This is a genomic window from Acinetobacter sp. ATCC 27244, assembly GCF_000156555.1.
Taxonomy (GTDB): domain Bacteria; phylum Pseudomonadota; class Gammaproteobacteria; order Pseudomonadales; family Moraxellaceae; genus Acinetobacter; species Acinetobacter haemolyticus.
In genome coordinates this window covers 244,939-295,013 of sequence record NZ_GG665951.1, presented here as the reverse complement: position 1 = coordinate 295,013, position 50,075 = coordinate 244,939, and the positions used below count along the sequence as shown (strand labels likewise).

Here is a 50,075-nt window from a genome sequence, read left to right as displayed (position 1 = left end):
TTTCTTGGGGTATTAGTCTCTTATTAATCTGTTTACAAGCTTTAATTGTATATTTCTATATTTTTAACCGAAAAAATCGCCGTTCAGTCCATGATTTTATATCAAAATCGATAGTCATTAATGCTCAGCAAATTCATAATGATCCACAAATACCAAGCATGTGGGCAAAACATAAAATCTTTGCAGCCTTAACGGTACTTGTTTGTTTAGTGAGTGGAATATCTTCGGCAGTCTCTCAAGAGCAGAATAATGAGATGACGAATATGCAACTTAAAGAGATGCAACCAGAAATTCTTCATATTAAACAAATTTCTGATACGAATTTTAATTTTTTCGACATTCAAATAAATCGCCCTGAAAAGCTCAATAGTCCTTTTTTTGCACAACAATTTGTAGAAAACTTACAAAGGATCAATCCTGTATTGGTCGATGAGAGAAATGAGGTATTCTTAATTTTAAGAACTCAACTTCAATTTGGTCTAGTTTCAACGGGGCAATATAGTACTTACACCGTTGAGCAGACCAAAACTGGACTAAAAGTTGTAGAACAAGCGAGTTCGGAGTTTAATCAAATATCTTTCCTATCGATCAATTTCTAGTGCTTTTCCTCGGCAACTCAAAAACAACTGATTTTGATGCCACGCCAGTTGCCCAGAAACAATGGTGGTATCAACTTCATAACGAAAGGTTTTATCTTGGAATGGAGTCCAACCACATTGCATATAATTTTTTTGATCTTTGACCGCGATCCTATGCGTATTTTCTTTGAGTAGGACTAGATCGGCCCAATAGCCCTCACGAATATAACCACGATCTTTGATCTTAAATAAGTCCGCAACTTGATGAGATGTCTTACGCACCATCGTTTCGATACTGAGCTTTCCATCTGCAACCAGTTCCATCAATGCGGGCACAGCATGTTGTACCAGTGGCAGACCTGAAGGCGCATTCATATAGGATTGTTGTTTTTCATCCCAAGTATGTGGTGCATGGTCGGTTCCAATAATATCCAAACGATTACTGTTTGAAATCGCATGAATCAAAGCCTCTTTATCCTGTTGGGTTTTGATTGCAGGATTACATTTTATTAAATGCCCCAGAGCGGCATAGTCAGAATCATCAAAACTAAGATGATGGATACAGACTTCAGCTGAAATATGTTTTCGATTTAAAGGCAGATCTTTAAATAAACATAATTCTCTGGCTGTGGTCAGATGTAAAACATGCAGTTGAGTACCGTATTTCTCAGCTAAGGAAACAGCAAGTCGAGAACTTTCAAAGCAAGCTTGTTTATCTCGAATTTTAGGGTGCATTGCTGCTGGAATATTTTCGCCATATTTTTCCAAATATAGTTTTTCCTGCTCTTTAATCCGAGGTGTATATTCACAATGCGTCAATAAGATGGTTGGTACATTGGCAAATAAACGCTCTAGAATTTTAGGATCATCGACCAACATATTGCCGGTTGATGCTCCCATAAAGACTTTGACACCACTGACTAATTTTGGATCAAGTTGTTCAATAATGTCTAAATTGTCAGAACTCACGCCAAAATGAAATGCGTAATTTGCCATGCTATGTTGCGCTGCAATTTGCTTTTTTTGTGCCAGCGTGTCTACGTTCAATGTCGCAGGATTAGTATCGGGCATATCTATATAACTGGTAATCCCACCAATGGTTGCGGCCATAGATTCAGATGCGATACTGCCTTTTTGGGGTGAGCCAGGATCTCTAAAATGCACTTGATCATCAATCATGCCTGGGATTAACCAAGCACCATTGGCATCTATGGTTTTCGCATTGAAAACGCCCGTGATATTGCTAGCGATTTTCTCGATTCGTCCATCTTGAATCAGTACATCTGCAATAAACTGTTTATCTTCATTGACTAGGTTGGCATTGCGAATAATGATCTTGGGAAATTGTCTAAAACTCATTGTGCAATGCCTTATATCCTTTGACTAACTCGATATTGGTGCTGACCACACTTTCAGAAAACTCACTGATTGAAACATCAACAGGAGGATATTGGCTTAAATCTGTTTTAGGATTGATATAGCTCATGGCAGGAACATAAAAGTGACTCGGCAAATCACGCCCGTCGACCACTGCATTGTGTCGGATCGCACTATGATCACCGACTTTGCAATTAAACAAGACACTGTTAAAACCGACAAAAACATGGCGACCAATTTCACAAGGACCATGAATAATCGAACGATGTGCAATCGATGAGTTTTCGCCAATCTTCACCGCAGCGCCAGCTTTGGAATGAATCACCACACCATCTTGGATATTGGAGTTAGCACCGATAATAATCGGTTCCATTTCGCCATGTTCATCGGTTTCATCAGCGCGAATCACAGCATAAGGACCAATAAACACATTGGCATGTACGATGACTTTGCCGCAGATAATCGCGGTTTGATCGACATAAGCAGATTGATCGATAACAGGCAAATGGCCAGATGGATTTTTACGTAGCATAGAATTACCGCTTAAAATAAGTTAAATCACAGGTTGAGTTAAAATCGTCACTTGATCTGTATTTAGACCAAGATAAAAACAAGTCGGGCGTAGGGTATGGCAGGCTGGACCATTCTGATTGACGAAAAACAATAGGCAGTCGCCATCACAATCGAGTCTGGCATCCGTCAAATATTGACGATGTCCTGAACTCTCACCTTTACGCCATAAACACTTTCGTGAGCGCGACCAATAACACACTTGTTTGGTCTGCAAGGTTTCGATTAAGGCGTCTCGATTAACCCAAGCCATCATCAATACATCTTTACTTGTTTGATCTTGAGTGATCGCGGGAACAAGACCATCTTGGTTCCATTTGATCTGTTCAAATACAGCTTCAAAATCAAATTTCTGCCCCAAAGCCCCATGTTCCATCTGCTGAAAAATAGAATGCTTTACCATTGCCACGAACCTTGAGCCACCGCATCATGCGCATGCAGGCTTTCTGCATGAATGACTTTGAAATTAAAGCCATTAATACTTTTATGATTTAAAAATGTGCCATACAGTCGTCTTAAGGCATCTTCACAAAACATCAGGTTTTGACCATTGGCAATTGCGAAGGCCTGTTCATCGATACGTTTAACGGCAGTCTGAACAGGTGTCATGAGAGCTTGTTCAGCTTGATTAATAAATAAAATCAGTGGGATATGTTGGATATTTTGATCAAGTCTGAAATTAAGAATCGCAAAGCTTCTTTGACTATGTGGTGTTGCAGCAATCGCATCTGTACTGCTTAGCCAATCTAAAATTTCCTGCTGATCTAAACGAATGTCTTGATTGTTTAACGCCGATTCAAAACGTTGTTGAATAATGTTTCTTGCAAGAGCAGCCGAGCATGGGCAGGTTGATGAATAGGGAATCTCAACTTTTAGTTCTGCTAAAAACTGCCCATCTAAAAGTTGGCATGACAAAACAAAAGGATAACTTTTCCAACCTGAAAGCTTGCTGATCAATGCAGGTCGTTCGATATACAGTTCGCTATGAATTTCAATTTTTGCATGTTTGGATAGATCACGATGACTTTCTAAAAAGTCTTGTAATAATGACTGCAGATCGATCAAGTTCAAATTTTCAATCGAACTCAGTTCTAATAGTCGCGTATACAAGCGTGACATATGAATCCCTTTGGCTAAGGGATCGTCCAAACTGACATAAGCATTGATTTGACTTTGACATAGCGTATTTTCGATACGAACGGGTAATGCAATTTTTTCCATGCCAACCCAATCTAGGCAATGGCTATTTGCTTTGGGTAGAGTTGATTCAGCTGAAATATCTGGAAGAGCAAGATTCATTTGTTTAATGGCTTACATTGTAATGTTTGTTGTAATGTTATAACATAACAATAAGCATCGACAAGCGCGTTGCGAAGTAAATTCGATTTAAGTGATGCTGGCGAATCAAAATGAAAAAAATCTACATGCTCGGATTCATTTGTGGTCTGTCTGCTTGTCAGTCTTCGTATCAAGAGATCCGACGGCAACCTCTACCAAAACTTGAATCGAAACATACGATTCCCAAAGTGATTCTGCAAGAAAAGCGTATCCCATCTTCGTATCTCCAGTGGGCAATGCAGGCTCAGCATCAACAGCAAATTCAAGCTTATAAAAATTTCTTGAAAACCCAAGGGATTGATTCTTTTATTCCAGATTTTGAGTTTTTTCAAACAGCGAGAGATTGGCAAAAGTGTAATTACGCTGAATATGAAGTTCCACCAAGAGAACTCTGGAATAACAGCATTCCGACTTTAAAGATTCTGAAGCAATTGGTCGAACAAAAACGAATTGATCAGTTTACGGTGACATCTGTGTATCGAAACTATGCATTGAATCGGTGTGCAGGTGGGGCAGGTGGATCTAAACATGTGTTTAATGCCGCATTGGATTTTCGTATAGGTAGTGAGAATCCAGATTCAATTGAACAAATCCGTATCGAAAATACAAAAAAGAAGCTTTGTGAATTCTGGATAGAGCACGGTGAAGCATTAAATATGGGTTTAGGTGTGTATGCATCAGGACAAATCCATATCGATACAGCAGGCTATCGTACATGGGGAGTCGACCATCGGTACACTTCTTCACCTTGTATGAATAATTCTTTTAATAATAACAATGAGTAAATTGCAATGAAGCTGACGATCGCCCAACAAAATATTTTAGATATTTTAAAAACAGAAAATAAAGCCATGAGTGCTTATGAGTTATTGGAGAAGGCCAAACCTTATGGCTTTCAAGCACCAATTCAGATTTATCGAATTCTGAAAAAACTGTCAGAACAGTGCCTGATCGTAAAACTAAATACCTTAAATATGTATGTGCTAGACCAAGCCGAAATTTCAGCGAGTTATCGGCTTTTTACCGTATGTACAGAATGTCAAAGAGTGCAAAGCATAGCTATTCCACAACTTAAAACCTGTGTGGAAAGCACCATCCAAGCCAAACAATTCAATCCAAGATACCCATATTTAGAAGTATTGGGTCAATGTTTCTCATGTCTTTCCAAACATGAAACTCAACATATTTAATCAGTGAGAACGCCAATGAATCATTCTTTAGCCACTCCAAGCAAACTTCCTGTGACCGTCTTATCTGGTTTTTTAGGTGCAGGAAAAACCACGTTGCTCAATCATATTTTGAACAATCGTGAAGGGCGAAAAATTGCCGTAATCGTCAATGATATGTCTGAAGTGAATATTGATGCGGCATTAGTTCGTGAGGGCGGTGCTGAATTATCACGTACAGATGAAAAACTGGTGGAAATGAGCAATGGTTGTATTTGTTGCACCTTACGAGAGGATTTGTTGATTGAGGTACGCCGTTTGGCTGAAGACAATCGCTTTGATCAATTGGTGATTGAATCAACAGGGATTTCTGAACCTTTGCCTGTTGCAGAAACATTTACATTTGAAGATGAAAATGGTGTTTCACTGAATGAATTTGCGCGTTTGGATACCATGGTGACTGTGGTCGATGCTTATAATTTTTTAAAGGATTATAGTTCTCTGGATAGCCTAACTTCACGAGGTGAATCATTGGGGGAAGATGACGAGCGTAATGTGGTTGATCTTTTAATCGACCAGATTGAGTTCTGTGATGTGATTGTGTTGAATAAAGTTGATTTGATTAATCGTGAAGAAAAAGAAAAATTATTTGGCATTCTACATTCACTTAACCCAAGAGCGAAAATTGAAATTTCTGAATTTGGGCAAGTGAAGCTAGATAAAATTCTAAATACTAACTTATTCGATTTTAATGAAGCAGCTCAAGCGCCTGGTTGGCTGAAAGAACTCAGAGGTGAACATACGCCTGAAACCGAAGAATATGGGATCAGTAGTTTTGTTTACAAAGCAAGAAAGCCTTTCCATCCACAACGGTTTTTTGATTTTGTAAATTCTGAATGGCAAGGTGTGATTCGATCAAAAGGATTTTTCTGGCTTGCTTCCAATCCTGAGTTTGCAGGTTCGTGGTCACAAGCGGGTGCGATGGCTCGACACGGTGTAGCAGGGTACTGGTGGGCAGCCGTACCAGATGAACATTGGCCAGAAGATCAACATAGTCGTGATGCAATTGAAAGAAATTGGGATGATTTAACAGGTGACGCTCGACAGGAAATAGTTCTGATCGGTATGGATATGGATCAAGATGCACTAACGGCGCAGTTTGATGCATGTTTATTAACAGATGACGAAATGGCACTTGGTGCAAAAGAATGGGAGCAATTTGACAATCCATTTACGGGTTGGACAGATATGATTTTAAAATAATTCGAGAAAATAAAGTTAAGCTCTAATTTACATTTCTATTTAAATTAGAGCTTCTTTTACGCTTTAGATGACATGTCTTAAATCTCGAGAAGTTTCCAGCAATAATGGCAAAATGTGAGTAATTAAATAATCTTTAGTCGTTCGCATGGTTGGCGATACGATATTCAACGCTGCAACAACATCAGCATTTGAATCATAAATAGGCACCGCAACAGCGTGTACACCCAGTTCATGCTCTTCACATGAATAGCACCAATCTTGCTCTTTGATTTCATGCAGTAGCGCCAAAAACTTCTCACTTTCGGTATGCGTATATTTAGTAAGTCGTTTAAGAGGGTATTTTTCTAACCATTGTTTCTGTTCATCCAAATCAAGATGCGCAAGTAAAATTTTACCTGCTGATGTGGCATGAGCGGGCAACCGATTACCTAGATGTAGACCATATGGGTTAACGCGATCTGTTTGTTGATGCGCTGCACTTCGTGCGATGGTAATTGCTTCATATCCATCTAACACCATCACTGAATAAATAAGTGAGGTCTGATTGGTCAATAAATTTAATAACGGTTGACAAATTTTGGGGAGTGGGGATCCATCTAAGTAAGCACCTGAAAATTTTAGAATTTTAGGGGCAAGATAATAATAATGTCCATCAAACTCCAAATAGCCTAAGTATTCCAAAGTAAGTAGATGACGTCGAGCAGCGGCACGTGTCATGCCTGTCTTTTCAGCAGCTGTACTGATATTTAGACGATGACGTTCTGGACCGAAACACTCTAGGATGGTTAAACCTTTAGCAATACCTGCGATAAAATCTTCATGTCGAATTGACTTCTTATTCTCACTGTGATGAATCAATCGAACAGTTTTTTCTTGATCATGATCCATATGATGATAACTCCAATCTGCAATTTCAGTTGCTCATTTCCATTCTAATCAAAAGCTGACTGTTTTACTTGGATAATGTTCGATCATCGAACATAAAATATATATATCGAACAAAATACACTTTAAAGCATAGAAGTGCGTCCAAAATTTATCAAGAATAAATACAAGCAATCCGAACAGAACACTCAACTACATTGGCCCGTTTTTCGGCCTGAAAGATTGAGTGACTTATCGTACAGGAAGTAGTTAGATGATTGATAAGAGTACAGCCTCATTGGTTGAGGTTTTATCCCAAATAAAAGATGGATCGACCATCATGATCGGTGGCTTTGGAACCGCAGGACAACCTGCTGAACTCATCGATGCTCTGATTAAACTTGGTGTCAAAGATCTCGTCATCGTCAATAACAATGCAGGTAATGGCGATTATGGTCTTGCCAAACTCCTAAAAACAGGTGCAGTCCGTAAAATCATCTGCTCTTTCCCTCGCCAATCTGATTCATGGGTGTTCGATGAACTTTACCATGCAGGGAAAATTGAATTAGAGCTCGTGCCACAAGGCAATCTCGCTTGCCGTATCCAAGCTGCAGGGATGGGCCTCGGTGCAGTATTTACACCGACTGGCTTCGGAACATTATTGGCAGAAGGCAAAGAAACTCGTCATATCGATGGTAAAGACTATGTACTGGAATATCCAATCAAAGCTGACTTTGCCTTGATCAAAGCTCACAAAGGCGATCGTTGGGGCAATTTAGTTTTTAATAAATCAGCACGTAACTTTGGACCGATCATGGCCATGGCTGCAGATGTCACCATTGCTCAAGTCTCTGAAGTAGTTGAACTCGGTCAGCTTGATCCTGAACACATTATTACCCCAGGGATTTTTGTCCAGCATGTGGTTGCTGTTGAAGCAATATCACCTGTCGCTGCGCAATAAGGAGAATAACAATGAGCTATCAAAAACTCAGCCGTGACCAAATTGCAGAACGTGTTGCACAAGATATTCCTGATGGTGCCTATGTCAATTTAGGCATTGGCTTACCGACTAAGATTTCAAAATACTTACCTGCGGATAAAGATGTTTTTCTGCATTCTGAAAATGGTTTATTGGCATTTGGTCCACCACCAGCTAAAGGTGAAGAAGACCCTGAACTGATTAATGCAGGCAAAGAATATGTGACCATGCTCACTGGGGGATGCTTTTTTCATCATGGTGATTCCTTTGCCATGATGCGTGGTGGTCATTTAGATATTGCGGTACTGGGTGCATTCCAAATCGCAGCCAACGGTGATCTTGCCAATTGGCATACAGGTGCAGCCGATGCGATTCCTGCTGTGGGTGGTGCAATGGACTTAGCTGTAGGTGCAAAGAAAGTTTTTATCACTACCGATCATGTCACCAAGCAAGGTGAACCCAAGATTGTTGAAGCACTATCTTATCCAGCCACGGGTCTGAAATGTGTTGATCGTATTTATACCGATTTGTGTGTGATTGATGTGACGACAGAAGGTTTAAAAGTGATTGAGAAAGTGGATGGTCTGAGTTTTGAAGAACTACAGGCTTTGACGGGTGCTCAATTGATTGATGCGACACAGGGATAATGTTTACCAGCCACTAATTACGGGTTAAAGCGAAAGCTTTTTGTATAGGCATTGCCTACGCAAAGGAAGTATGACTGAACCCGTAATTTGTGGCAGTGGTCACAACGAATTGAAATATGGAAGTGTAAGACTATGAAAAACGCTTATATCATTGATGCGATTCGCACCCCATTTGGTCGTTATGCAGGTGGTTTAGCCCCAGTACGTGCTGATGACCTTGGTGCAGTTCCGATTCAAGCCTTAATGCAACGTAATCCAACCGTGGATTGGCAACAAGTCGATGATGTGATCTATGGCTGTGCTAATCAGGCAGGTGAAGACAACCGTAATGTCGGCCGTATGTCTGCGCTGTTAGCAGGCTTGCCGTATCAAGTCCCTGCAACCACAGTAAATCGTCTTTGTGGTTCATCTTTAGATGCCATCGCCATGGCAGCACGTGCAATTAAAGCAGGTGAAGCAAATCTCATTATTGCGGGTGGCGTTGAGAGTATGAGTCGTGCACCCTATGTGATGGGTAAATCGGATAGTGCTTTTGGTCGTAGCCAAAAGATTGAAGATACCACCATGGGTTGGCGTTTTATTAATCCAAAGCTCAAAGAAATGTATGGTGTAGATACCATGCCACAAACTGCAGAAAACGTGGCAGAGCAATTTAATATTAATCGTATCGATCAAGACCAGTTTGCCTTGGTGAGCCAACAACGTACTGCAGCAGCGCAAGCCAAAGGCTTTTTTAAACATGAAATCGTTCCTGTCACGATTCCTCAACGTAAAGGTGATGCGGTTGTTGTCGATACTGATGAACATCCACGTGCATCGACCACGATTGAAGCATTGACGAAACTCAAAGGCGTGGTGAAAGCAGATGGTACGGTCACTGCGGGTAATGCGTCAGGTATTAACGATGGTGCAGCAGCGATTTTGATCGCTTCAGATGAGACAGTTGCTCAATATCAACTTAAACCACGTGCCAAAATCATTGCAGTCACGACAGTGGGTGTTGAACCCCGCATTATGGGTTTTGCCCCTGCACCGGCAATCAAAAAGTTACTGAAACAAGCCAATCTGACTTTAGAACAAATGGATGTGATTGAGTTAAATGAAGCCTTTGCAGCTCAAGCTCTAGCGGTGACTCGTGATTTAGGTTTGTCAGATGATGATGCCCGTATCAATCCGAATGGTGGTGCGATTGCTTTAGGTCATCCACTCGGTGCCTCAGGTGCGAGATTAGTGACCACAGCTCTGAACCAACTTGAGCAGATCCAAGGACAATATGCTTTGTGTTCGATGTGTATCGGCGTGGGTCAAGGCATTGCCTTGATTATTCAGCGTGTTGAGTGAGGTGTGAAATGAGCCAGTTATATGCCAGCTTGTTTTATCAATCAGATGTGACCACTATTTTTAGTGATCGTTCTTTATTGAGTTATATGATCCAAGCTGAAGTGGCTTTGGCAAAAGCACAGGCTCAGGTCAATGTCATTCCTCGTGAAATGGCGACGATCATCGAACAAGTTGGGCAATCTGCTTTAACACAGATTGATTTTGATGCTTTGGTGGTTGCAACAGGTTTGGCTGGAAATATTGCTATTCCTTTTGTTAAGCAATTTACAGCCATTGTAAAGCAGCAAGATGAACAAGCTTCACGTTATGTGCACTGGGGCGCAACCAGTCAAGACATTATTGATACGGCAACGATTTTGCAGTGTCGTGATGCTTTAGCCATGATTGAAAAGCAACTTCAATCTGCATATCAAATTTCTTTGCAACAGGCTGAACGTTACCGTGACCAAGTGATGATTGGGCGTACATGGTTGCAGCAAGCTTTGCCGATTACATTAGGACATAAGTTTGCACGTTATGCAGCTGCATTAAAACGTGATCTCGATCGTTTACAGGCAATGAAAACTAGAGTGTTCACCGCCCAGCTTGGTGGTGCAGTAGGTTCATTAGCATCTTTGCAAAATCAAGGTTCTGCTGTAGTTGAAGCTTTTGCAGCCGAACTAGGACTTACGACGCCTGAATGCACTTGGCATGGCGAGCGTGATCGTATTGTAGAGATTGCTAGTCTGCTTGCCATGATCGTGGGCAATGTTGGCAAGATGGCAAAAGATTGGTCATTACTCATGCAGACTGAAATCGCTGAAGTTTATGAACCAACAGCAAAAGGGCGTGGTGGTTCATCGACAATGCCTCACAAGCGTAATCCTGTTGCAGCCGCTTCAATTCTTGCCGCTGCAAATCGCGTTCCAGCACTGATGGCTAGTGTTTATCAAAGCATGGTTCAAGACCACGAACGTGCTTTAGGTGCATGGCATGCGGAATGGTTGGCGATACCTGAAATTTTTCAGTTATGTGCTGGCGCATTAGAGCGAGCAAATGATGTGCTTGAGAATATGCAGGTTAATCCTGAAGCAATGCAACGTAATCTTGAATCTACACAAGGTTTGATCATGGCTGAAGCAGTCATGATGGCACTTGCTAGCAAGATTGGGCGTTTAAATGCTCACCATCTAGTTGAGCATGCATGTCAGCAAGCAGTCGCACAAGATACTCATTTAAAAAATATTGTATCGAATCTAGATGAAGTGAAAGAACATTTTTCAGTACAAGCCCTAGATGAGATTTTTAAGCCCGAGTCTTATTTGGGCAATATCCAAATGCAAATTGGTTCTGTTCTCAAAGCAGCTCAAGGAGATTCACAATGATGATCAACATTCATAATCGTCAAGGATATCAACTTGCTGTGCAAGTGCAGGGTCAGAAAGATGCCCCAGTGATTGTGTTTTCTAATTCACTTGGAACCGATCATGGGATGTGGCAACCACAAGTTGCGGCATTAACAGACCATTATCAAGTCGTGACTTACGATACGCGTGGTCATGGTATGAGCCGTGTGATTGAGCAAAGCACTTTGCAAAACCTTGCTGAAGATGTGGTGGATATTTTAGATGCGCTCAGGATTGATAAAGCACATTTCTGTGGAATATCAATGGGAGGCATCACTGGATTGTATCTCGCGATTCATCATTCAGATCGCTTTTTGAGTGTCACAATCGCAAATTCTGCCGCAAAAATAGGAACTGCTGAAGCATGGAATAATCGTGCGGACAGTGTAGAGCAACACGGTTTGGCAGAGCTTGTTAAAACCACACATACTCGTTGGTTTAGTGAGCATTTTGATTATGCTCATGATGTTTTAGCACAGAAAACCATTCAAAGTTTAGCTGTTACACCTGCGCAAGGGTATGCCAATGCATGTCGTGCTTTGGCAGGGGCAGATCTAAGAGATCAACTTCAACAGATTCATATCCCAACTTTAATTATTGCTGGTCAATTTGATCCAGTAACGACGGTTCAAGATGCTGCTTTTATGCATCAGTCTATTTCACAAAGCCAGATTGAGATTTTGGCAGCTTCTCATTTATCGAATATCGAGCAACCTCAAGTCTTTAATCAAGCATTGTCTAAGTTTATTCAGAAAATATAACCAGTTCAGGTTAGAAAGGAACTCGCCTACAAGGAGGCAACTATGGCACAGGAATTTGCTGCTCCCCAAAATAGTATGGATGCACAGAAACTGATTGATCATGCACCAATCAGTAAATATCAGTGGTTAATCGCAATTGTTTGTTTTCTCATCGTTTTTGTGGACGGAATTGATACTGCTGCGATGGGTTTTATTGCTCCGGCATTAACACAGGATTGGGGAATTGATCGCTCACAGCTTGGACCCGTAATGAGTGCAGCTTTAGGCGGGATGATTATTGGTGCATTAGTATCAGGTCCCACAGCCGATCGTTTTGGCCGCAAGATTGTATTGATCGTTTCCATGCTGATTTTTGGAGGCTTTACGCTTGCTTCTGCCTACGCAACGAATTTGGATCAGTTGGTGGTATTGCGTTTTTTAACGGGTATTGGTCTGGGTGCTGCGATGCCAAATGCAACCACATTATTCTCTGAATATTGCCCAACGCGTGTACGGTCTTTAATGGTGACCTGTATGTTCTGTGGCTACAACTTGGGGATGGCAACGGGTGGTTTCATTAGTAGCTGGCTTATTCCCAATTATGGTTGGCATAGTTTGTTTTTGTTAGGCGGATGGACACCATTGTTTTTAATGCTTCTGGTGATTTTTTTCTTACCTGAGTCTTATCGCTTCTTAATTGTAAAAAATAAGAATCCTGAGAAAGTACGTCGAATTTTAACGCACATTGCACCATCACAAGTTCAAGGTGTAACGGAATTCCACATCCCAGAAGAGCAATCAAATGTAGCTCAGAAAAAGAGTGTATTTGGCATGTTGTTTTCAAAACAATTTTCCAAAGGCACCGTTTTATTGTGGTCAACCTATTTTATGGGGTTGGTGGTGATTTATCTACTGACCAGTTGGTTACCGACCTTAATGCGTGAAACTGGGGCGACCTTGGAACGCGCTGCATTTATCGGTGGTTTGTTCCAATTTGGTGGTGTACTCAGTGCTTTATTTATCGGTTGGGCAATGGATCGCTTTAATCCTAATCGAATTATTGCAGGCTTTTATTTTGCCGCAGGTTTATTTGCGATTGCAGTCGGTCAAAGCTTAGCAAATCCAACATTGCTTGCTGTTTTAGTTCTCTGCGCAGGTATTGCGATTAATGGCGCGCAATCAGCAATGCCAGCTTTAAGTGCTCGTTTTTATCCTACCCAATGTCGTGCAACAGGCATTGCATGGATGACAGGTATTGGTCGTTTCGGTGCTGTGTTTGGTGCTTGGATTGGCGCAGTGTTACTTGGGAATAATTGGTCGTTCACTATGATTTTAAGCATGTTGTTTATTCCAGCAACGGCTGCTGCTGTGGCGATCTTTGTGAAATCTCTAGTTGCGCATACGGATGCAACCTAACTTTCTTTCAATTCGGGACAACGTCAATGAATGATGAACAACGTTATCAACAAGGTCTGAAAGTCCGTACAGAAGTACTGGGTGAAAAACATGTCGGGCGTTCTTTAGAGAACCTGAATGACTTTAACCAAGATTTTCAGAATTTTATTAGTCGATTTGCTTGGGGGGAAGTGTGGTCACGTGACGGTTTACCACGCCATACCCGCAGTTTAGTCACCATTGCCATTTTATTGGCATTGGGGCGAGAAGATGAACTTAGGATGCATTTACGTGCTTGTTTTAACAACGGCGTGACTAAAGATGAACTTAAAGAACTGATTTTACATAGTTCATTGTATGCAGGCTTACCCGCTGCAAATGCTGCAATGCACTTGGCTGAAGACGTCTTTAAAGAAATTGGAATCGAAGTGCAACCCGTTTCGGCACAACCACAGGATTAAGGAGATAGGCATGTTAAATCATACATTAGGTGCGTATCCGCAACGTAATACAGATGATCACCCACCAGCATATACACCGGGTTATAAAACCAGTGTATTACGCTCACCAAAAAATGCGTTGATCTCTATCAATGAAACTTTGACAGAAGTCACTTCACCGCATTTTTCACCGAATCTTTTTGGTCCTAAAGACAATGATTTGATTTTGAATTATGCCAAAGAGGGTTTACCTGTTGGCGAGCGAATTATTGTGCATGGTTATGTGCGTGATCAGTTTGGTCGCCCTGTTAAAAATGCCTTATTAGAAGTATGGCAGGCCAATGCTTCAGGTCGTTATCGTCATCCGAATGATAAGTTCATCGGAGCGATGGATCCGAATTTTGGTGGTTGTGGTCGTACTTTAACTGATGAAAATGGGTTCTATATTTTCCGTACCATTAAACCAGGTCCATATCCGTGGCGTAACCGTATCAATGAATGGCGTCCAGCGCATATTCATTTCTCATTAATTGCGGATGGCTGGGCGCAACGTTTAATTTCGCAGTTCTATTTTGAAGGCGATACATTGATTGACTCTTGTCCAATTTTGAAAACGATCCCATCTGAAGATCAACGTCGTGCCTTAATTGCGTTGGAAGACAAAAACAATTTCATTGAATCAGATAGCCGTTGTTACCGCTTTGATATTCATCTTCGTGGTCGTCGTGCGACTTATTTTGAAAATGATTTGACTTAATGGAGTAACACAATGAACGCGTGGAATTTTCAGGAATTGAAAGAAACCCCATCACAAACAGGTGGTCCTTATGTACATATTGGTTTGTTACCACAGCAAGCCAATATCGAAGTGTTTGAACACAATTTTAACAATCAGTTGGTGAGTGAAAAAACGCAAGGTCAGCGTATTCGTCTTGAAGGACAAGTATTTGACGGACTAGGTTTGCCATTAAGAGACGTGTTGTTGGAAATTTGGCAAGCCGATGCCAACGGTGTTTACCCAAGTCAAGCCGATACGCAAGGTAAGGCTGTTGATCCAAACTTTTTAGGTTGGGGACGTACAGGGGCAAACTTTGAAACAGGTTTCTGGAGTTTCAACACCATCAAACCGGGTGCAGTAGCAGGTCGTAAAGGCACAAACCAAGCGCCGCATATTGCGGTGGTTGTATTTGCGCGTGGCATTAATCTTGGTTTGCATACTCGTATTTATTTTGATGATGAAGTTGAAGCAAATGCCAATGATCCGATTCTAAACAGTATTGAATGGGCGACTCGTCGTCAAACCTTAATTGCCAAACGCACAGAAGTGGATGGTGAAGTGGTGTATCGCTTTGATATTCGTATTCAAGGCGAAGATGAAACTGTGTTTTTTGATATTTAAATTTTAAGTGCACAACGAATGATTGCTTGCTCTTTGGAAAGACAGGCAATCCATTAAGGAAGATGGTGATGAAAATGAAAACACTGGCAGCATTAACACTGCTTGTTAGCCCTTTATTTACGGTTCAAATGGTACAGGCACAAGAAAATGTTCATAGCCCAGTTCAATTAGCTGAGCTTGCTAAGTCACCAGTTAAAACGATTGTACCGATTACTGCAAAAACTAAAGAACAAGCGATTGCTCAAGCTAAAGTGATTGCAGCCAATCAAGATGCAGATCTAGCAGAATTTCGTATTGATCTGCTCGATTTTGCTGCTGATACCAAACAGGTAATTGCTTTAGGACACGAATTAAAAAAGGTATTAGGCAATAAACCAGTGATCGCGACCATTCGTACCCATAACGAAGGTGGTCAACTCAACATTAGTGATGTTGATTATGGCAAGACCTATCAAGCCTATTTAAAACAACCATTCATGGACATGTTGGATGTTGAAATGTTCCGTGATCAGCAGGTCGTCAAAAATATAGTTCAATTGGCACATGATAAAAAAGTACTGATCGTGATGTCGAATCATGATTTTAAGAAAACGCCAAGTGAAGATGAAATTGTTAAACGTTTACTGCAACAAGATGAGCTTGGTGCAGATATTTTAAAAATCGCAGTGATGCCGCAAAACAAACAAGATGTTTTCTCCTTGATGAATGCCACCTTAAAAGTTAGCCAACTTTCAAATAAACCATTGCTGACGATGTCGATGGGCAAACTCGGCACCATTTCAAGAATTGCGACAGCCAATATGGGGGGGAGTTTTAGCTTCGGCATGATTGGTGAAGCATCAGCACCCGGTCAAATTGATGTGACCCAACTGAAACAGTTGTTAAAAACAGTTCAGCCAACAGAATAATTGAAAAGGATTTTTACAATGAAAGTTATTTCTTTACGTTTAAGCACGCTTGCAATCGGTTTAGCAGTATCTGGTATGGCAGCAGCTGAAACCTACATCGTAGACCGTTATCAGGACGATACTGAAAAAGGTTCACTCCGTTGGGCGATTGAACAAGCCAATAGCAAGCCGACACAAACCAGTGAAATTTTGATTCAAGCAGTTGGTCAAGCACCGTATGCAATCAAGGTAAATAGCCCACTTCCTGAAATTAAAGCACCTGTCAAAATCATTGGTACACAATGGGCAAAAACAGGCGAGCATATTGTCATTGATGGTTCAAACTATATTAAAGGTCGTGGCGTTGAAGCGTGTCCCGGCGCTGTAGAAGGGCAATATGGGACCAATGTACGTACAACCACTTTACCGGGAATTGTGTTACGTGACATCAATGGTGTGACCATACAAGGTTTAGAAATTCGTCATTTCTGTATTGGTATTTTGATGAATCGTGCCAGCAATAACCTGATTCAACATAACCGCATTATGCACAACTATGGTGGTGCGGGCGTGATGTTGACAGGTGATGATGGTAAAGGCAATCCAACAGCAACCACCACCAATAACAATAAAGTCCTCAATAATTATTTCCAAGACAATGGTGATGGCTTAGAGCTAACTCGTGGTGCTGCATTTAATTTAGTTGCGAATAACCATTTTATTTCAACTTCTGCAAATCCAGAGCCATCTCAAGGAATTGAAATCCTTTGGGGCAATGACAATGCGGTTGTGGGAAATAAATTTGAAAATTATTCGGATGGTTTACAGATTAATTGGGGTAAACGCAATTACATTGCTTATAACGAACTGACCAATAACTCATTAGGATTTAACCTAACGGGTGATGGTAATATTTTAGATAGCAACAAAATTCATGGTAATCGTATTGGAATTGCGATTCGCTCTGAAAAAGATGCTAATGCACGTATTACATTAACAAAAAATCAAATTTGGAATAATTCAAAGGATATTAAACGCTGTGAAGCAGGCGGCAGCTGTGAACCAAGCCAACGTTTAGGTGCAATCACTTTTGATATTCCGGGCTTAGAGCATGCACATTTTGTTGGTTCTCGTGGGCATGGTGTCAAGATTGATCCTGAAAACTTACAAAAAACTTGTCAGCAACCAAATCAACAAGGCTGTAATCCAAAACCGAATCAAGCCATTCAAGCACCAAAACTTACCCTCTCAAAAGGGCAACTTGTTGTTGAGGTAAAAGGACGACCAAATCAGCGTTATCAAGTCGAATTTTTTGGAAACTCGGTAGCAAGTTCAAATGAAGCCGAGTTCTATTTAGGTTCAGTGATTGCTGTTACCAACGCTCAAGGTGTTGCAACAGTTTCATGGAAACCAACTGCTCAAGTTGCCTCCATAACCGCCAATGTGACGGATCATTTAGGCGCTACATCTGAACTGAGTTCAGCCGTGCGAGTCAAATAACAATAAAAGTAGCACCTTTCATAAGGTGCTACATAGATTAGAAAGACAAGGAATTTATCGATGAAACAGTATTTATTTTTATTTAAAACGACGTTACTGACATTTTCAATTTTATCTGTACAGCATGCTTTAGCAGATCAACCATGGTCACAAGATCGTCAATGGTTATTGGGTGATTGGAATGGACAACGCCAACAGCTAGAAAAAGAGGGTTATAAATTTACCACATCGATTATGAGTCAATCAGCAACCAATTTGGATGGTGGCTACAATGATGACAATGCCTTTAAAAATGCAGCGCAATTATCTTTAGGTGCAAATTTTGACTTAGAAAAAATTGCAGGGTGGAAAGACACGACCGCTAATATCTTGATCACTAAACGAGATGGTAATGCCTTAACTTTAGATCGTATTAAAGATCCACGTTCAAGTGCTTTGGGAAATAGCCAAGAAATATATGGACGCGGCAAAATCTGGCGTTTATCACAAGCATGGATTAAAACCGGTTTTGCAGATAATTCAGTCCAATTCAAAATCGGTCGTATGGGCATGTCTGAGGACTTCAATGGTTCTCAATGTGAATTCCAAAACTTATTACTATGCGGTAGCCAACTCGGGAAATCGATCGGCTCGATTTGGTACAACCTACCTGTTGGATTGTGGGGCGCAAATGTGAAATACCAGTTTGCACCTGAGTGGACGCTCGGTGTAGGTGTTTATGAAGTTAATCCTGATAACGTTAAAACCGATAAAAACAGTGATGGGTTTAACTTGGATATGAATAACGTCAAAGGGGCAACTATACCAGTAGAGCTGGCTTGGAAACCTAAACTGGCAGCATTTAATGGTTTGGCAGGTGAATACAAAATAGGGGCACTTTATTCAACTGCTGAAGCGAATGACATCGCGATTGCAGATAAAGTGCATGATGGTAAACATAGCTTTTGGCTGAATGCGCAACAACAATTGACACAGAACGGTGATGATCCAAAGCGTGGTTTGTATGCCAGTGTTAATGTCGTGGTAAACGATAAAGAAACAACAGCAGTTCGAAGTACGCAACAACTTGCACTTTGGTACAAGGGACCATTTGATAGTCGCCCAAATGATTCAATTGGTTTGGGTATTGCAAACTATCTAGTCAATGATCGTTATAAAGATCGTCAAATCGATATCAATCATAGTCGTGGTTACGATCAATATGATGCATTCGCAGCAGATTATGTTCCTGTTCAACGAGATGAGCTCAATGTTGAATTGAACTATACCTATCAATGGTCACCAGCTGTCATGTTACGACCAAATCTACAATATATCCATCAGCCTGCTGGTGTGAAAGAGGTGGATGATGCTTGGGTTGCTGGATTGAGCATGCGAGTGAATTTCTAATTTAGGAGTATGACCCATGTCAGAGTCTACCAATAGCCATACCATATTAAAGATATGGTGTTTTATTTTAGGTCTCGCCTTATTGCTTACTGGGCTATTTTTCACCATTGGTGGTGGAAAGCTGATTGCTCTAGGCGGTTCATGGTATTTCATGATTGCAGGTTTATTCACCCTAGCATCTGCGATTTTTATTTTTAAGAAGAAAGCTCTCGGTGTTTGGTTATTTAGTCTTGTTTTTATCGGCACGATTATTTGGTCATTAATTGATGCAGGTTGGGAGTTTTGGCCATTATTTTCGCGTCTAATGTTCCCAGCAGGTATTTTTGCTGCATTGATGTTTACCTTGCCATCGATTCGCCGTTACCAATTCCAATCTAGCATAGATTTACCTGCTTATAGCTTGGGCATATTAACTGTATTTGGAATGATGGTTGGTTTTTATCAAATGTTTCAGCCGCATCCAACGGTTACTGCATCTGGACAGCAATTACCATTGGTACCTGTTGAAACGGATATGAAGCAAACCAATTGGCAAAATTATGGTCAAGATGCAGGTGGTAGCCGTTTTGCAGCTTTAGATCAAATTACCCGTGACAATGTACATCAGTTAAAAGAAGCGTGGCGCTTTCGTACAGGTGACTTTACAACGGGTTCAGGCAATGGCGCTGAGGATCAAATGACGCCTTTGCAAGTTGGAAATAAAGTTTTTTTATGTACACCACATAACAATATTTTTGCTTTAGAAGCAGATTCTGGTAAACAAATCTGGAAGGCGGAGGTTAACTCCAAAGCCGATGCTTGGGAGCGTTGTCGTGGAGTTGCTTATTTTGATACAACCCAGCCATTACAACAGCCGACTCTAGCTGGGGCCACACCAGTAAAAGCAGTTGCAAATAATACCGCATGTTTACGTCGAGTTTATACCAATACACCAGATGGGCGTTTAATCGCTGTCAATGCGGATACGGGAGAGCGTTGTAAAGATTTTGGTGTGAATGGAACGGTTGATTTGCACAAAGGTCTAGGTGAGGGCACCAAAGCACCGCGTTTCCAAGTCACTTCAGCTCCAACAGTGGCAGGATCAGTCTTAGTTATAGGTAGTCGTATTGCTGATAACTTTGCAGCAGACATGCCGGGTGGGGTAATCCGTGCATACGATGTCATTACAGGTGAATTGCGTTGGGTATTTGATCCACGTAATCCTGATCCAAATTATATGCTCAAAGAAGGCGAAGTATATAAGCGTAGTTCTGCTAACGCATGGGCTGCATTATCTTATGACCCTGAGATGAATACCGTATTTTTGCCAATGGGTAGCTCATCTGTTGATGTCTGGGGCGGGAATCGTCAACCACTCGATCATAAATACAACTCATCTGTATTGGCTTTAGATGCAACCACGGGTAAAGAAAAATGGGTTTATCAAACCGTACATAATGATTTATGGGATTTTGATTTACCGATGCAACCGAGTCTTGTGGACTTCCCTATGAAGGACGGAACCAATCAGCCTGCGGTGGTGATTGGAACAAAATCAGGTCAGTTCTTTGTTCTTGATCGATTAACAGGAAAACCTTTAACAAAAGTGATTGAGCAACCTGTTAAACCCGCCAATATTCCTGATGAACAATATAGTGCAACGCAACCGCGCTCAGTGGAGATGCCACAAATCGGCAATCAAACTTTGACTGAGTCAGATATGTGGGGTGCAACGCCATTTGATCAATTGATGTGCCGTATTAGCTTTAAATCTATGCGTTACGAAGGTTTATTTACCGCACCAGGAACAGATATTTCACTCAGCTTCCCAGGTTCTTTAGGTGGGATGAATTGGGGAAGTATCGCGTTTGATCCAAGTCATCAATATATGTTTGTGAATGATATGCGTCTGGGTTTATGGATTCAGTTGATTAAACAAACACCTGAAGATTTGGCACTTGAAGCAAGTGGTGGAGAGAAAGTCAATACTGGAATGGGCGCCGTTCCAATGAAAGGGACACCTTATAAAGTAAATAAAGATCGTTTTTGGTCTAAATTCAATATCCCATGCCAAAAACCACCGTACGGTACAATGACCGCGATTGATATGCGGACACGTCAAATTGCTTGGCAAGTACCAATGGGAACAGTCGAAGATACAGGACCTATGGGCATCAAAATGGGGCTTAAAGCACCAATTGGAATGCCAACGATTGGAGGGCCAATGGCAACCCAAGGTGGTTTAGTATTCTTTGCTGCGACTCAAGACTACTATTTAAGAGCGCTTGATTCATCAACAGGGAAAGAGTTATGGAAATCTCGTTTACCAGTCGGTAGCCAAGGTACGCCGATTAGTTATGTTTCACCTAAAAATGGTAAACAGTATGTGATGATCACAGCAGGCGGTGCACGACAATCTCCTGATCATGGTGATTATGTGATTGCATATAGCCTAGATTAAGTTCAATTCAATCTTTAAAAAGCTGCAATAGGTTAACTGTTGCAGCTTTTTTTATTTTACGATTCAAACATTATATTCTTAAATTGGCACATTCATTGCTTAATATAAATAGATCTGGTCTGACCAGTCTGACATTGGTGCAAGTTGGAGCAAACATGGATTTGGAACAATTCAATTCATTAAATAATGAGCAAGCATTTGAAGCATTAAAACCATGCGTTCATATTCAATCATGGATTCAGAGCATTATTCAGCAACGGCCTTTTGGTTCAGTTGATGAGTTATATCAAACGGCTGCTTTACAGGCTCAAACATGGCAATGGTCAGAAATATCAGAAGCGCTTGCACAACATCCACGAATTGGTGAAAAAAAAGCTGCCATGACTTTATCGGAAAGAGAGCAGCAGTTTTCACAAAAAGAACAGGCTCAGCTTGGTGCAGATCAAGAGATTCAACAAGCACTGTATCAGGGCAATTTAGCTTATGAACACAAATTTGGTCATATTTTTTTAATTCGTGCTGCAGGGCGTTCAGGAACTGAAATGCTCGCAGAACTTAATCGACGTTTAGAAAACTCAGTTGAGTTGGAGCAGTTCGAAGTCAAACAACAACTCAGTGAAATCGCGTTAATTCGTTTAAAGCAGGAGATTCAATAATGGCGGGTATAAGTACACACATCCTAAATGCTTCATTGGGTAAACCTGCTGCGGGGGTTTTCGTTGAATTATTTAAGCAAACTTCCCAAGGTGATGTGTCGGTAGATAAACAACTAACCGATGCGGATGGTCGTATTAAAGCATTCGCTATTGATTCATTTACACCAGGCAATTATCAGCTAATTTTCTACATTGCCGATTACTTTCAATCTATGGAGGTTGAAAGCTTTTATCCGAGAGTATGTATCGATTTTAAGGTAAGCGAAATTCAACAACATTATCACGTGCCTTTATTGATCAGCCCATTTTCTTATTCCACCTATCGCGGTAGTTAATGACTCGCGATGTAGAAAGTATAAATTTTTATTGAGGAAAGGCCACCATGCACAACGATAAAATGCACAGTGAACCTCGTGCAACCGTTTCAGCGGAACATCAATATTTAGGAATGAATAAAAACATCATTTATGGACTGCAACATGTGCTGACGATGTATGGTGGAATTATTGCGCCACCCATCATTATTGGCGCTGCCGCAGGTTTAGAAGCCTCGGAAATAGGTTTGTTGGTTGCTGCTGCGCTGTTTGTTGGAGGCATTGCAACAATGTTACAAACCTTGGGCTTTAAGCATTTCGGTGCAAAACTGCCGATTGTTCAAGGAGTCTCTTTTGCTGGTGTTGCAACAATTTTGGCAATTGTCACCACAGGTGGAGGATTAGCTTCAGCATTTGGCGCAGTCATTGTTGCATCATTGATTGGTTTATTACTGGCACCATTCTTTTCAAAAATTATTCGTTTTTTCCCTCCAGTGGTGACTGGCTGTGTAATTACGATGATTGGTATTTCTTTACTGCCCGTTGCGATTCGTTGGATGATGGGTGGTAATCCAAAAGCCGAAAATTGGGGCGATCCAGCAAATATTGGTTTAGCTGCGATGACTTTAGCGATTGTCATTATTTTCAGTATGTTAAAAAGTCAGTTAATGCGTCGTCTGGCGATTTTAATGGCGATTGTATTAGGTACGATTATCGCTTCATTGGCTGGTTTTGCAGATTTTTCCAAAGTTGCTAGCGGTTCAGTGTTCGCTTTTCCTCACATCTTCCATTTCGGCATGCCAGTATTTGAATTTACTGCCATTCTTTCTATGGTGATCGTAACCTTAGTCATTATGACTGAAACTACAGCAGACATTATTGCAATTGGTGAAATTGTTGGAAGCAAAGTTGATTCTAAACGAATTGGAGACGGTCTACGCGCTGATATGTTATCTAGTGCAGTTGCCCCAATTTTTGGTTCGTTTATGCAAACCGCATTTGCACAAAATGTGGGGTTAGTTGCAATTACAGGGATTAAAAGCCGTTTTGTGGTGGCAACCGCTGGTGGGATTCTTGTGGTACTTGGACTATTACCAATCGTTGGGCGTTTAGTGGCTGCTATTCCAATGCCAGTATTAGGTGGAGCAGGTATTGTGTTGTTTGGTACAGTGGCTGCAAGTGGCATCCGTACATTGGCAAAAGTAGATTATAACGATCATAAAAATCTGATTATTGTGGCAACCTCATTGGCAATCGGTATGATTCCAATTGCAAACCATGAATTTTATGCTCAATTCCCCAAATGGGTAAGTACGCTATTACATTCTGGAATTAGTTCAGCGTGTATTACTGCCATTTTGCTCAATATTTTATTTAATCATTTACCGTTCACCAAGAAATCTGTGGAAACAACCACATTACCTGTTAATTCTGGCCACTCATAACCGTATTGAGGTGGCTTGATTTTCTAAATCCATCACACGTTTTAAACATCAACCATTAAAAATTACTTATTCATTTTTGAATAGGTCTAGGGGAGCTTTTGCTTTGTAAATGCAAAGGTTGGGGGCTTTGACGACTTAAAAATGAATTGAGTTGATTTTTAAATGAATCATTAGGGGAATATTATGAAAAATTTTACTTTGAAATCTGTAACTCTGCTTATCGCAATGGGGAGCATGGGCCAAGTTTGGGCTGCGGATACGAGCTTGAATGGGCTGTTTAATTTAGGGCAAGACTGCAAAGTGCAAGATAATTCAGTTAAATCCGTACAAGAAATGCTGGGTTGTGGAGCGATACATGGCACAGTTAAAACAGCTTATTATTCTTTGAATAATGGTTATTTTGTCAATAATCTCAATCAAGATACAGTTTCCATTGGTGGTTATATTAGATATGAAACAGCGCCATTTTACGGCGTACAAGCAGCCATTGGTTATGATCTGCAACGTCGTTTAGATGAAAAAAATAAAAATGATGAAGTATCTGAGTTAAAAGAAGATCGTGATGGTTTAGCAGAAGCCTATGTGACTTGGAAAAATGATTTCGCACGGGTGACGATCGGTAATCAGCGTCTTAATTTACCATTTATGGGGGATTATGCAGATCGGCGTATTTTAATGGCTTTGTACCAAGCTGCGGATCTCCAAGTGGGAAATAACACAGACTTTATACGCCTAACCAAAGTCAATAAATTTAAAAGTTATGCTGATGATGAATTTACCAAAACCACACGTCAAAATCCTAATACTCAATCAGATGGTGTGTGGTCAGTTGGTGCTGGTAAGAGTTTTGATATCGCCGAAGATAAGAAGCTTAAAGCCCAATTTTGGTATCAAGACTATGATGATTACACGCGTTTGATTTATACCCAAGCAGATTTGTCTTTGCCAAAATTGAATTATTCGCCAGAGTTTTCTATGCAATATATTGCGGGTAGAGATCAAGGGAAAGCTTTGGCTGGAGAGGTTGATAGCCAAATCTTTGGTGTTCAGGCAGCGTTTAAAGTTTTGCCAAAAGCAAGTTTGAAAGTGGCCTATAACTATATCAAACCAGATAGCGAAAGTTATCTAAATGGTGCTTTATTGACGCCATACGCTACTAAAACTTCTTCAGGTGAAATTTTCGCACAACCATTTTTTACCAGTACTCAGGATCTAGGTGCAGGGAATGCTTTTATGACGTCCTTGGAAGGAAAGCTCACAGATCAAGTGATTGCGGGTGCTCGATATTCTTTTATGGATTTGAAAGAGGCCGATCATGTTGCGAGTCGTAATCAGTCTGAGTATATGGTTTTTGGAATTTATAATTTTACAGGCGCTTTAAAAGGATTTAGTGTGAGTAACTTCTTTGGTATCCAAACTTCACCACGTTATGAAAAAGACTTTTTACAAAATCGATTTACATTGAGCTATAAGTTTTAAAGTCTGCTTTATTCCAATTGCCTATTTCAGCTTTGTGAAACCTGTTTTTTTAATATGCTTTCCGTACTTAAAACAGCCAAGCGGGATCACCATATGTTTGATGAAACCTTCAATCCTGCTGAATTAGAAAGTTTTGGTTTTCGATAGCTTAACTTCGTATAAGGTGTACTAGCCCAAATTTGACCTGATAGGCACATGAAAAAATGGATAACTGTCAGATCGGGTTTGGGCTAGTAACAATTTAAATCAGGCTCGGATGTGCATCTAGAATACGAATCAGGGTTGCTGCTGGCCCTGTTGGATAGCGTCTGCCTTGTTCCCAGTTCTGAAGTGTACGAGGGCTAATATGCAAACGTGCAGCAAATTCTGTTTGGCTCAAGCCTGTTTTCTCACGAACTTCTTTAATATCAGGAAGAGTCAGCTCGGTCACTCGACTTGCTTTAACTTCATTACGTTTAATAGCTCCTGCTTCTTTGATCGAAGCAACGAGGTCATCAAATAAGTTATTATCCATGAAATTGCTCCTTTACAAGTTGACATAGGATAGCGGTCTCTTTATCAGTTAGGTTTTCTTTAACAGATTTAGGGTAAGCCAATAGCATAAATATCTGATCATCTTCAGTGATCCAGTAATAAATTACTCGAATGCCACCACTTTTTCCTTTACTGCCTTGGGCACAACGTACTTTACGAATTCCACCACCATTTTTAATGAGATCTCCCTTATCTGGCTGAACTAAAAGTTCTTGTTGGAGTTCTCTATATTCATCATCAGAGACAAGCTCTTTGATTTGTTTGGTAAAAATACTGGTTTCAATAAATAGCATGTCGTCGGTACGTCAATGGCGTATTTTTATTGTAGTGAATATCGTGAAAAAAAGCCAGTTACTAAGTTGGTAATGATCAATAGCTAAAGATTCTCATAAGCTATTTTATAAAAATTACTTGATTAAATTATTCAAATAAAAAAAGCCCCCATTGAAGGGGGGAGTTAAAACTGTATGTTATTAATCTAAAGGATTTCCTACAATATTGCTAATAATTCCTTGCATGATGTGTGAACCTTGTTCTGTATAGAGTGATTGATACCACTCTTCAGTCACTTTTTGATCTTTCATATGCGTTACATCACAACGCTTACGAGCACGTAATACCATTTCTTTGGTTCGGTCATTACGTTTGTTCTGGTATCGTTCTAGTGCATCACTTAGCCCAAAAGTATTTATTTGCAAAGCACGTGCCAAGTAAATAGCATCTTCCATTGCTTGGCAACCACCTTGCCCAATGTCTGGGGTTGTACTGTGTGCTGCATCGCCAAGTAAAACGACACGACCTTTATAAAAACTCATAAAAGGTTCAATATCATGGATTTCAACGCGATTGGTTTTTTGTTCATCCAAACAATCAATCAGTTGATGCACAGGTGAACACCAATCTTTGAAATATTTTTTCAGCTCAGTTTTATATTGATCACGTTGATTGGGTAGACCTGCTTCTATAGGCACATCAAAAAAGAAATAGAAACGATTTTGTGCTACAGGCATAAGGGAGACACGTTTTCCTTCACCGACATAGGTTGTCCATTGTTGCGCCGGTGCAATTTTTTCATCGATTTGAACCAGTCCATTCCAATTGACATAACCAGCATAACGCCGTTCAACTTGATGGCCGAGTACAAACTTACGTGTGATGGAGTGGGTTCCATCCGCACCAATTAATAGATCAGCTTGAATCTCGGAACCATCGGCAAAACGAATGCTGACATATTCAGACTGATTTTCAATCTCGGTCATTCTCATGCCTAGTTTAATATTTTCTAAGCCAAATGTTTCCATGAGCAGGCGTTGTAAATCTGCACGTGCAACAGGGTAGGCACGTTGTCCAACTTCTTTGTATAAAGGAGTTAAACTAAATTGAGTCATGGTTTGACAAGTGAGACCATCGATATAGGAAAGAGACTCCATTTCTCCGCCTAAAGCTTGAATTTGATCAGTCAAACCAAGGTAATTTAGACATTTTACGCCGTTCGACCATAGTGATATTGCTGCGCCTACCGGTAAAATTTCTGCTGCTTGTTCATAAATCGTGACCTGATGTCCAAATTTTTTTAAAGCGATACCAGCAGTTAAACCGCCCATACCTGCACCTACAATCGCAATATTCATTGTTCAGACCCTAGTATTCAAAATGATAAAATTTCTAATGAGTCTTAAGCGAGAATTGTGCCAATTTTATTTAGTGGTTTAACAGGTCATACCAGTTATTTTGCGCTATGAAGAAGCGGAAATAGGATGGGTGTTTCGATGTGGTTCAAAGTTTGAGTTAAAGTGGTGCATGGGTATTTTATCAAGACTCATGACGAGAAAAATAAACACCAGCACGTTGAGCAGCGCCAATAATATGTGCCTGCATTGCCTTTTCAGCCGCTAAAGCATCTTGTTTAAAGAGTGCCTGTAAAATCGCATCATGTTCTTTTATGGTTTTAAATGCTAAATTTGGTTGAACAAAAGGAAGAATCTGACTTTTCTTAATCCATTCATTATGCATTTTAAGTGTTTGAATGATCGACTGATTATGACTTAAATCAATGATATGTTGATGAAATGCATAATCAAATTCAGAAGCAGCTTGCCAATTTTGTTGCAAAATTGCATTTGAGAGCGCTTCATAGTGTTGTTTTAAAATCAATTTATCTTGTTCAGTTAGGTATTCACATGCCAGCAGGGCGCAAAACCCTTCAAGTACGTAGCGTAATTGATAAAAATCTTTTAAAGAAATGCGATGTTCACCTTCCCATTGTTCTGCTGCTTTACTGTGTTGTGAGATGACATACACCCCTTTACCAGCCTTGATTTCTAATAGACCTAAAGCGGCAAGGCGGGTCAAAGCTTCACGCAGAGAAGCGCGGCTAATTCCTAATTGCGTGGCAAGATCACGTTGGGAGGGTAATGTAGAGCCAATTGCATAAGTACCTTCCTGAATGCGTTGATGAATGATTTCCACAGCTTGCTCAGTCACCTGAGATGATTTTCCATTGAGCATTGCTTGTGGACTCATAAACATCGTTTCCGAAAAATAAAAATGAACAATTTGATTCTACACAAAATTCATAAATTTAAATTGCTTCAAAGCTAAAAATAGATAATTATTTACAACAGGTCAGACCAGTTGGACTGGATTTTGCATAGAATGAACCATATGAAAATGTTTTGTAGGATTGATCAATGACGGTGCATATTGCCAAAGTAGTGACTTTGCCAGATAACTTACAGGGTTTAACCAATTTAGCTGATGCGCGAATTGGCGCAAGAATTGTGTCATGTTCTGATGAGTTTTTTGCAAGTGCAGAAAGAATGTTACAGCCAGAACCTGCAAAATTCATCGAAGGTAAGTTTGATGATCATGGGAAATGGATGGATGGATGGGAAACACGTCGTAAGCGTGAAGCAGGGTACGATTGGTGTATTGTGCGTTTGGGTGTAACTGGAAAAGTTTCAGGTTTTGACCTCGATACTTCTTTTTTCACGGGTAATTATCCTGCTTCTGCATCGATTGAAGGGTGTTATGCACCTGATGATCAACTGGAAAATACCACTTGGATTCCATTGTTAGAAAACTCGGTTTTGTCTCCAGATCATCATCATTTTTTTAGTTGTGAAGTACATAAAATCACCCATATTCGACTTAATATTTTCCCTGATGGCGGTGTTGCTCGTTTACGTGTTTATGGCAATGTTGTACTGGAAAATATAGATTCAACCCAACAGATTGATCTGATTAGTTTGAAAAATGGAGGACGTATTGTTGCATTTAGTGATGCGCACTATGGGCATCCGAATAATTTACTCAGTCCAGATCGTGGCATCAATATGGGAGATGGTTGGGAAACCAAGCGTCGTCGTGAACCTGGTTTTGACTGGTGCGTTATTGCCTTAGGTCAAGCGGGGCACGTAGAAAAAATAGAAGTTGATACAGCACATTTTAAGGGTAATTTTCCTGCTTTTTGTTCGATACAAGCTGCTTATGTTGAGGATGCAACAGATGCACAGTTGATTCCTCAGAGTATGTTTTGGCCTTTTGTGTTAGAGCAGCAACCGTTATCAATGGATGCGATTCATGCATATATTGCCGAAATTTTGCAGCATCAAAAAGTGAACCATATTCGTGTCAATATGATCCCAGATGGTGGAATTAGTCGGATTCGCTTGTGGGGGGAAATTATTAATTAGATATGAAATTTAGGTATTTATTTACTATCGTGGAGGCGGCATGGATGCCGCCCGTTGGACTGCATTACATGGACGTAATGTCAGTCTAACAAATGGTTTTGCCTACTTTTCCCGAAAGAAAAGTAGGGCGAACCGCAGGTTTATCCTGAGATTTGATGATAACTCAGAATGACTCTGCTAATTATTTTTTAATAATTAGATAATTTTTAAATTAAATTCAAGGTATTAAAGTGAAAATCAATCTATGAAGAAAAACATCCAAATTCAGCCTTTAACTCAAGAGAGTTTTTCCGCTTTTGGTGATGTGATTGAAAAAGAAAATCATGATTTTTTTTCGATTAACCAAGGTCTAACGCAGCGCTATCATGCATTATCAGTTGCTCAAATTACTGGTGATCATGTTACTGTGGGGATGAGTATTTTTCATAATTTATGTGCAACACAGATTCCGTTTAAAATAGATATGCTTGAACGTCATCCTTATGGTTCACAATCATTCATTCCATTACAACAGCAACAATTTATCATTATTGTGGCTTTACCTTTGGATCACTTACAACCAGATGAACAAAAAATCTATGCCTTTTTAAGTAATGGTAAGCAGGGTATTACATATCACCAAGGAGTTTGGCATCATCCGTTGATTACATTGGAAGCTGAAAGTGATTTTTTAGTGGTGGATCGGATTGGTGGTGGACAAAATTGTGATGTACATCATCTGGTTGAACCGAAGTGGGTTATTGAACAGAAACAGTCAGAGATTTCAAGTCTCTGACCGCAAAGTTACTTAATATTTCCCTTTAAAATTTGCACTAATTCTTTGTTTTAGATATTCCTTTGCCGTAATTGATGGATATTTTTTCTGTGGACTTTCGATCAAGACATCTTCATTGGCTTGACAGAAAAATGCCAAACTATAACGTGCGCCTTGATATTCATCAGCTTCAGGATTTTTAACGCGATGAAAATTCGATGGAAGTTGATCATCACTCCAGCGCATCAACATATCACCAATATTACAAGTGATTACGTCATCACGTGGTTCGATACTTGTCCATTGTTGTTGCTCCATGTCTTTACCAGGACAAACTTGTAGACCACCTTGACCTTTACGCTGAAATAGTAAGGTTAAGCAGTCAAAATCGGTGTGTGCACCAGCACGCCATAACCCTAGTTGATCTTTGATCGCAGGATCAATTGCATAGTAGTGCAACATCCGCAGTGTACTTTGATAGGTTTCTTGATCAGGATCATGTGCAAGCGTAAAGAAATTATCTGCGAATCCAAGCTTGTAAGCAAAGCAAGATAATATTTTCATACCCACTTGCCAGCATGCTTTTTCAAACTCAAGCATTGTGGTCTTAAATGCTGGTAATTCTTGTTCGCTGGGATACAACCCCATCATTCGTGGACGAGTGATTTGATAAGATTCCTTTTGATCTGGCGTGCTTGTCGATGGGCGAATTTGAGCTTTGCTTTCCCAACCAGCATTTCGATTCAAATGGTATTGGGATTTGATATGTGTAGGTAGCTCAAAAAACTTTTTTGTCATTTCAAAAGCATTCTGAATTTGTTCTAAATTAATCCCGTGATTTGAAACTTGAAAAAAACCAATATCAGTTGCTGCAGACCAGAGTTGCTCTGCAATTTCATATTTGCGGTGTTCAAAGTTTGACAGATCAATGATACGAACTTCTCTGTCAAAAGTTTCTTGACCTAAAGCCCCCATACGTGCTTCTTTTTGCAGCTCTTCTAAACTGTAATTATTTTCAGCTAAATTGGTCATGTTCGCGCTATTCATATTTCACCTCAATTGTTGAATAAACCATGACCCAATCAAATTGAATGAAAGGCGACTGGGTCATTTTTTCAAAAAAGAGCAACACATCCTAAATAAATAGAATATGAGCTTATTTCTGAGCAATGACCCACATATATTGTTTAGATATATGCTGAACGCTTCTACTCCGACAAATCAATATAAGCATTTTTTATACCAATCTAAAAAGAGATTAATTTATGACCTTGATGTATATAAAATATGAGAAATAATATTGACCAATATAGAATATTTGAATGTCTAAAATTATAGTTTAATATTTGATCCTTTTTTGTGCATGTTATGGTTTAAAAATGGTGCATTTTATTTGTCTATCTAAAATTATTCAAAATTAAAAGTAATGTTAATAAAAAATAGATGGATGATGTGAAATTAAAATAAAAAATATTAGCCTATCTTTATGAAATATATCGATTAAATAAATGCTGGCATGGTGTTTGCTAAATCATAACTGAGTATAAGCGGTTAGTGTGTATTACACATGGGACATTGCTCTACAGCGTTAGCTGTTCCTCTTCTGGGGACAAAGTCATTTCAGGGCTTTGAGAGAATCTGTGTGCCTTTTTACATTCGATTTTTATTCCCCTAAAAGAACAGTGAAATGAGTTCAAACATATTTAGGGGTCTTACTTATGAAAATTCAGCACTATGTAGGCAAAGGGCGATTAGCTGTCATTGCGAGCGCATTACTATTCAGTTCATTTACTCAAGCTGCCGACAAATTAGTTTTACAAACCACATGGTATGCACAAGCAGAGCAAGGTGGTTATTATCAAGCTTTAGCACAAGGAATCTATAAAAAATATGGGCTAGATGTCGATATTAAAATCGGTGGCCCACAAGTCAATAATATGACGTTATTACTTTCTAAACGTGCAGATATTATTATTAATTATGATCTCCAAGTATTAAAAGGTATAGAAAGTAATTTTCCGATCAAGGCAATTGCTGCACCATTTCAATTTGATCCACAAGGTATTTTGACTCACAGCGATGTGAAATCTTTGGCAGATTTGAAAGGAAAAACAATTCTTGTATCTACCAGCGGACAAGCAAGTTGGTGGCCATGGTTGAGAGAAAAATATAATTTAAATGCGGCTCAGGCTCGTCCTTATACTTTCAACATGCAACCATTTTTAGCAAGTAAAAATGTAGCTCAACAAGCCTATGCAACCTCAGAGGTGTTTCAAGCAAAAAAAGCTGAACCTTCGAGTAATTTTTTCTTATTCGCTGATGCTGGATACCCAGCCTATGGTGGAATTCTTGTGACTCGACATGATGTCATTCAAGCAAAACCCGATGTTTTAAAACGTTTCGTACAGGCTTCTATGGAAGGTTGGAAAAACTACCTAGCCGATCCTCGTTTAGGCAATGCGATGATAAAAAAAGAAAATCCCAATATGAATGATGATTTATTGGCTTTTGCAGTTGATCAAATGAAAAAACGAAAATTGATTGATGGCGGAGATGCCAAAACTCGAGGGATTGGCGTGATGACAGACGCGCGTTGGAAAGCAACGCGTGATTTTATGGTAAATGCAGGTTTGCTCAATACTAAAACTAATTGGAAAGCGGCTTATACCACACAGTTCAATCCTGTAAGTAAATAACAATTACATCAGTAGGTTAGAAAATCAGACATTCGTCTCAAGGGGAAACCGCATGAATTCAGTTTTATCTGTAGATATTCCGACTACATCAAATTTTGTTACGCCAATGATTATGGTGCGTGGAGCCGAAAAAACCTATCCAAACGGCACACATGCTTTACAGCGACTTGATCTAGATATTGCACAAGGTGAAATTGTTTCTCTACTTGGACCATCGGGCTGTGGGAAAAGCACATTACTGAAGATGTTTGCCGATCTTGAGCAACCCTCAGCGGGGCAAGTTCGCTGGAATGGTAAGGCGGATATTCAATCACAATGCAAAATGGCAATGGTATTCCAAGAAGCCACACTTATGCCTTGGGCAACGATTGAGGAAAATGTACGTCTGCCACTTGATTTACAACACATTGCTAAGTCGAAAAGTTCCTCCAAAGTATCTGATGCTTTGAAAGCAGTAGGATTAGAGCAATTTGCTAAAGCTTATCCGCGTGAACTTTCAGGAGGAATGCAAATGCGCGCTTCTCTTGCTCGTGCATTAGTGACAGAGCCAGATTTATTACTCATGGATGAACCCTTTGGAGCTTTAGATGAGTTTACTCGACATAAACTCGATAGTGATATCCGAAAACTGTGGTCTGAACGCGATTTAACCGTTGTTTTTGTTACTCATAGTATTTACGAAGCCGTGTATTTGTCTTCTAGAGTGATCGTGATGGGTGCAAGACCTGGTCGAGTAATCGCAGATTTAGAAGTGGATGGACCATATCATCGAGATGAATCTTTTAGAACATCTGATGCGTTTATTAAACAATGTGCACATTTTTCTGCTTTGTTGGCTCAAGCAAACGGAGGGCATGATCATGGTTAAACCTTTAATACAACATCCTGTTATGCAACGTATTGCAGCGCCATTCATGCTTGGCTGCTTCTTATTACTCACATGGCAATTGAGTTTTCAGCAATTAGAAGTTCCCGTTTATGTTGTACCAAAGCCAAGTGATATTGTGATGGCACTGATGAATCAATCTTCGCTGTTGTTTGGTAGTTTATGGGTGACGTTAAAGATCACATTACTTGCTTTTGCTTGTGCAGTGATTATTGGAACTTTAATTGCTTTTCTATTTGTACAAAGTCGTGTTGTAGAAGCATGTTTTATGCCTTATGCCATTTTATTTCAGGTAACTCCGATCGTGGCGATTGCACCTTTAGTGATTATTTGGATTCAAAATACCACTTTGGCATTGGTGGTATGCGCCATGTTAGTCGCTGTTTTCCCAATACTCACCAACACAACTTTAGGCCTACGTAGTGTCAATAAAGGGTTGCTTAATCTTTTTCAGATTAATAAAGCCAGTCGTTGGCAAATTCTGATGCGTCTGCGTGTGCCGAATGCGTTGCCTTATTTCTTTGGTGGCCTACGGATTTCATGTGGTTTAGCGCTTATAGGAGCGGTAGTTTCCGAGTTCGTTGCAGGTGCTGGCGGTACAAGTGCAGGTTTAGCCTATCAAATTTTACAGGCAGGATTCCAACTAGATTTACCTTTAATGTTTGCTGCACTGTTTCTCATTACTTGTACAGGCTTAGGGCTGTTTGTATTGATGTCTTTATTAAGTCGTGTATTTCTTCGTAAATGGCATGAGAGTGAACAAGTATGATGAATAATAGTTATTTGATTAAAAATGCCCATGCTATTTTGACTGGTTTATCAGGTAGTGCTGCTCGATCTTCTGCGCCAGACATTCGTATCCAAGCTGGGGTAATTACTGAAATTGGACAATTGGCTGAGTATGAAAATGAACAGGTAGTAAATGCGAAAGATTGTGTTGTTTATCCTGCATGGGTAAATACCCACCACCATTTATTTCAGTCTTTATTAAAAGGAGAGCCTCAGGGTTTAAATCAAAATTTAAGTTCATGGCTCGCGACTACACCTTATCGTTTTCGTGGTGCATTTGATGAAATGACATTTCGAATCGCAGTGCGTATAGGTTTAATCGAGTTACTACGCTCAGGTTGTGCAACAGTTGCGGATCACCATTATTTATATTGGCCAAAAATGCCGTTTGATGGTGCTGCTATTTTATTTGATGAAGCCGAAAAGCTCGGCATGCGTTTTATATTATGTCGTGGTGGTGCAACGCTTACACGTGGTTTAGAAAGTGATTTACCACAAGCATTACGTCCAGAAAAATTTGATGATTATATGGCTGACATAGAGCGGTTAGTTCATTTATATCATCAATCAGAAGGCAACTCTTTTAGAAAAATTGTAATGGCCCCCACATCAACTTTACATTCCATGACACCAGAACAATTTAGAGAAAGTGCAAAAATTGCTAGAAGGCTTGGTATTGGTATGCATAGTCATTTATCTGAAACGGTAGATTATTTGGACGCAGCAAAAGCTAAATTTAATATGACACCTGTGCAATATTGTGCTGAAAATGATTGGGTGGGCAATGATGTTTGGTTTGCTCATTTGGTGAAGCTATTACCAGAAGAAATCCAGATTTTGGGTCAAACAAAAACAGGAGTTGCACATTGTCCTCAAAGTAATGCGCGTTTAGGCAGTGGTATCGCTGATTTGGTAAGTTTAGAAAAAGCTGGCATGACAATTTCGATTGGTGTTGACGGTGCAGCGTCCAACGAGGCTGCTGATATGTTGTCAGAAACACATGCCGCATGGTTATTACAACGTGCGAGAAAAGGTATGTTGGCAAAACCACAATATGAAGGTGGGATGTTTGAGGGCGGTGCCGATGCTGCAAGTATTGAAGATATTATTCGCTGGGGAACAGTAGGTGGTGCAAAAGTTCTCGGTTTAGATCAAGTCGGTACGATTGAGATCGGTCAACAAGCGGATTTGGTATTGTATTGTTTGGATGATCCTCGTTATTTGGGCTTACACGATATGGCGATTGGTCCTATTGCAAGTGGTGGTCGCGCGTATATTAAAGCGATGTTTATTGCAGGTAAAATGGTGGTGGAAAATGACCAAATTCCTGATGTTGATATGATGGAGCTGGCTTCGCAAGCGAAACAATCAGTAAAGCTGTTACAACAGCGGAGTATGGAGATGGCAAAAATAGCTTGAGTTTGATGAAAAAGTAATTTTAATTATTTTTCAATGGCTGGATTCTTAACTTGTATAAGTTGGCATTACTTTTTAATTGATCCAAAGACGAATTATTCTTGTATAAGCTTTAGCCTTACTTTTGACTGGGCAAAAGTAACAAAACCGCTTTGTTGAGCTGATGGCACATCCTTGATGCCACAGCCCAACGGCGGCATCCCTGCCGCCAACCACAATAGTAAATAATAGTTAAAAGTTTACCTAACTGCGCAAAAATACTTAGATGGTTTTTTTAAGCTATATCATCCTGATAAGGATGATATTTATACCAATGTTCCGCAATTTGCTGACGAGTACAAATCCATACCCGATCATGATTTTGCACATAATCCAAAAAGCGCTGTAATGCTTTAAAACGGGCAGGGCGACCTAGAATTCGACAATGCATCCCGATAGATAACATTTTCGGTGAAGTCGCTCCTTCAGCATACAGCACATCAAAAGCATCTTTTAAATACTCAAAAAAATCTTCACTACGATTGAAGCCAGTCGGAGAGGCGAACTTCATATCATTCGTATCAAGCGTATATGGAATAATGAGATGTGGACGAGTTTCACCATTCTCTTTCGATAGTGTTGTCCAAAAAGGTAGATCATCTCCATAATAATCACTGTCATACTGAATCTGATCATAGTCAGCCAAGAGTTGACGGGTATTGGGACTATCACGCCCTGTATACCAACCTGTTGGATATTCCCCGAATAAATCTTTTAAAATTTGCATGGCTTCAGCCATATGTGCTTTCTCGGTTTCAATATCTACATTTTGATAATGAATCCAACGTAAACCATGAGAAACAACATCATAATGATGCTGTTTAATTGCTTCTACAACTAAGGGATTTCGTTGTAGTGCCATGGCGACTGCAAAGATACTCATAGGTAAATTACGTTTGGCAAACTCTTGATGAATGCGCCAAAAACCAACACGTGAACCATACTCGTAGATGGAATCCATCGAAAGATGGCGAGCAGGATAACTATCAGCCCCACTGATTTCAGAGAGGAACTGCTCTGAACCATCATCACCATGCAAAATGTGTTTTTCTCCACCTTCTTCATAATTCAAGACAAACTGAACGGCTATTTTGGCTTGATTTGGCCACTGAGCATGTGGAGGATGATTGGCATAACCTAGCATATCTCGAGGGTAATCATGGGTGACATGGTTAGTTTGATCTATGAGTGTCATGGGTTTGCCTAAGAAGATGGAAATGTGAAACTTCTCATTAAATTACTTGATGAATTGTTTGGGTGTCAAACAATAAAGTAATATAAATCAAATATTTCTTTGTTTTATTTTGGTGCGTTAATCGAGTTTATTTGCTGGGTAATCTTCATCATGCGCAATTTTAGTGCTTCCATGTGTTCAATGATTTGATTCATCATAATTTGTGATATTCGTGAGAGTTGCCGTTTTGGTGCAACACACAAGGCGAGGGTAATCGGATGTAGTCCATTTTCGTGAATCGTTCTGAATTCAAATTCACCATTTTCAATAAAAGCATAGGCATCTAGATAACTCATGATACCAATGCCTAGACTATTTCTGAGCAATGAAAGCATCATATGAATATCGTTACATTCAATTTGATGGGGTGGATTAAAATCATGTTTCTTGTATAAAGCCATCACATGATCATGAATAATCAGTGGTGCAGCAGCGATGATATGGTTGAATTCAAGTGTATCCGAGAAATAGATTTTTTCTTTATTTGCTAAGGGATGTTGTTTGGGAATGACGAAACCAAGTGGCATTTCAATAAAAGAGCTGACTTGCAATTGATGCTGATGTTTCGGATTGAGGATTAAACCAAAATCGAGTTCTGCGTTAATTACGAGATCGGCAACATAGTCGCTATCTAAGACGCGAATATTGAAATTAATCCAAGGATAATCTTGATGAATGGATTGAATAACATCCGTGACAAAACTTTCACTGAGCGCGGAAATTACGCCAAAATCAATTGAACCACGCTGTAAGCCTTGGATTTCATTCAAGCGCTTTTGTGTCATTTGAAAGTCTTTTTGCCAACTTCGCAAATCTGCATATAGCAACTCACCGGCCAAAGTTAGTTTTAAGCCATTTGGCAGGCGTTCAAATAAAGCTACACCAAGTTCCTCTTCAGCTAAAACGATCTGACGATGTATCGCTGAAACTGAAATAAAAAGCTGATCAGCTGCTTTTCTTAGACTACCTGTTTTGGCGACTGCAATAAAATATTCAGCGAAGCGAGAAAAGGGTAATGCCATTACATGTACGTTTTATAAAAATAAGTATTTATACAAAAGCAATTTTAGTGCCGTTACTGTTCTAATTTTTAGAATGAATGATCAAATTCATTCTAATAGACGAAAAAAATGTTCTGTTCCACACTGCATTTAAGCCATATCGATCCGTGATCTTTAGCAGAAAGAGAGCAAAACATGAATGCAATTCCTTCAATCAATCTTCCAAATAAACCTTGTCACAGTCAGTTTGACGATCAGGATTGGCACATATTGGCTCAACATTGGTATCCCGTAGCACGAGTTGAAGATGTAACGACTAAGCCACAGCAAGTCACGTTGCTTGATCTGAATATGGCAATTTATAAAACTGAGTCAGGTAACATTCATTTAGTTCGTGATATTTGTCCACATCGAGGTGTACCGTTAAGCAAGGGTTGGGTTGAAGGCGAAACGATTATTTGTCCTTATCATGGTTTACATTTCAATGAGCAAGGTAAATGCATCAAAATTCCTGCACAGCCTGATCTAACCAAAATTTCTGATCGTTTTTCCTTAACCAAATTTCCTGTGGTCATAAAATATGGTTTGGTATGGACGAGTATTTTAGGACGAGACGAAAGCTCGGCAAATTTCCCAGTACTGGATACATGGGATACAGAAGAACACCAAGGAATTTTACCTCCATATGTTGATATTGCTGGTTCAAGTGGTCGTCAATTAGAGGGTTTTATTGATGTGGCGCATTTTGCTTGGGTGCATCACAATGCATTTGCGGACAGAGAGAATCCTGTCGTTCCAAAGTATTCGACTGAACGCACCAATTATGGGTTACATACTGAATATGTCAGTAACGTCAGTAATTATCCACATGGGATGCAACATTTAGCGCCTGATGATTTCCTTTGGGAGCGGATTTTTGATGTTTATCCACCATTTTCAGCAGTATTGACGATTCATTTTCCAAATGATGGTGTATTAAAGATTTTAAATGCCTGTTGCCCAATCTCACATAATAAAACTCGATTGTTTGTACCACTAACACGTAACTTTGATACCACTGGGGATTTGCAAGCTGTTTATGACTTTAATGCACAAATTTTTGCAGAAGATCAGGAGATGGTAGAGTCTCAAAAACCTGAAGAATTACCTGTAGATATTACCATGGAAGCACATTTTGAAGCTGATCGCTCTTCAAACATGTATCGTCGTATATTGGCAGATTGGGGGTTGAGTAAGCGCTATACCGTTTAGCTTACGAGTTTATCAACTCAAGAATTCAAGTGAACAAAATTCCATATTATTTAAAAGTGGGATTCTAATTGTATAAGCTTGTATATACAAATTGACACTAATCCATATACAATAGCTGAAAGTATTTTGTATGAGTTTTAGTCAATGTCAAGAACATCCAAGCAAAACGATTTGGATTTATCACTCGGGGAAGATAGTCCCGTTCCTTTATATTTACGTGTAAAGCAAATGATTTCACAAAAAATCTATGAAGGCACATGGACAGTCAATAAAAAGATTCCATCCGAGAGTGAATTAGTCAATTTGCTTGGTTGCAGTCGTATGACAGTCAACCGCGCTTTGCGTGAGTTGACTAGTGAAGGCTTGTTGGTACGTATACAAGGTGTGGGTTCTTTTGTTGCGGAAGGACAAGGGCGAACAGCTTTATTTCACGTGAATAATATTGCTGAAGAGATTATCGCTCGAAATCATAAGCATCGTGCAGAAGTGTTAGTGTTAGAGCAAATTCAAGCTGATGCTGAGCAGAGTGTGTTAATGCAGATGCGTGAAGGGCAAAAGCTATTTCATTCGACTATTGTGCATTATGAAAATGATGTGCCTGTACAAATCGAAGACCGTTTGGTTGATCCAGTGTTAATCTCAGATTACTTAGCACAAGATTTTACAGCGATTACACCGAATGCATATTTGATGTCAAAAGCACCTGTAACCGAGGGTGAGCATGTGGTTACGGCGATTTTAGCTTCGGCTCAAGAATGTAAATGGTTGAAGATTAATAAAACCGAGCCTTGTCTGTTGATCCGCCGCCGTACATGGTCAAATAAACAATTGATTTCTAGCGCGCGTTTGATTTATCCGGGTAGTCGTTATTATCTGGAAGGTAAGTTTACGCAATGATTTTATCTTTCTAATCTCATTGGAAATACTTGAAAAATATCGCTTTTAGTCAGCAGAATATACAACATGCTTGTCTAATAGCACTGAAAAAGTCTAATTTTATCTCTCTTTTTTTAAACCCATACAAATTGTAGTTGTATGGGTTTTTTGTTGTCGAATAAAAAATAAATTATTTTATTTCATATGCTTGAGATTTATTTTTAGAAATGGAATGAAATGCATCTTTTCAAGTTAAAAGTTTTGTGTAGTATATAGATGTATATACAAGTTAATACATGCTATATCGTAAAGAGCAGTTTAATTTGCTAACCAAATTCCATCGAAAGGAGTCTCATCGTGACAACGACAACAAAATTTCGTGACGTAGAAATTCGCGCACCACGTGGTACACAGCTCAGTGCTAAAAGTTGGTTAACTGAAGCGCCGTTACGCATGCTGATGAATAATCTTGACCCTGATGTTGCAGAAAATCCGAAAGAGCTTGTTGTTTACGGTGGGATTGGACGAGCAGCACGTAATTGGGAATGCTTTGATAAGATCGTTGAAACATTAAAAACACTAGAAGCTGATGAAACCCTATTGGTTCAATCAGGGAAACCTGTTGGCGTGTTCAAAACCCATAAAGATGCACCGCGCGTTTTGATTGCGAACTCGAACTTGGTACCGCACTGGGCGAATTGGGAACATTTCAATGAATTAGATGCAAAAGGCTTGGCGATGTACGGTCAAATGACAGCAGGTTCTTGGATCTATATTGGTAGCCAAGGCATCGTACAAGGTACATACGAAACTTTTGTAGAAGCAGGTCGTCAACATTACAACGGTGATTTAACAGGTCGTTGGGTACTCACTGCTGGTTTAGGTGGTATGGGTGGTGCTCAACCATTAGCAGCAACATTGGCTGGTGCTTGTTCACTGAATATTGAATGCCAACAAACCAGTATCGATTTCCGTTTACGCACACGTTATGTTGATGAACAAGCGACTGATTTGGATGATGCATTAGCTCGTATTGAAAAATACACCAAAGAAGGTAAAGCTGTTTCAATTGCATTGCATGGTAATGCAGCAGAAATTTTACCTGAGCTTGTGCGTCGCGGTGTACGTCCAGATATGGTCACTGATCAAACCAGTGCACATGATCCACTTAATGGTTATTTGCCAGTAGGTTGGACATGGGTGGAGTATCGTCAACGTGCTCAAACTGAACCTGAAGTTGTGGTAAAAGCGGCTAAACAATCGATGGCAAAACACGTACAAGCGATGCTTGATTTCCAAAAAATGGGTGTGCCAACATTTGACTATGGCAATAACATTCGTCAAATGGCACAAGAAGAAGGTGTTGCGAACGCTTTTGATTTCCCAGGTTTTGTTCCTGCTTATATTCGTCCATTGTTCTGTCGTGGTGTAGGTCCATTCCGTTGGGTTGCATTGTCTGGTGATCCAGAAGATATCTATAAAACAGATGCAAAAGTAAAAGAGTTAATCCCTGATGATGAGCATTTGCATCGTTGGTTGGATATGGCGCGTGAACGTATTAGCTTCCAAGGTCTACCAGCACGTATTTGTTGGGTCGGTTTAGGTTTACGTGCAAAACTCGGTTTAGCTTTTAATGAAATGGTTCGCAGTGGTGAACTTTCTGCGCCGATCGTCATTGGTCGTGATCATTTAGATTCAGGTTCAGTATCAAGTCCGAATCGTGAAACAGAAGCGATGCAAGATGGTTCAGATGCAGTATCAGATTGGCCATTATTAAATGCGCTCTTGAACACCGCAGGTGGCGCAACTTGGGTATCGCTGCATCATGGTGGTGGTGTAGGTATGGGGTTCTCTCAACACTCTGGTGTCGTGATTGTATGTGATGGTACTGATGAAGCAGCAGCACGTATTGCACGTGTATTGACCAATGACCCTGCAACAGGAGTGATGCGTCATGCAGATGCAGGTTATGACATTGCGATTGATTGTGCTAAAGAGCAAGGTTTGAACTTGCCAATGATTACTCAATAAAAAATCACTCAATCACATTTACGGCGTTTTTTGCAATTGTGTAAGAGGCGCTGTAAGAGAACAATATAGTTCAAAATAGGACACCAATCATGGAACTTCTCATTCAACCCGGCAAATTAACGCTAGCAGATCTTCGCCAAGCTTATTTAAATCCGATTAAAGTTAAACTTGATGAAAGTGCATCGGCTGCGATAGAGGCCAGCGTTGCTTGCGTGGAAAAAATTGTCAATGAAGGTCGTACTGCCTACGGGATTAATACAGGTTTTGGCTTGCTTGCCTCAACGAAAATTGCGCCTGAAGATTTAGAGAAACTACAACGTTCATTGGTTCTTTCGCACGCTGCAGGTGTTGGCGAGCCATTAGATGATGCGATGGTTCGTTTAATCATGTTGCTTAAAGCCAATAGTTTGGCACGAGGTTTTTCTGGTATTCGTCGCAAAGTGATTGATGCCATTATTGCGTTGATCAATGCGGAAGTCTATCCACATATTCCACTCAAAGGATCGGTTGGTGCTTCAGGTGATTTAGCCCCATTAGCACACATGTCATTGGTTTTATTAGGTGAGGGTAAAGCTCGCTATAAAGGTGAGTGGCTATCTGCTGTTGATGCACTAAAAGCGGCTGGTTTAGAACCAATTTCTCTTGCGGCTAAAGAAGGTTTGGCCTTATTAAATGGTACACAAGTATCAACAGCGTATGCGTTACGTGGTTTATTTGAAGCAGAAGATTTATTTGCAGCAGCTACGGTTTGTGGTGGTTTAAGCGTTGAAGCAATGCTGGGTTCACGTGCACCATTTGATGCGCGTATCCATGAAGCACGTGGTCAACGTGGGCAAATCGATGTTGCTGCGGCTTATCGTGACTTATTGACTGACTCAAGTGAAATTGCCCACTCACATGAAGATTGCAGCAAAGTTCAAGATCCATATTCACTGCGTTGCCAACCTCAAGTGATGGGTGCTTGTTTGACCCAAATTCGTCAAGCAGCGGAAGTATTAGAAATTGAATCAAATGCTGTGTCGGATAATCCACTGGTTTTCGCTGCTGAAGGTGATGTGATTTCAGGTGGTAATTTCCATGCTGAGCCTGTTGCGATGGCAGCAGATAATTTGGCATTGGCAATTGCAGAAATTGGTTCACTGTCTGAACGTCGTATTTCGATGATGATGGATCGCCATATGTCACAACTTCCACCGTTCTTAGTTGCCAATGGTGGGGTCAATTCAGGATTTATGATTGCTCAAGTGACTGCCGCAGCTTTGGCAAGTGACAATAAAGCTTTAGCACATCCTGCAAGTGTAGATAGTTTGCCAACTTCAGCAAACCAAGAAGACCATGTTTCTATGGCACCAAATGCAGGGAAACGTTTATGGTACATGGCTGATAATGTTCGTGGCATCTTGGCAGTGGAGTGGTTAGGTGCCTGTCAAGGTCTTGATTTCCGTGAAGGTTTAAAAAGCTCTACGAAACTTGAACGTGCGCGTAAAGTGTTGCGTGATCAAGTGCCGTATTACAGTGAAGACCGTTTCTTTGCTCCTGATATTGAACAAGCAAGTGAGTTACTCGCAAGTGGTTGTTTGAATGAGCTCATTCTCCCAAATTTGTTACCGAGTTTAGTTAAAGCTTAATCAATAGAACTAGAACATGAAAGACAAAATAGCCTAAGTAGTTAATGCTTGGGCTATTTGAGGATAAATGCATGAAAAAGCTTTGGAAAAACTCTCATATTGCCACGATGCAAAATGGACAATATTCCAGTATAGAAAATGCAGCCATGGTCACAGATGGAAAGCATATTGATTGGATCGGTTTAGAAAAAGATGTACCTCCACTAGAGTTTGAAGAATCTATTGATCTCAATGGTGCATGGGTCACGCCTGGCATGATTGATTGTCATACCCATAGTGTTTTTGGGGGGAATCGTAGTGTTGAGTTCGAACAACGTTTACAAGGTGTGAGCTATGCGGAGATTGCTGCAAATGGGGGTGGTATCGCCAGTACTGTGCGGGCAACCCGTGAAGCAACTGAAGCGCAGTTACTTGAATCAGCGCTAAAACGTATTCGTTGCATGTTAAAAGAAGGTGTGACGACCATTGAAATCAAGTCAGGTTATGGCTTGGATTATGAAAATGAACGGAAAATGTTGCGTGTCATTCGTCAGATTGCACAAACATTACCTATGACTGTGAAAAGCACGTGCTTAGCTGCACATGCATTGCCGCCTGAATTTAAAGATCAAGGTGATGCCTATATTGAGCATGTTTGTACAGAAATGTTGCCCAAACTGCATCAAGAAGGGCTTGTCGATGCTGTTGATGCGTTCTGTGAGTATTTAGCATTTTCACCTGAACAAGTTGAGCGTGTATTTAAAACAGCGAAAACATTAAATCTTCCAATTAAATTGCATGCAGAACAGCTTTCTTCATTGGGTGGTTCAAGTTTAGCTGCACGTTACCATGCATTATCTGCTGATCACTTAGAGTTCATGACGGAAGATGATGTTAAGGCAATGGCTGAGACTGGAACGGTTGCTGTGCTATTGCCCGGTGCATTTTATTTTTTGAGAGAAACCCAACTTCCGCCATTAGAAAGCCTGCATAAGCATGGTGTTCGGATTGCATTATCTAGCGATTTGAATCCAGGAACTTCACCAGCTTTGTCCTTACGTTTGATGTTGAATATGGGCAGTACTTTGTTTCGTTTAACGCCTGAACAAGCCTTGGCGGGTGTCACGATTCATGCCGCTCATGCATTAGGTTTACAGTCAACACACGGCAGCTTAGAACAGGGAAAATATGCGGATTTTATTGCATGGGATATTGAGCACCCTTCTGAAATTGTGTATTGGCTCGGCGGTGATTTAAGCAAAAGAATCGTACGACACGGTACTGAAATTTCGATCAGCTAAGTGCATAACATTTAAGTAGCGATATTAATTATGGATCATTCATTTAAGTGGCAAGGAAGATATGATGGAGAAGGTGAGGCGCACTTACGTATCCATCAGGTGGTCAATACCAGTCAACACGCCACATATGCATTCATTGGCTTTAGTTCAGATGAAGGCGTAAAGCGAAATAAAGGTCGTGTCGGTGCTGCGGATGCGCCAGATCTGATTCGTGCTCAATTGGCGAATTTACCTGTGCACCAACCTGTCACAATTGCTGATCTTGGAACCATCGTTTGTGATAGTGGTAAGTTGGAAGCTGCACAGGCTGAATTGGCTGATCAGGTTGAACGTTGTTTGAAACAGGGCATGAAACCGATCGTCTTAGGCGGTGGGCATGAGGTTGCTTTTGGTAGTTTTTCAGGTTTGTTTCAATATATTCAAAATCACGAGCCAAATAAAAAGATTGGAATTATCAATTTCGATGCCCATTTTGATCTTCGTGAAGCAGAGCAAGTCACTTCAGGCACGCCTTTTCTCAATGCAGCAACATTATCAGCACAACATCAACAAGAGTTTCATTATCTATGCATTGGTGTGGCGAAGCATTCCAATACCAAGATTTTGTTTGAAACAGCAGATCGTTTGAACAGTACTTATATTTACGATAATGAATTACAACAGAAAAATGTCGAAAATATAATCTTAAAAATACAAAAATTTATCGGAAAAGTTGACTATTTGTATATTACAGTTGACCTTGATGTATTTAGTGCTAGCATTGCGCCGGGTGTAAGCGCACCGGCGGTAAAAGGAGTTGATTTATCGGTATTTGATCCATTATTAGAAGCCATTAAGGAAACCGGCAAAATTAAAGTTTTTGATGTGGCTGAATGTAATCCACGGTTCGATTTGGATAGCAGAACTGCCAAATTAGCCGCTTATATAATTTTTAACTATATATTTGATTGATGGTTCACGTGAACCTTTCAAAAGGATAAGGCAAAAATGTCTAATTTATCTTATGTCTCTCAAAATGACGGTCCATGGGCAACTTATCTCGAACAGATCGAGCGTGTTGCTCCATATCTAGAAGGTCTAGAAGGTTATGTGGATACATTGAAGCGCCCAAAACGTGCTTTGATCGTTGACGTGCCAATTGTTATGGACGATGGCACAATTCGTCATTTTGAGGGTTATCGTGTACAACACAACTTGTCACGTGGTCCGGGTAAAGGCGGTATTCGCTATCACCCAGATGTAGATTTAAATGAAGTAATGGCACTTTCAGCATGGATGACAATTAAGACTGCGGTGGTAAATCTACCATTTGGCGGTGCAAAAGGCGGTATCCGTGTTGACCCACGTCAACTTTCTCCACGTGAATTAGAACGCTTAACACGCCGTTATACCAGTGAAATCAGCCATATTATTGGCCCACAAAAAGATATTCCTGCACCAGACGTGGGTACTAATCCAAACGTTATGGGCTGGATCATGGATACTTATTCATCGGGTCAAGGTCATACCGTAACGGGTGTGGTAACTGGTAAACCTGTACATTTGGGCGGTTCTTTGGGGCGTATCAAAGCAACAGGCCGAGGTGTATTTATTACTGGTCAGCAAGTTGCTGAAAAAATCAAATTGCCTTTAGATGGCGCTAAAGTTGCGGTGCAAGGTTTTGGTAACGTAGGTAGTGAAGCTGCGTATTTATTTGTTGAATCAAAATCTAAAATCGTAACAATCCAGGACCATACAGGTACGATTTACAATCCTGACGGGATTGATCTTGCGGCATTAAAAACACACATGGAAACTCATCAAGGTGTGGGTGGTTTTGCTGGTGCGCAAGCGATCAGCGATGAAGCGTTCTGGACTGTAGACATGGATATCTTGATCCCTGCTGCGTTAGAAAGTCAGATCACGGTTGAACGTGCGAAAAATTTATCAGCAAAACTGGTACTTGAAGGCGCGAACGGCCCAACATATCCAGAAGCAGATGACATCCTCGTTGAACGTGGTATCACTGTTGTTCCAGACGTAATCTGTAATGCGGGTGGTGTAACCGTATCTTATTTCGAATGGGTTCAGGATATGTCGAGCTATTTCTGGTCAGAAGAAGAAATCAATGAGCGTCTTGATAAACTTATGATTCAAGCGATTAATGATGTATGGCACAAATCAAGTGAGAAAGAATGTACTTTACGTACAGCTGCTTTCATTTTGGGTTGTGAGCGCATTTTAAAAGCACGTAAAGAGCGTGGTATTTTCCCTGGTTAGTTTATAACTCGGTGAATCAAAACGCTCTTAAGCTAAATGGCTTAAGGGCGTTTTTTTATGGGATTGAGCTAGATTGCTTCCTGAACAGCTTGAATAAATTGATCTACTGCATATTGAATATGCATTGTCCATTCAAAAGAGCAATTCATTCGAATAAAGTGTTGATGTGAAGGTAGTACATTAAAGAGCGGACTTGGCGCGATTCCAATCTGTTGTTGGATCAGCTGTTCATAGATTTGCATACTGTTGACTTTGTCAGGCAGTTGAATCCATAGAAAATAGCCGCTTGGGTAGTTAAAGACTTTGCAGCCTTTGGGTAAATGTTGTTTGAGATATTGAAAAAATTGTTTTTTATTCTTTTCTAGAGCACGTCTAAGCGTTCTCAAATGCTTTTCATAATGATGATGTGATAAGAACTCAACCAATGCATTTTGAATCAGTGCATTCGCAGAAATGGTGCTCATCAATTGTAAATGTTGGATGTGTTCTGAGAACTTACCTGCATAAACCCAGCCTATACGGAAGCCAGAGCCTAAGGTCTTGGAGAAAGATGAACAGTGTAAGACAAAGTTTTGTTGATCAAAATATTTCATCGGTAGTGGTTTTTGAGCACCATAGAACAACTCTTCATAGACATCATCTTCGATTAAATGAATTTGGTGCTCGTGTAAAAGCTTGGCAATTTTATACTTAGTGTCCTTGCTGGCTGTAAAGCCAATCGGATTATGAGCATTGAGCATGAACCAACAGACTTTAATTGGATAATCTCGAATAACTTGCTCAAAAGCCTCAAGATCAAAGCCATGTAGGGGATGTTCAGGCAGGGTGATGACCTTCAAACCTAAACGTTCAGCCGCTTGCCATGCACCATAGAAAATTGTTTGCTGCAACAGAATATAATCACCAGGTTGCGTGATGGTCTGTAGTGATAAATTTAAAGCTTCCAAGCCCCCAGATGTGATAACGATATCATCAGCATCGGTTGGTATGCCTTGCATACAATAGCGCTGAGCAATAAGTTTTCTTAAGGCAAAATTTCCCGGTGGAAGATTGGAGGTTTGATCATAACTTTGCCGATTGCGAGAAAGTTGTCCCATGATTTGAATTAACTTGGGTGGATAGAGCAATTGGCTATCTGGAAACGCTGATCCTAAGGGGCAGATTTGATCCGACTGAATCGACTTTAGATATTTAAATACTAGCGAGTTGATTTCAATTTTGGGATTTAATGACACCACAGTGGAGGCTTGTGGAATATGTTGATGACTTTGTTCAGCAACGAAATAACCCGATTTTTCTTTTGAATAAATTAAGCCCTGTGCTTCTAGTTCTTGATAAGCATTCATTACTGTAATGAGACTAAAACCAGATCGTTGGACTTGTTCTCGTAAGGACGGCAATTTGCTATGAGGTTCCCATGATCCATTTTCGATGAGAAGTTTCAGCTGATGTGCTAACTGTTCTGATTTATACATAAAATACCCAGATCAAACTTTTCTGTTTATGAGTAATGCCTTTTATATAAATAATTTTATAACAGATAAATGAAAAAGAAATGATCTGTTATATTTTTTTAGTAAAACTCTGTAGCTACTTATCAATTTGTATTCATTGCACAATAAAGCCATCAACCAAGCAGCTTGTTAGATTACTCAAAAAATAAGTTGCTGGATCTCAAGCTACTGATTCGGCTGGATGGCATCAATGACGTTTGTAACCCCAGAACTCAATGCAATAACTCGGCTTTTTCCAGAGCAGCAACCTTCTGAATGGATACAGCACAAGTTATGTCTAGAATATGTCAATTTAGAAGCGACGCTACTCAGAGCGAAAGTACTAAGAAACTTTTCTAAAGCGCGTGTCGTGTATATTGCGCAAGCCCAAATTGTTAAAAATGACAATAATCTTGCGTACTTATTTGCGCCATTGATCATCGCCAACTTAAATCAATCTGTGATTTATACCACTTCGTACTCACTGTCTGTATTTAAGATTCTGAATCAATATTATCAATCAGATCGAAGTATTCATTTGAAAATTGAAGAGGTGATACAAAGCCTCAACTTATATGTCGATCTGGTTGATCAGCCTAGAAATGAAGAAGATTTCTTGTA

46 protein-coding genes and 2 pseudogenes are annotated in these 50,075 nt (G+C 40.1%); 35 read left to right on the top strand and 13 right to left on the bottom strand.

The window, feature by feature from the left end; genetic code table 11:
* Nucleotides 1-599: pseudogene (locus tag HMPREF0023_RS05320) on the top strand (RDD family protein); the annotation flags it as partial.
* On the opposite strand, the gene HMPREF0023_RS05315 reads toward HMPREF0023_RS05320, so the two are convergent.
* The 4 genes from HMPREF0023_RS05315 to folE2 are packed head-to-tail and all read right to left on the bottom strand — an operon-like array spanning nucleotide 582 to nucleotide 3,824.
* Nucleotides 582-1,937, bottom strand: a complete 1,356-nt coding sequence (locus tag HMPREF0023_RS05315) for a dihydroorotase (RefSeq protein ID WP_008941381.1) — start codon at nucleotides 1,935-1,937, stop codon at nucleotides 582-584. The pseudogene HMPREF0023_RS05320 and the gene HMPREF0023_RS05315 overlap by 18 nt on opposite strands.
* Nucleotides 1,927-2,487: a carbonate dehydratase gene (locus tag HMPREF0023_RS05310; RefSeq protein ID WP_005089914.1), complete on the bottom strand. Its 561-nt coding sequence runs from the start codon at nucleotides 2,485-2,487 to the stop codon at nucleotides 1,927-1,929. The genes HMPREF0023_RS05315 and HMPREF0023_RS05310 overlap by 11 nt, the downstream gene beginning before the upstream one ends.
* A gap of 21 nt (nucleotides 2,488-2,508) precedes the next feature.
* Entirely contained in the window at nucleotides 2,509-2,928 is a 420-nt protein-coding gene (hisI, locus tag HMPREF0023_RS05305) for a phosphoribosyl-AMP cyclohydrolase (RefSeq protein WP_005089916.1), read from the bottom strand.
* Nucleotides 2,922-3,824, bottom strand: coding sequence for a GTP cyclohydrolase FolE2 (gene folE2, locus HMPREF0023_RS05300; RefSeq protein WP_005089918.1), 903 nt, complete (start codon nucleotides 3,822-3,824; stop codon nucleotides 2,922-2,924). Before folE2 ends, hisI begins: the two co-directional genes overlap by 7 nt.
* A gap of 110 nt (nucleotides 3,825-3,934) precedes the next feature.
* On the opposite strand from folE2, the gene HMPREF0023_RS05295 reads away from it, so the two are divergent.
* The 3 genes from HMPREF0023_RS05295 to zigA are packed head-to-tail and all read left to right on the top strand — an operon-like array spanning nucleotide 3,935 to nucleotide 6,292.
* A complete protein-coding gene (locus HMPREF0023_RS05295; RefSeq protein WP_008941380.1) occupies nucleotides 3,935-4,648 on the top strand; it encodes a D-Ala-D-Ala carboxypeptidase family metallohydrolase in 714 nt (237 codons plus the stop codon).
* A 6-nt stretch (nucleotides 4,649-4,654) separates the two neighbouring features.
* Nucleotides 4,655-5,053, top strand: a complete 399-nt coding sequence (locus HMPREF0023_RS16680) for a transcriptional repressor (RefSeq protein WP_005089922.1) — start codon at nucleotides 4,655-4,657, stop codon at nucleotides 5,051-5,053.
* Nucleotides 5,054-5,068: 15 nt separating this feature from the next.
* Nucleotides 5,069-6,292 carry a zinc metallochaperone GTPase ZigA gene (gene zigA, locus HMPREF0023_RS05285; RefSeq protein WP_005089924.1) on the top strand — a complete coding sequence of 408 codons (1,224 nt, stop codon included), beginning with the start codon at nucleotides 5,069-5,071 and terminating at the stop codon, nucleotides 6,290-6,292.
* Between the two features lie 63 nt (nucleotides 6,293-6,355).
* Here the strand turns inward: zigA and pcaU are convergent, their stop codons facing one another.
* The gene (gene pcaU / locus HMPREF0023_RS05280; RefSeq protein WP_005082506.1) at nucleotides 6,356-7,180 is read right to left on the bottom strand and encodes an IclR family transcriptional regulator PcaU; all 825 of its coding nucleotides are present in this window, start codon (nucleotides 7,178-7,180) and stop codon (nucleotides 6,356-6,358) included.
* Nucleotides 7,181-7,430: 250 nt separating this feature from the next.
* Between pcaU and HMPREF0023_RS05275 the strand changes: the two genes are divergently transcribed.
* From HMPREF0023_RS05275 to HMPREF0023_RS05195, 17 genes are all read left to right on the top strand, one after another.
* Nucleotides 7,431-8,117, top strand: a complete 687-nt coding sequence (locus HMPREF0023_RS05275; RefSeq protein ID WP_005089926.1) for a 3-oxoacid CoA-transferase subunit A — start codon at nucleotides 7,431-7,433, stop codon at nucleotides 8,115-8,117.
* 11 nt (nucleotides 8,118-8,128) lie between these two features.
* Nucleotides 8,129-8,782, top strand: a complete 654-nt coding sequence (locus HMPREF0023_RS05270) for a 3-oxoacid CoA-transferase subunit B (RefSeq protein WP_005089928.1) — start codon at nucleotides 8,129-8,131, stop codon at nucleotides 8,780-8,782.
* Between the two features lie 132 nt (nucleotides 8,783-8,914).
* Nucleotides 8,915-10,123 (top strand): 3-oxoadipyl-CoA thiolase, encoded by a 1,209-nt coding sequence (pcaF, locus tag HMPREF0023_RS05265; RefSeq protein ID WP_008941379.1) that lies wholly within the window; start codon nucleotides 8,915-8,917, stop codon nucleotides 10,121-10,123.
* Between the two features lie 8 nt (nucleotides 10,124-10,131).
* Complete coding sequence (gene pcaB, locus HMPREF0023_RS05260; RefSeq protein ID WP_008941378.1) at nucleotides 10,132-11,487, top strand: 3-carboxy-cis,cis-muconate cycloisomerase; 1,356 nt, start codon at nucleotides 10,132-10,134, stop codon at nucleotides 11,485-11,487.
* Complete coding sequence (pcaD, locus tag HMPREF0023_RS05255; protein WP_008941377.1) at nucleotides 11,484-12,269, top strand: 3-oxoadipate enol-lactonase; 786 nt, start codon at nucleotides 11,484-11,486, stop codon at nucleotides 12,267-12,269. The genes pcaB and pcaD overlap by 4 nt, the downstream gene beginning before the upstream one ends.
* Before the next feature lie 42 nt (nucleotides 12,270-12,311).
* Nucleotides 12,312-13,664, top strand: coding sequence for an MFS transporter (locus HMPREF0023_RS05250; RefSeq protein ID WP_005082520.1), 1,353 nt, complete (start codon nucleotides 12,312-12,314; stop codon nucleotides 13,662-13,664).
* A gap of 26 nt (nucleotides 13,665-13,690) precedes the next feature.
* Nucleotides 13,691-14,104, top strand: a complete 414-nt coding sequence (gene pcaC / locus HMPREF0023_RS05245) for a 4-carboxymuconolactone decarboxylase (RefSeq protein WP_005082521.1) — start codon at nucleotides 13,691-13,693, stop codon at nucleotides 14,102-14,104.
* 10 nt (nucleotides 14,105-14,114) lie between these two features.
* Entirely contained in the window at nucleotides 14,115-14,840 is a 726-nt protein-coding gene (gene pcaH, locus HMPREF0023_RS05240; RefSeq protein ID WP_005082522.1) for a protocatechuate 3,4-dioxygenase subunit beta, read from the top strand.
* A 12-nt stretch (nucleotides 14,841-14,852) separates the two neighbouring features.
* The gene (gene pcaG / locus HMPREF0023_RS05235) at nucleotides 14,853-15,482 is read left to right on the top strand and encodes a protocatechuate 3,4-dioxygenase subunit alpha (RefSeq protein ID WP_005089939.1); all 630 of its coding nucleotides are present in this window, start codon (nucleotides 14,853-14,855) and stop codon (nucleotides 15,480-15,482) included.
* Between the two features lie 74 nt (nucleotides 15,483-15,556).
* Nucleotides 15,557-16,390 (top strand): type I 3-dehydroquinate dehydratase, encoded by an 834-nt coding sequence (aroD, locus tag HMPREF0023_RS05230; RefSeq protein ID WP_161401297.1) that lies wholly within the window; start codon nucleotides 15,557-15,559, stop codon nucleotides 16,388-16,390.
* An 18-nt stretch (nucleotides 16,391-16,408) separates the two neighbouring features.
* Nucleotides 16,409-17,869 carry a right-handed parallel beta-helix repeat-containing protein gene (locus tag HMPREF0023_RS05225; protein ID WP_008941375.1) on the top strand — a complete coding sequence of 487 codons (1,461 nt, stop codon included), beginning with the start codon at nucleotides 16,409-16,411 and terminating at the stop codon, nucleotides 17,867-17,869.
* A gap of 60 nt (nucleotides 17,870-17,929) precedes the next feature.
* A complete protein-coding gene (locus HMPREF0023_RS05220) occupies nucleotides 17,930-19,258 on the top strand; it encodes a carbohydrate porin (protein WP_008941374.1) in 1,329 nt (442 codons plus the stop codon).
* A 16-nt stretch (nucleotides 19,259-19,274) separates the two neighbouring features.
* Nucleotides 19,275-21,698 carry a glucose/quinate/shikimate family membrane-bound PQQ-dependent dehydrogenase gene (locus HMPREF0023_RS05215; RefSeq protein ID WP_008941373.1) on the top strand — a complete coding sequence of 808 codons (2,424 nt, stop codon included), beginning with the start codon at nucleotides 19,275-19,277 and terminating at the stop codon, nucleotides 21,696-21,698.
* A 155-nt stretch (nucleotides 21,699-21,853) separates the two neighbouring features.
* Complete coding sequence (gene uraD / locus HMPREF0023_RS05210; RefSeq protein ID WP_017396345.1) at nucleotides 21,854-22,354, top strand: 2-oxo-4-hydroxy-4-carboxy-5-ureidoimidazoline decarboxylase; 501 nt, start codon at nucleotides 21,854-21,856, stop codon at nucleotides 22,352-22,354.
* On the top strand, nucleotides 22,354-22,689 hold the full coding sequence (gene uraH / locus HMPREF0023_RS05205) for a hydroxyisourate hydrolase (protein ID WP_008941371.1): 336 nt from the start codon (nucleotides 22,354-22,356) through the stop codon (nucleotides 22,687-22,689). The genes uraD and uraH overlap by 1 nt, the downstream gene beginning before the upstream one ends.
* A 47-nt stretch (nucleotides 22,690-22,736) precedes the next feature.
* Nucleotides 22,737-24,113, top strand: coding sequence for a nucleobase:cation symporter-2 family protein (locus HMPREF0023_RS05200; protein WP_008941370.1), 1,377 nt, complete (start codon nucleotides 22,737-22,739; stop codon nucleotides 24,111-24,113).
* Between the two features lie 183 nt (nucleotides 24,114-24,296).
* Complete coding sequence (locus HMPREF0023_RS05195; RefSeq protein WP_008941369.1) at nucleotides 24,297-25,592, top strand: OprD family outer membrane porin; 1,296 nt, start codon at nucleotides 24,297-24,299, stop codon at nucleotides 25,590-25,592.
* Nucleotides 25,593-25,833: 241 nt separating this feature from the next.
* On the opposite strand, the gene nadS is transcribed toward HMPREF0023_RS05195, so the two are convergent.
* The 4 genes from nadS to HMPREF0023_RS05175 all read right to left on the bottom strand — a co-directional run bounded on the left by nadS (nucleotide 25,834) and on the right by HMPREF0023_RS05175 (nucleotide 28,649).
* Nucleotides 25,834-26,106, bottom strand: a complete 273-nt coding sequence (gene nadS, locus HMPREF0023_RS05190) for a NadS family protein (RefSeq protein WP_005082538.1) — start codon at nucleotides 26,104-26,106, stop codon at nucleotides 25,834-25,836.
* On the bottom strand, nucleotides 26,099-26,419 hold the full coding sequence (locus HMPREF0023_RS05185) for a type II toxin-antitoxin system RelE/ParE family toxin (RefSeq protein ID WP_008941368.1): 321 nt from the start codon (nucleotides 26,417-26,419) through the stop codon (nucleotides 26,099-26,101). The genes nadS and HMPREF0023_RS05185 overlap by 8 nt, the downstream gene beginning before the upstream one ends.
* A gap of 180 nt (nucleotides 26,420-26,599) precedes the next feature.
* Nucleotides 26,600-27,757, bottom strand: a complete 1,158-nt coding sequence (gene hpxO, locus HMPREF0023_RS05180; protein ID WP_008941367.1) for an FAD-dependent urate hydroxylase HpxO — start codon at nucleotides 27,755-27,757, stop codon at nucleotides 26,600-26,602.
* Between the two features lie 181 nt (nucleotides 27,758-27,938).
* A complete protein-coding gene (locus HMPREF0023_RS05175; protein ID WP_017396344.1) occupies nucleotides 27,939-28,649 on the bottom strand; it encodes a FadR/GntR family transcriptional regulator in 711 nt (236 codons plus the stop codon).
* 167 nt (nucleotides 28,650-28,816) lie between these two features.
* Here HMPREF0023_RS05175 and alc point away from each other — a divergent pair, with 167 nt between their 5' ends.
* Nucleotides 28,817-29,821, top strand: a complete 1,005-nt coding sequence (alc, locus tag HMPREF0023_RS05170; protein WP_008941365.1) for an allantoicase — start codon at nucleotides 28,817-28,819, stop codon at nucleotides 29,819-29,821.
* A 244-nt stretch (nucleotides 29,822-30,065) separates the two neighbouring features.
* Nucleotides 30,066-30,596, top strand: a complete 531-nt coding sequence (locus tag HMPREF0023_RS05165) for an ureidoglycolate lyase (protein WP_008941364.1) — start codon at nucleotides 30,066-30,068, stop codon at nucleotides 30,594-30,596.
* Nucleotides 30,597-30,608: 12 nt separating this feature from the next.
* Here the strand turns inward: HMPREF0023_RS05165 and HMPREF0023_RS05160 are convergent, their stop codons facing one another.
* Nucleotides 30,609-31,622 (bottom strand): isopenicillin N synthase family dioxygenase, encoded by a 1,014-nt coding sequence (locus HMPREF0023_RS05160; protein ID WP_008941363.1) that lies wholly within the window; start codon nucleotides 31,620-31,622, stop codon nucleotides 30,609-30,611.
* A 671-nt stretch (nucleotides 31,623-32,293) separates the two neighbouring features.
* On the opposite strand from HMPREF0023_RS05160, the gene HMPREF0023_RS05155 reads away from it, so the two are divergent.
* Genes HMPREF0023_RS05155 through HMPREF0023_RS05140 form a run of 4 tightly spaced genes read left to right on the top strand, consistent with a single transcriptional unit; the run spans nucleotide 32,294 to nucleotide 36,365 of the window.
* Nucleotides 32,294-33,271, top strand: coding sequence for an ABC transporter substrate-binding protein (locus HMPREF0023_RS05155; protein WP_008941362.1), 978 nt, complete (start codon nucleotides 32,294-32,296; stop codon nucleotides 33,269-33,271).
* Between the two features lie 52 nt (nucleotides 33,272-33,323).
* On the top strand, nucleotides 33,324-34,139 hold the full coding sequence (locus HMPREF0023_RS05150) for an ABC transporter ATP-binding protein (RefSeq protein WP_008941361.1): 816 nt from the start codon (nucleotides 33,324-33,326) through the stop codon (nucleotides 34,137-34,139).
* Nucleotides 34,132-34,926: an ABC transporter permease gene (locus HMPREF0023_RS05145; protein ID WP_017396342.1), complete on the top strand. Its 795-nt coding sequence runs from the start codon at nucleotides 34,132-34,134 to the stop codon at nucleotides 34,924-34,926. Before HMPREF0023_RS05150 ends, HMPREF0023_RS05145 begins: the two co-directional genes overlap by 8 nt.
* Nucleotides 34,923-36,365, top strand: a complete 1,443-nt coding sequence (locus HMPREF0023_RS05140) for an amidohydrolase family protein (protein WP_008941359.1) — start codon at nucleotides 34,923-34,925, stop codon at nucleotides 36,363-36,365. The genes HMPREF0023_RS05145 and HMPREF0023_RS05140 overlap by 4 nt, the downstream gene beginning before the upstream one ends.
* Before the next feature lie 271 nt (nucleotides 36,366-36,636).
* On the opposite strand, the gene puuE is transcribed toward HMPREF0023_RS05140, so the two are convergent.
* The gene (gene puuE, locus HMPREF0023_RS05135) at nucleotides 36,637-37,596 is read right to left on the bottom strand and encodes an allantoinase PuuE (RefSeq protein ID WP_008941358.1); all 960 of its coding nucleotides are present in this window, start codon (nucleotides 37,594-37,596) and stop codon (nucleotides 36,637-36,639) included.
* A gap of 104 nt (nucleotides 37,597-37,700) precedes the next feature.
* Nucleotides 37,701-38,657 (bottom strand): LysR family transcriptional regulator, encoded by a 957-nt coding sequence (locus HMPREF0023_RS05130; protein ID WP_008941357.1) that lies wholly within the window; start codon nucleotides 38,655-38,657, stop codon nucleotides 37,701-37,703.
* A 174-nt stretch (nucleotides 38,658-38,831) separates the two neighbouring features.
* On the opposite strand from HMPREF0023_RS05130, the gene HMPREF0023_RS05125 reads away from it, so the two are divergent.
* The 7 genes from HMPREF0023_RS05125 to HMPREF0023_RS05095 all read left to right on the top strand — a co-directional run bounded on the left by HMPREF0023_RS05125 (nucleotide 38,832) and on the right by HMPREF0023_RS05095 (nucleotide 47,961).
* Entirely contained in the window at nucleotides 38,832-39,887 is a 1,056-nt protein-coding gene (locus HMPREF0023_RS05125; RefSeq protein ID WP_008941356.1) for an aromatic ring-hydroxylating oxygenase subunit alpha, read from the top strand.
* Nucleotides 39,888-40,031: 144 nt separating this feature from the next.
* A complete protein-coding gene (hutC, locus tag HMPREF0023_RS05120) occupies nucleotides 40,032-40,784 on the top strand; it encodes a histidine utilization repressor (RefSeq protein WP_008941355.1) in 753 nt (250 codons plus the stop codon).
* A 333-nt stretch (nucleotides 40,785-41,117) separates the two neighbouring features.
* On the top strand, nucleotides 41,118-42,794 hold the full coding sequence (hutU, locus tag HMPREF0023_RS05115; protein ID WP_026056268.1) for a urocanate hydratase: 1,677 nt from the start codon (nucleotides 41,118-41,120) through the stop codon (nucleotides 42,792-42,794).
* An 89-nt stretch (nucleotides 42,795-42,883) separates the two neighbouring features.
* The gene (gene hutH, locus HMPREF0023_RS05110; RefSeq protein ID WP_005089962.1) at nucleotides 42,884-44,422 is read left to right on the top strand and encodes a histidine ammonia-lyase; all 1,539 of its coding nucleotides are present in this window, start codon (nucleotides 42,884-42,886) and stop codon (nucleotides 44,420-44,422) included.
* Between the two features lie 71 nt (nucleotides 44,423-44,493).
* Nucleotides 44,494-45,702, top strand: coding sequence for an imidazolonepropionase (gene hutI / locus HMPREF0023_RS05105; protein ID WP_005089964.1), 1,209 nt, complete (start codon nucleotides 44,494-44,496; stop codon nucleotides 45,700-45,702).
* 30 nt (nucleotides 45,703-45,732) lie between these two features.
* On the top strand, nucleotides 45,733-46,653 hold the full coding sequence (gene hutG / locus HMPREF0023_RS05100; RefSeq protein WP_005089966.1) for a formimidoylglutamase: 921 nt from the start codon (nucleotides 45,733-45,735) through the stop codon (nucleotides 46,651-46,653).
* Between the two features lie 36 nt (nucleotides 46,654-46,689).
* Complete coding sequence (locus HMPREF0023_RS05095) at nucleotides 46,690-47,961, top strand: Glu/Leu/Phe/Val family dehydrogenase (protein ID WP_004639559.1); 1,272 nt, start codon at nucleotides 46,690-46,692, stop codon at nucleotides 47,959-47,961.
* 68 nt (nucleotides 47,962-48,029) lie between these two features.
* Here the strand turns inward: HMPREF0023_RS05095 and HMPREF0023_RS05090 are convergent, their stop codons facing one another.
* Nucleotides 48,030-49,436, bottom strand: coding sequence for a PLP-dependent aminotransferase family protein (locus HMPREF0023_RS05090; RefSeq protein WP_008941352.1), 1,407 nt, complete (start codon nucleotides 49,434-49,436; stop codon nucleotides 48,030-48,032).
* A 229-nt stretch (nucleotides 49,437-49,665) separates the two neighbouring features.
* Here HMPREF0023_RS05090 and HMPREF0023_RS16675 point away from each other — a divergent pair.
* A pseudogene (locus HMPREF0023_RS16675) lies at nucleotides 49,666-50,075 on the top strand (hypothetical protein); the annotation flags it as partial.

Excerpts from the sequence above, each read along its gene's own strand:
- HMPREF0023_RS05165 (WP_008941364.1), top strand. The coding sequence starts at position 30,066 with ATGAAGAAAAACATCCAAATTCAGCCTTTAACTCAAGAGAGTTTTTCC.
- HMPREF0023_RS05295 (WP_008941380.1), top strand. The coding sequence starts at position 3,935 with ATGAAAAAAATCTACATGCTCGGATTCATTTGTGGTCTGTCTGCTTGT.
- nadS (WP_005082538.1), bottom strand. The coding sequence starts at position 26,106 with ATGGATAATAACTTATTTGATGACCTCGTTGCTTCGATCAAAGAAGCA.
- HMPREF0023_RS05160 (WP_008941363.1), bottom strand. The coding sequence starts at position 31,622 with ATGAATAGCGCGAACATGACCAATTTAGCTGAAAATAATTACAGTTTA.
- pcaB (WP_008941378.1), top strand. The coding sequence starts at position 10,132 with ATGAGCCAGTTATATGCCAGCTTGTTTTATCAATCAGATGTGACCACT.
- hutH (WP_005089962.1), top strand. The coding sequence starts at position 42,884 with ATGGAACTTCTCATTCAACCCGGCAAATTAACGCTAGCAGATCTTCGC.
- zigA (WP_005089924.1), top strand. The coding sequence starts at position 5,069 with ATGAATCATTCTTTAGCCACTCCAAGCAAACTTCCTGTGACCGTCTTA.
- hpxO (WP_008941367.1), bottom strand. The coding sequence starts at position 27,757 with ATGAATATTGCGATTGTAGGTGCAGGTATGGGCGGTTTAACTGCTGGT.
- pcaG (WP_005089939.1), top strand. The coding sequence starts at position 14,853 with ATGAACGCGTGGAATTTTCAGGAATTGAAAGAAACCCCATCACAAACA.
- HMPREF0023_RS05185 (WP_008941368.1), bottom strand. The coding sequence starts at position 26,419 with ATGCTATTTATTGAAACCAGTATTTTTACCAAACAAATCAAAGAGCTT.
- HMPREF0023_RS05090 (WP_008941352.1), bottom strand. The coding sequence starts at position 49,436 with ATGTATAAATCAGAACAGTTAGCACATCAGCTGAAACTTCTCATCGAA.
- HMPREF0023_RS05315 (WP_008941381.1), bottom strand. The coding sequence starts at position 1,937 with ATGAGTTTTAGACAATTTCCCAAGATCATTATTCGCAATGCCAACCTA.
- HMPREF0023_RS05095 (WP_004639559.1), top strand. The coding sequence starts at position 46,690 with ATGTCTAATTTATCTTATGTCTCTCAAAATGACGGTCCATGGGCAACT.
- HMPREF0023_RS05250 (WP_005082520.1), top strand. The coding sequence starts at position 12,312 with ATGGCACAGGAATTTGCTGCTCCCCAAAATAGTATGGATGCACAGAAA.
- HMPREF0023_RS05220 (WP_008941374.1), top strand. The coding sequence starts at position 17,930 with ATGAAACAGTATTTATTTTTATTTAAAACGACGTTACTGACATTTTCA.
- HMPREF0023_RS05275 (WP_005089926.1), top strand. The coding sequence starts at position 7,431 with ATGATTGATAAGAGTACAGCCTCATTGGTTGAGGTTTTATCCCAAATA.
- HMPREF0023_RS05225 (WP_008941375.1), top strand. The coding sequence starts at position 16,409 with ATGAAAGTTATTTCTTTACGTTTAAGCACGCTTGCAATCGGTTTAGCA.
- HMPREF0023_RS05215 (WP_008941373.1), top strand. The coding sequence starts at position 19,275 with ATGTCAGAGTCTACCAATAGCCATACCATATTAAAGATATGGTGTTTT.
- HMPREF0023_RS05195 (WP_008941369.1), top strand. The coding sequence starts at position 24,297 with ATGAAAAATTTTACTTTGAAATCTGTAACTCTGCTTATCGCAATGGGG.
- HMPREF0023_RS05145 (WP_017396342.1), top strand. The coding sequence starts at position 34,132 with ATGGTTAAACCTTTAATACAACATCCTGTTATGCAACGTATTGCAGCG.
- puuE (WP_008941358.1), bottom strand. The coding sequence starts at position 37,596 with ATGACACTCATAGATCAAACTAACCATGTCACCCATGATTACCCTCGA.
- folE2 (WP_005089918.1), bottom strand. The coding sequence starts at position 3,824 with ATGAATCTTGCTCTTCCAGATATTTCAGCTGAATCAACTCTACCCAAA.
- hutI (WP_005089964.1), top strand. The coding sequence starts at position 44,494 with ATGAAAAAGCTTTGGAAAAACTCTCATATTGCCACGATGCAAAATGGA.
- HMPREF0023_RS05155 (WP_008941362.1), top strand. The coding sequence starts at position 32,294 with ATGAAAATTCAGCACTATGTAGGCAAAGGGCGATTAGCTGTCATTGCG.
- hisI (WP_005089916.1), bottom strand. The coding sequence starts at position 2,928 with ATGGTAAAGCATTCTATTTTTCAGCAGATGGAACATGGGGCTTTGGGG.
- HMPREF0023_RS05200 (WP_008941370.1), top strand. The coding sequence starts at position 22,737 with ATGCACAACGATAAAATGCACAGTGAACCTCGTGCAACCGTTTCAGCG.
- HMPREF0023_RS05175 (WP_017396344.1), bottom strand. The coding sequence starts at position 28,649 with ATGAGTCCACAAGCAATGCTCAATGGAAAATCATCTCAGGTGACTGAG.
- uraH (WP_008941371.1), top strand. The coding sequence starts at position 22,354 with ATGGCGGGTATAAGTACACACATCCTAAATGCTTCATTGGGTAAACCT.
- HMPREF0023_RS05150 (WP_008941361.1), top strand. The coding sequence starts at position 33,324 with ATGAATTCAGTTTTATCTGTAGATATTCCGACTACATCAAATTTTGTT.
- hutC (WP_008941355.1), top strand. The coding sequence starts at position 40,032 with ATGTCAAGAACATCCAAGCAAAACGATTTGGATTTATCACTCGGGGAA.
- pcaD (WP_008941377.1), top strand. The coding sequence starts at position 11,484 with ATGATGATCAACATTCATAATCGTCAAGGATATCAACTTGCTGTGCAA.
- pcaH (WP_005082522.1), top strand. The coding sequence starts at position 14,115 with ATGTTAAATCATACATTAGGTGCGTATCCGCAACGTAATACAGATGAT.
- pcaC (WP_005082521.1), top strand. The coding sequence starts at position 13,691 with ATGAATGATGAACAACGTTATCAACAAGGTCTGAAAGTCCGTACAGAA.
- HMPREF0023_RS05310 (WP_005089914.1), bottom strand. The coding sequence starts at position 2,487 with ATGCTACGTAAAAATCCATCTGGCCATTTGCCTGTTATCGATCAATCT.
- HMPREF0023_RS05140 (WP_008941359.1), top strand. The coding sequence starts at position 34,923 with ATGATGAATAATAGTTATTTGATTAAAAATGCCCATGCTATTTTGACT.
- pcaF (WP_008941379.1), top strand. The coding sequence starts at position 8,915 with ATGAAAAACGCTTATATCATTGATGCGATTCGCACCCCATTTGGTCGT.
- alc (WP_008941365.1), top strand. The coding sequence starts at position 28,817 with ATGACGGTGCATATTGCCAAAGTAGTGACTTTGCCAGATAACTTACAG.
- HMPREF0023_RS16680 (WP_005089922.1), top strand. The coding sequence starts at position 4,655 with ATGAAGCTGACGATCGCCCAACAAAATATTTTAGATATTTTAAAAACA.
- pcaU (WP_005082506.1), bottom strand. The coding sequence starts at position 7,180 with ATGGATCATGATCAAGAAAAAACTGTTCGATTGATTCATCACAGTGAG.
- uraD (WP_017396345.1), top strand. The coding sequence starts at position 21,854 with ATGGATTTGGAACAATTCAATTCATTAAATAATGAGCAAGCATTTGAA.
- HMPREF0023_RS05270 (WP_005089928.1), top strand. The coding sequence starts at position 8,129 with ATGAGCTATCAAAAACTCAGCCGTGACCAAATTGCAGAACGTGTTGCA.
- hutG (WP_005089966.1), top strand. The coding sequence starts at position 45,733 with ATGGATCATTCATTTAAGTGGCAAGGAAGATATGATGGAGAAGGTGAG.
- aroD (WP_161401297.1), top strand. The coding sequence starts at position 15,557 with ATGAAAACACTGGCAGCATTAACACTGCTTGTTAGCCCTTTATTTACG.
- HMPREF0023_RS05125 (WP_008941356.1), top strand. The coding sequence starts at position 38,832 with ATGAATGCAATTCCTTCAATCAATCTTCCAAATAAACCTTGTCACAGT.
- HMPREF0023_RS05130 (WP_008941357.1), bottom strand. The coding sequence starts at position 38,657 with ATGGCATTACCCTTTTCTCGCTTCGCTGAATATTTTATTGCAGTCGCC.